At 43.5% G+C, this 51,701-nt stretch carries 56 protein-coding genes and 1 riboswitch (1 of these 57 cut by a window edge); of the genes, 36 read left to right on the top strand and 20 right to left on the bottom strand.

Annotated features, from left to right (window positions below):
• The 4 genes in view from EJA10_RS02780 to EJA10_RS02795 are tightly spaced (at most 29 nt apart) and all read left to right on the top strand, a layout consistent with a single transcriptional unit that may run on beyond the window.
• Positions 1–227, top strand: partial view of a hypothetical protein gene (locus EJA10_RS02780; RefSeq protein WP_125478484.1) — the 3' portion only. 163 nt of this gene lie to the left of the window's left edge; the window shows 227 of its 390 coding nt (coding positions 164–390); the start codon falls outside the window, past its left edge; the stop codon is at positions 225–227.
• A gap of 18 nt (positions 228–245) precedes the next feature.
• Positions 246–806: a hypothetical protein gene (locus EJA10_RS02785; protein WP_125478485.1), complete on the top strand. Its 561-nt coding sequence runs from the start codon at positions 246–248 to the stop codon at positions 804–806.
• 29 nt (positions 807–835) lie between these two features.
• Entirely contained in the window at positions 836–1,264 is a 429-nt protein-coding gene (locus tag EJA10_RS02790; RefSeq protein WP_125478486.1) for a hypothetical protein, read from the top strand.
• Between the two features lie 2 nt (positions 1,265–1,266).
• A complete protein-coding gene (locus EJA10_RS02795) occupies positions 1,267–1,617 on the top strand; it encodes a hypothetical protein (protein ID WP_125478487.1) in 351 nt (116 codons plus the stop codon).
• Positions 1,618–1,917: 300 nt separating this feature from the next.
• Here EJA10_RS02795 and EJA10_RS02805 read toward each other — a convergent pair whose 3' ends face one another.
• The 3 genes from EJA10_RS02805 to EJA10_RS02815 all read right to left on the bottom strand — a co-directional run bounded on the left by EJA10_RS02805 (position 1,918) and on the right by EJA10_RS02815 (position 6,454).
• A complete protein-coding gene (locus EJA10_RS02805; RefSeq protein ID WP_125478489.1) occupies positions 1,918–3,384 on the bottom strand; it encodes a M20 family peptidase in 1,467 nt (488 codons plus the stop codon).
• 66 nt (positions 3,385–3,450) lie between these two features.
• Positions 3,451–4,725, bottom strand: a complete 1,275-nt coding sequence (locus EJA10_RS02810; protein ID WP_246017654.1) for an MFS transporter — start codon at positions 4,723–4,725, stop codon at positions 3,451–3,453.
• A 421-nt stretch (positions 4,726–5,146) separates the two neighbouring features.
• Positions 5,147–6,454, bottom strand: coding sequence for an alkaline phosphatase family protein (locus tag EJA10_RS02815; RefSeq protein WP_125478490.1), 1,308 nt, complete (start codon positions 6,452–6,454; stop codon positions 5,147–5,149).
• A 154-nt stretch (positions 6,455–6,608) separates the two neighbouring features.
• On the opposite strand from EJA10_RS02815, the gene EJA10_RS02820 reads away from it, so the two are divergent.
• Both EJA10_RS02820 and EJA10_RS02825 read left to right on the top strand, forming a co-directional pair.
• A complete protein-coding gene (locus EJA10_RS02820) occupies positions 6,609–7,145 on the top strand; it encodes an HD domain-containing protein (RefSeq protein ID WP_125478491.1) in 537 nt (178 codons plus the stop codon).
• 48 nt (positions 7,146–7,193) lie between these two features.
• On the top strand, positions 7,194–7,577 hold the full coding sequence (locus EJA10_RS02825; protein ID WP_246017655.1) for a VOC family protein: 384 nt from the start codon (positions 7,194–7,196) through the stop codon (positions 7,575–7,577).
• Between the two features lie 43 nt (positions 7,578–7,620).
• Here the strand turns inward: EJA10_RS02825 and EJA10_RS02830 are convergent, their stop codons facing one another.
• Positions 7,621–8,445: an STAS domain-containing protein gene (locus EJA10_RS02830; RefSeq protein WP_125478492.1), complete on the bottom strand. Its 825-nt coding sequence runs from the start codon at positions 8,443–8,445 to the stop codon at positions 7,621–7,623.
• 155 nt (positions 8,446–8,600) lie between these two features.
• Here EJA10_RS02830 and EJA10_RS02835 point away from each other — a divergent pair, with 155 nt between their 5' ends.
• The 4 genes from EJA10_RS02835 (at position 8,601) to EJA10_RS02850 (ending at position 12,654) form a co-directional block, all read left to right on the top strand.
• The gene (locus tag EJA10_RS02835) at positions 8,601–8,816 is read left to right on the top strand and encodes a hypothetical protein (RefSeq protein WP_125478493.1); all 216 of its coding nucleotides are present in this window, start codon (positions 8,601–8,603) and stop codon (positions 8,814–8,816) included.
• 224 nt (positions 8,817–9,040) lie between these two features.
• On the top strand, positions 9,041–10,228 hold the full coding sequence (locus tag EJA10_RS02840; RefSeq protein ID WP_125478542.1) for a hypothetical protein: 1,188 nt from the start codon (positions 9,041–9,043) through the stop codon (positions 10,226–10,228).
• Between the two features lie 18 nt (positions 10,229–10,246).
• Positions 10,247–11,476, top strand: a complete 1,230-nt coding sequence (locus tag EJA10_RS02845) for a Zn-dependent hydrolase (protein WP_125478494.1) — start codon at positions 10,247–10,249, stop codon at positions 11,474–11,476.
• Positions 11,476–12,654 carry a M20 family metallopeptidase gene (locus EJA10_RS02850; protein WP_125478495.1) on the top strand — a complete coding sequence of 393 codons (1,179 nt, stop codon included), beginning with the start codon at positions 11,476–11,478 and terminating at the stop codon, positions 12,652–12,654. The genes EJA10_RS02845 and EJA10_RS02850 overlap by 1 nt, the downstream gene beginning before the upstream one ends.
• Positions 12,655–12,692: 38 nt before the next feature.
• On the opposite strand, the gene EJA10_RS02855 is transcribed toward EJA10_RS02850, so the two are convergent.
• Positions 12,693–12,911 carry a hypothetical protein gene (locus EJA10_RS02855; protein WP_125478496.1) on the bottom strand — a complete coding sequence of 73 codons (219 nt, stop codon included), beginning with the start codon at positions 12,909–12,911 and terminating at the stop codon, positions 12,693–12,695.
• A gap of 495 nt (positions 12,912–13,406) precedes the next feature.
• On the opposite strand from EJA10_RS02855, the gene EJA10_RS02860 reads away from it, so the two are divergent.
• The 8 genes from EJA10_RS02860 to EJA10_RS23705 all read left to right on the top strand — a co-directional run bounded on the left by EJA10_RS02860 (position 13,407) and on the right by EJA10_RS23705 (position 18,426).
• Entirely contained in the window at positions 13,407–14,840 is a 1,434-nt protein-coding gene (locus EJA10_RS02860; protein ID WP_125478497.1) for a glycoside hydrolase family 1 protein, read from the top strand.
• A gap of 113 nt (positions 14,841–14,953) precedes the next feature.
• Entirely contained in the window at positions 14,954–15,334 is a 381-nt protein-coding gene (locus EJA10_RS02865) for a VOC family protein (RefSeq protein WP_125478498.1), read from the top strand.
• A 98-nt stretch (positions 15,335–15,432) separates the two neighbouring features.
• Positions 15,433–15,831, top strand: a complete 399-nt coding sequence (locus tag EJA10_RS02870) for a hypothetical protein (RefSeq protein ID WP_125478499.1) — start codon at positions 15,433–15,435, stop codon at positions 15,829–15,831.
• Between the two features lie 24 nt (positions 15,832–15,855).
• Positions 15,856–16,323 (top strand): DinB family protein, encoded by a 468-nt coding sequence (locus EJA10_RS02875; RefSeq protein ID WP_125478500.1) that lies wholly within the window; start codon positions 15,856–15,858, stop codon positions 16,321–16,323.
• Positions 16,307–16,711, top strand: coding sequence for a GNAT family N-acetyltransferase (locus EJA10_RS02880; protein ID WP_125478501.1), 405 nt, complete (start codon positions 16,307–16,309; stop codon positions 16,709–16,711). Before EJA10_RS02875 ends, EJA10_RS02880 begins: the two co-directional genes overlap by 17 nt.
• Positions 16,712–16,781: 70 nt before the next feature.
• Positions 16,782–17,597 carry a lipid II flippase Amj family protein gene (locus tag EJA10_RS02885; RefSeq protein WP_125478502.1) on the top strand — a complete coding sequence of 272 codons (816 nt, stop codon included), beginning with the start codon at positions 16,782–16,784 and terminating at the stop codon, positions 17,595–17,597.
• A 26-nt stretch (positions 17,598–17,623) separates the two neighbouring features.
• Complete coding sequence (locus EJA10_RS23700) at positions 17,624–18,103, top strand: NIPSNAP family protein (protein WP_246017656.1); 480 nt, start codon at positions 17,624–17,626, stop codon at positions 18,101–18,103.
• Complete coding sequence (locus tag EJA10_RS23705) at positions 18,073–18,426, top strand: NUDIX hydrolase (RefSeq protein WP_246017657.1); 354 nt, start codon at positions 18,073–18,075, stop codon at positions 18,424–18,426. The genes EJA10_RS23700 and EJA10_RS23705 overlap by 31 nt, the downstream gene beginning before the upstream one ends.
• 66 nt (positions 18,427–18,492) lie before the next feature.
• On the opposite strand, the gene EJA10_RS02895 is transcribed toward EJA10_RS23705, so the two are convergent.
• Positions 18,493–19,275, bottom strand: coding sequence for an SDR family oxidoreductase (locus EJA10_RS02895; RefSeq protein WP_125478503.1), 783 nt, complete (start codon positions 19,273–19,275; stop codon positions 18,493–18,495).
• Between the two features lie 214 nt (positions 19,276–19,489).
• On the opposite strand from EJA10_RS02895, the gene EJA10_RS02900 reads away from it, so the two are divergent.
• Entirely contained in the window at positions 19,490–20,191 is a 702-nt protein-coding gene (locus EJA10_RS02900; RefSeq protein WP_125478504.1) for a DUF4230 domain-containing protein, read from the top strand.
• A gap of 424 nt (positions 20,192–20,615) precedes the next feature.
• On the opposite strand, the gene EJA10_RS02905 is transcribed toward EJA10_RS02900, so the two are convergent.
• On the bottom strand, positions 20,616–20,795 hold the full coding sequence (locus EJA10_RS02905; protein WP_125478543.1) for an H-type small acid-soluble spore protein: 180 nt from the start codon (positions 20,793–20,795) through the stop codon (positions 20,616–20,618).
• A gap of 68 nt (positions 20,796–20,863) precedes the next feature.
• Here EJA10_RS02905 and EJA10_RS02910 point away from each other — a divergent pair, with 68 nt between their 5' ends.
• Positions 20,864–21,331, top strand: a complete 468-nt coding sequence (locus EJA10_RS02910; RefSeq protein ID WP_170169047.1) for a GNAT family N-acetyltransferase — start codon at positions 20,864–20,866, stop codon at positions 21,329–21,331.
• 376 nt (positions 21,332–21,707) lie between these two features.
• On the opposite strand, the gene EJA10_RS02915 is transcribed toward EJA10_RS02910, so the two are convergent.
• On the bottom strand, positions 21,708–23,648 hold the full coding sequence (locus EJA10_RS02915; protein WP_125478506.1) for an alkaline phosphatase family protein: 1,941 nt from the start codon (positions 23,646–23,648) through the stop codon (positions 21,708–21,710).
• A 171-nt stretch (positions 23,649–23,819) separates the two neighbouring features.
• On the opposite strand from EJA10_RS02915, the gene EJA10_RS02920 reads away from it, so the two are divergent.
• The 5 genes from EJA10_RS02920 (at position 23,820) to EJA10_RS02935 (ending at position 26,944) form a co-directional block, all read left to right on the top strand.
• The gene (locus EJA10_RS02920; protein ID WP_125478507.1) at positions 23,820–24,377 is read left to right on the top strand and encodes a YdhK family protein; all 558 of its coding nucleotides are present in this window, start codon (positions 23,820–23,822) and stop codon (positions 24,375–24,377) included.
• A 361-nt stretch (positions 24,378–24,738) separates the two neighbouring features.
• Positions 24,739–25,905 (top strand): TraB/GumN family protein, encoded by a 1,167-nt coding sequence (locus EJA10_RS02925; protein ID WP_125478508.1) that lies wholly within the window; start codon positions 24,739–24,741, stop codon positions 25,903–25,905.
• A 112-nt stretch (positions 25,906–26,017) separates the two neighbouring features.
• A complete protein-coding gene (locus tag EJA10_RS02930; protein WP_125478509.1) occupies positions 26,018–26,275 on the top strand; it encodes a hypothetical protein in 258 nt (85 codons plus the stop codon).
• Positions 26,276–26,288: 13 nt separating this feature from the next.
• Positions 26,289–26,417 carry a hypothetical protein gene (locus EJA10_RS23880; protein ID WP_281274463.1) on the top strand — a complete coding sequence of 43 codons (129 nt, stop codon included), beginning with the start codon at positions 26,289–26,291 and terminating at the stop codon, positions 26,415–26,417.
• 221 nt (positions 26,418–26,638) lie between these two features.
• Positions 26,639–26,944, top strand: a complete 306-nt coding sequence (locus EJA10_RS02935; protein WP_125478510.1) for a hypothetical protein — start codon at positions 26,639–26,641, stop codon at positions 26,942–26,944.
• Positions 26,945–26,983: 39 nt separating this feature from the next.
• On the opposite strand, the gene EJA10_RS23205 is transcribed toward EJA10_RS02935, so the two are convergent.
• Positions 26,984–27,124 carry a hypothetical protein gene (locus EJA10_RS23205; protein ID WP_170169036.1) on the bottom strand — a complete coding sequence of 47 codons (141 nt, stop codon included), beginning with the start codon at positions 27,122–27,124 and terminating at the stop codon, positions 26,984–26,986.
• 78 nt (positions 27,125–27,202) lie between these two features.
• Entirely contained in the window at positions 27,203–27,670 is a 468-nt protein-coding gene (locus tag EJA10_RS02940; RefSeq protein ID WP_125478511.1) for a hypothetical protein, read from the bottom strand.
• A gap of 147 nt (positions 27,671–27,817) precedes the next feature.
• Here EJA10_RS02940 and EJA10_RS02945 point away from each other — a divergent pair, with 147 nt between their 5' ends.
• Positions 27,818–28,630, top strand: a complete 813-nt coding sequence (locus EJA10_RS02945; protein WP_125478512.1) for a DUF2935 domain-containing protein — start codon at positions 27,818–27,820, stop codon at positions 28,628–28,630.
• Positions 28,631–28,685: 55 nt separating this feature from the next.
• Entirely contained in the window at positions 28,686–29,294 is a 609-nt protein-coding gene (locus EJA10_RS02950; RefSeq protein ID WP_125478513.1) for a DUF3267 domain-containing protein, read from the top strand.
• A 188-nt stretch (positions 29,295–29,482) separates the two neighbouring features.
• On the opposite strand, the gene tenA is transcribed toward EJA10_RS02950, so the two are convergent.
• On the bottom strand, positions 29,483–30,169 hold the full coding sequence (gene tenA / locus EJA10_RS02955) for a thiaminase II (RefSeq protein WP_125478514.1): 687 nt from the start codon (positions 30,167–30,169) through the stop codon (positions 29,483–29,485).
• A gap of 118 nt (positions 30,170–30,287) precedes the next feature.
• A riboswitch (TPP riboswitch) is annotated at positions 30,288–30,397 on the bottom strand.
• Between the two features lie 227 nt (positions 30,398–30,624).
• On the opposite strand from tenA, the gene EJA10_RS02960 reads away from it, so the two are divergent.
• Positions 30,625–30,843, top strand: coding sequence for a hypothetical protein (locus EJA10_RS02960; RefSeq protein WP_125478515.1), 219 nt, complete (start codon positions 30,625–30,627; stop codon positions 30,841–30,843).
• 473 nt (positions 30,844–31,316) lie between these two features.
• On the opposite strand, the gene qoxD is transcribed toward EJA10_RS02960, so the two are convergent.
• From qoxD to EJA10_RS23210, 5 genes are all read right to left on the bottom strand, one after another.
• Entirely contained in the window at positions 31,317–31,616 is a 300-nt protein-coding gene (gene qoxD / locus EJA10_RS02965; protein ID WP_125478516.1) for a cytochrome aa3 quinol oxidase subunit IV, read from the bottom strand.
• A gap of 1 nt (position 31,617) precedes the next feature.
• Positions 31,618–32,223 (bottom strand): cytochrome aa3 quinol oxidase subunit III, encoded by a 606-nt coding sequence (gene qoxC, locus EJA10_RS02970; RefSeq protein ID WP_125478517.1) that lies wholly within the window; start codon positions 32,221–32,223, stop codon positions 31,618–31,620.
• Positions 32,213–34,192, bottom strand: a complete 1,980-nt coding sequence (qoxB, locus tag EJA10_RS02975) for a cytochrome aa3 quinol oxidase subunit I (RefSeq protein WP_125478518.1) — start codon at positions 34,190–34,192, stop codon at positions 32,213–32,215. The genes qoxC and qoxB overlap by 11 nt, the downstream gene beginning before the upstream one ends.
• A complete protein-coding gene (gene qoxA / locus EJA10_RS02980) occupies positions 34,182–35,186 on the bottom strand; it encodes a cytochrome aa3 quinol oxidase subunit II (protein ID WP_125478519.1) in 1,005 nt (334 codons plus the stop codon). The genes qoxB and qoxA overlap by 11 nt, the downstream gene beginning before the upstream one ends.
• Before the next feature lie 285 nt (positions 35,187–35,471).
• Complete coding sequence (locus EJA10_RS23210) at positions 35,472–35,636, bottom strand: hypothetical protein (RefSeq protein ID WP_170169048.1); 165 nt, start codon at positions 35,634–35,636, stop codon at positions 35,472–35,474.
• A gap of 123 nt (positions 35,637–35,759) precedes the next feature.
• Here EJA10_RS23210 and EJA10_RS02985 point away from each other — a divergent pair, with 123 nt between their 5' ends.
• The 5 genes from EJA10_RS02985 to EJA10_RS03005 all read left to right on the top strand — a co-directional run bounded on the left by EJA10_RS02985 (position 35,760) and on the right by EJA10_RS03005 (position 41,587).
• Complete coding sequence (locus EJA10_RS02985) at positions 35,760–36,647, top strand: oxidoreductase (protein ID WP_125478520.1); 888 nt, start codon at positions 35,760–35,762, stop codon at positions 36,645–36,647.
• Between the two features lie 112 nt (positions 36,648–36,759).
• A complete protein-coding gene (locus tag EJA10_RS02990) occupies positions 36,760–36,987 on the top strand; it encodes a hypothetical protein (RefSeq protein WP_125478521.1) in 228 nt (75 codons plus the stop codon).
• Between the two features lie 110 nt (positions 36,988–37,097).
• Entirely contained in the window at positions 37,098–39,701 is a 2,604-nt protein-coding gene (adhE, locus tag EJA10_RS02995; RefSeq protein WP_125478522.1) for a bifunctional acetaldehyde-CoA/alcohol dehydrogenase, read from the top strand.
• Between the two features lie 156 nt (positions 39,702–39,857).
• Positions 39,858–41,261 (top strand): M28 family peptidase, encoded by a 1,404-nt coding sequence (locus tag EJA10_RS03000; protein WP_125478523.1) that lies wholly within the window; start codon positions 39,858–39,860, stop codon positions 41,259–41,261.
• A 107-nt stretch (positions 41,262–41,368) separates the two neighbouring features.
• Positions 41,369–41,587 carry a hypothetical protein gene (locus EJA10_RS03005; RefSeq protein WP_125478524.1) on the top strand — a complete coding sequence of 73 codons (219 nt, stop codon included), beginning with the start codon at positions 41,369–41,371 and terminating at the stop codon, positions 41,585–41,587.
• 27 nt (positions 41,588–41,614) lie between these two features.
• Here EJA10_RS03005 and EJA10_RS03010 read toward each other — a convergent pair whose 3' ends face one another.
• Positions 41,615–42,559 (bottom strand): TIGR03943 family putative permease subunit, encoded by a 945-nt coding sequence (locus EJA10_RS03010; protein ID WP_125478525.1) that lies wholly within the window; start codon positions 42,557–42,559, stop codon positions 41,615–41,617.
• An 11-nt stretch (positions 42,560–42,570) separates the two neighbouring features.
• Complete coding sequence (locus EJA10_RS03015) at positions 42,571–43,566, bottom strand: permease (RefSeq protein WP_125478526.1); 996 nt, start codon at positions 43,564–43,566, stop codon at positions 42,571–42,573.
• Between the two features lie 515 nt (positions 43,567–44,081).
• Here EJA10_RS03015 and EJA10_RS03020 point away from each other — a divergent pair.
• Positions 44,082–44,276: a hypothetical protein gene (locus EJA10_RS03020; RefSeq protein ID WP_125478527.1), complete on the top strand. Its 195-nt coding sequence runs from the start codon at positions 44,082–44,084 to the stop codon at positions 44,274–44,276.
• Positions 44,277–44,592: 316 nt separating this feature from the next.
• On the opposite strand, the gene cspC is transcribed toward EJA10_RS03020, so the two are convergent.
• Positions 44,593–44,793: a cold shock protein CspC gene (cspC, locus tag EJA10_RS03025; RefSeq protein ID WP_125478528.1), complete on the bottom strand. Its 201-nt coding sequence runs from the start codon at positions 44,791–44,793 to the stop codon at positions 44,593–44,595.
• A gap of 579 nt (positions 44,794–45,372) precedes the next feature.
• On the opposite strand from cspC, the gene EJA10_RS03030 reads away from it, so the two are divergent.
• On the top strand, positions 45,373–49,638 hold the full coding sequence (locus tag EJA10_RS03030) for a S8 family peptidase (protein WP_125478529.1): 4,266 nt from the start codon (positions 45,373–45,375) through the stop codon (positions 49,636–49,638).
• 52 nt (positions 49,639–49,690) lie between these two features.
• Here the strand turns inward: EJA10_RS03030 and cypC are convergent, their stop codons facing one another.
• Positions 49,691–50,935 carry a CYP152 family fatty-acid peroxygenase CypC gene (cypC, locus tag EJA10_RS03035; protein ID WP_125478530.1) on the bottom strand — a complete coding sequence of 415 codons (1,245 nt, stop codon included), beginning with the start codon at positions 50,933–50,935 and terminating at the stop codon, positions 49,691–49,693.
• 195 nt (positions 50,936–51,130) lie between these two features.
• Between cypC and EJA10_RS03040 the strand changes: the two genes are divergently transcribed.
• Positions 51,131–51,313 (top strand): hypothetical protein, encoded by a 183-nt coding sequence (locus EJA10_RS03040; protein WP_125478531.1) that lies wholly within the window; start codon positions 51,131–51,133, stop codon positions 51,311–51,313.
• Positions 51,314–51,701: the final 388 nt, after the last annotated feature.

Genomic DNA, 51,701 nt, shown 5'->3' on the forward strand with positions numbered 1-51,701 from the left:
TGTGGGTTGTTGGGTCCAATGCAAATGATCCTGGCCCAAATAAGGAAAGATTTAAAGTCATGATTGAGGATGCAAGAATCTACAATCTTATCGAAGAAGGAAAAGAGTATTTTGTCTCGTTCCAGGGTGAAAAAAAGATGGAAGACCCTGAATATCTCTACACTTTTGGACAGATTGAAATACCAGGAGGCACACAAATGGCAGGGGAAGGTGTCATAAAAGACTAAATCCGGGGGTGAAATGACTTGATAAAAAATAAAAGATTCTTAGGAATTGCTATTCTCCTTTTTAGTTTATCCATAATGATCAGCTTTCCTTTTCCACACGAGTATCCGATGGGGCAGGAACTGACATCAGCATTGAATATCCCGATAACGACAATCAACGGAATTAATTATGTAGGAGTAACTGCGTTAGCAATGCTTGCCGGCAGTTTATTCTTTCTTGTGAAATCATTAGAAAAGTTTCATATGCGGTTGGTATTGCTGGCTATTGTAGCAACTGTTTTCTTGCCAATCGGACTAGTCAGCGCCCGCTGTGAGCTCCCATTTAAGAATCATAGCAGCGATCAAGTCACCTTCAATGTGGAGTTTTACGATAAATATAGATTTGAAGATGAAGGGGAGATGCTCACACTGTTGAATGAGGGTGGACCTTTTGAAGTCACACTACAAGGAAAAGAGAGAAAAACCGTAAAAGTCGAGGCAGAAATTGATGTGTCGGGTAGGGCGAGCTTTGTATCAAGTGGGGGAGCTTGGGGTGTGAATCTGCAGATCAAGTCAGGTAATAAGCTTCGGAAATTATAGACTGTCAGGCATCCAGGGGGGAGTCAGCCATGAGAGAAATAAATCAAACAGTTGCATCAGGTGTTGTGGCAGGAATTTTCCTCGGACTTTTTTTAAAAGCGGTCGAATACATAACCGGTCTCAAAGTCTATACACTGCTGTTGAATGTAGACTACATTGCAATCCTAAAAGACTATGCATTCCCTGAATTTGTGGAATTCGTGTTCCACCTTGTGATCTCCGTACTTCTTAGCTTGGTGACCTATTATTATTTACTGAAAAGAACCAGCAAAATGAGATTAGTCATCAATCTTAGCCTTCTTGTAGGCTTCCTGTTATACCCAACGACAATGCTTTCAGACCGTACACCTGAAATCAACAGTACGTATGCCTTCCTGTTTTGGATGCTGGGACATGGACTTTATGGGGTTGTTCTCGGCTGGATGTTAACTAACATACGAAGGAATGAGGGGAGATAAAGATGAAGCGGACAATTGGAATCATTGGTGTACTTTTGTTTATTTTAACAGGCTGCAGTGAAGAAGAGCGCCAGTTAAAAGGACTAGTTTCCGAGAAGGAAGGCGAATATGGTTTATATGTCGTCGGACACGAGGAAGTTGACGGATTTAAACTAGCAGAAGAAGGCATCGATGAATCAAAAATCCATATCATCTACCATGCAAAGTCTCTCGAAGTCGCTCAGGAAAACTTCTCGACTTCCGGGATTGATAAAGAACCAGCATATGTAGTGTTGGACCATGACGCGATTGTTTTAAAAACCTACAAATACGATGAATTAGTCGAATTCCTTCTGGATAAAATTGCTCAATAGAAGCCCACGATACAAAGTGGACTTTTTTATTTTGAATGTCGTTGTCTTATAAGGGCCCAGATTCCCATAAAAACTAAAGAAGTAATAAACACTTTTACTAATGATATTTGTTCTGTTAGTGGTGTATGAGTCGTTCTGTCTGAGGAAAAAAGCGACCACCAGACAGGGTCAGGGAAGATGGCAGAGGCAATAAACCAGACACAATAAAATAGGAAAATACCAATCAAATAAGGTTTCATTCGATCTCCTTTCCAAAAAGCTCAGGCGACCCTGAGCTTTTTAGCTTTTAAATGTGTAAAATTATTCATTCCGATTACTTTCCTTGATCACTTCCATATAAAATTGGATGGCGTTCAAAAAGTTTTCTATACTTACATGTTCGTTCGTACCATGCATCCTATTGAGATCATCGGATGTGAGCTGTACAGGCAGGAACCGATAAGTATTTTCAGCGATCCGGTCATAATGCTTTGCGTCTGAACCAGCGAACATCAGGTAGGGGGCAATAACCGCTTCATCATACACATTCCTGGCGCTTTGCTGGATGGCTTTGAAATGCCAGCTATCCACAGAAGATACACCAGAAGCCTCTGAGCCGTCAACTTTAACTAAGATTTCCTCGTCTTCGACTGTTTTTTCGATAAAAGCTCTTACATCTTCCAGGGAGTCGCCCGGCATGAGCCGCAAGTTAATGATCGCCGAAGCTTTTTCTGGCAGGGCGTTGTATTGCTCCCCAGCCTGGAAGATGGTTGGTGCAATAGTCGTCCTGATCAATGCCGCTGATGCCGGCTGCTGCAAGAGGATTTTTTCGATTACAGGCTCGAAAACAAACTTATTTGCGAAGACATATTTCATTCCGAAACTCATTTCTGGAGCCACGAATTCAAATAGATCTTCTCCTGGCCCCTGGAGATCAGCAGGGAATTGGGTTTCCTCCAGCTTGGCAATGGCGCTGGCGACCCGGCCGATATTCGTCCGGTCCTTAGGCTGTGATGAATGGCCGCCACTGCCTTCAATCGATAGTTCCGCCGTTGCCGAGCCTTTTTCAGAAACACCGATCACTCCCACTGGTTGAGTTACACCAGGGACCATGTTTTCGACAATCGCTCCTCCTTCATCTAAAACAAAGGCAAACTTGACACCTCTGTCATTCAGTGTGCTGACAATCATGCTGGCTCCATCATCACCGCCGATTTCCTCATCATGCCCGAACATAAAATAAAAATCGCGTTCCGGCTTAAAGCCTTCACTGAGCAGATGCTCCACAGCTTCGAGAATGCCTATGACCCCAATTTTGTCGTCCAGCGACCCGCGGCCCCAAATCTTCCCGTCAGCAACTGTCCCGCTGAAAGGGGGCTGCTCCCAGTTTTTCTCTGTGCCTTCGAGGACAGGGACAACATCATAATGGCTCGTCAATCCGACCGGAAGCTTGGCAGCAAATCTACCTTTCCATTTATAGACTAGAGAATGACCATTCACTTTTTCCAATTCCAGCTGGTCATGAACAGCTGGAAAGCTTTGTTCCAGGAAGGAGATAAAGCGATCGAATTCCGCCAGATTCATTTTACTGCGATCCTGATAGGAGATCGTTTGGAATTGAATAGCCTTGGAAAGGGTATCAATCGCATGGTCTTCTTTAATTGTTCCTGTATAATGAGCGGGAGCTGGTTGACGGGTTTCCAGGGTGAGGGTGTTGAACATGGTGACAATGATGAAAAGTAACAGTAAACTGCCAAGGGCAAGCAGGGTGAATTTCATTTTTTTCATAAGCCATTAATCCCTCCAAAGTGGCTTTTTAAAAAAGCCTCCGGGAATCCCAGAGGCTTTTGTTCATTAAGCAATTTCAGGTGCATGTTGCTGCTTTTCCGGTTCAGGAACGAAGGCCAGGATGATCATCCCGATGACGAACAGGACGACGAGGCTGAATACGCCCATACTGGAATTGCCGGTAAGCTGCGCGGTGAGTCCCACCAATAATGGTCCCATGATGGAGGCGAATTTGCCAAAAATATTGTAGAAGCCGAAGAACTCGTTTGCGTTTGCCTTCGGTACTAATTTTGCAAAGTAGGAACGGCTGAGTGCCTGGATGCCACCCTGTGATGTAGCAACCAGCATCGCAAGGATCCAGAAGTCTGTCGTCGTTTCCAGGAAGTAGGCATAAATACAGACAACGATATAAACGGAGATGCCGACATACAGCATTTTTTTACCAGTAAAGCGTTCGGATAAGCGGCCGAAAAGAATTGCAAACGGCCAGGCAACAACCTGAGTAGCAAAAAGGATGATTAATAGATTCGTAGAGCTGATGCCGAGATCTGTCCCATATGCCGTCGACATCGTTATGATCGTACCAACACCGTCGATGTAAAAGAAATAAGCTAATAAGAATAAGAATAATGCCCTGTACTTGCGGATTTCCTTGAAGGTTTTCCCTAGTCGTTTAAAGCTTTGCAGGACCAATTGCGGTTCGCGCTCGATGTAATGCTTCTGGTGAACATTTTTGAACATGGGAATCGACCATAGCCCCCACCAGAGCGCGGTGATGATAAAAGCTGTCTGGCTTGCCAGCGTCATTGAGATCGGAAGGACCTTTGTCTGGGCTAAAATGATGATGGCGATCGAGACAATGAAGGGGATCGTACTTCCGATGTATCCCATCCCGTATCCTCTTGCTGAAACCCTGTCCATACGCTGGTCGGTTGTTACATCGACAATGAATGCATCATAGAAAACATTCGAACCGGTTGATCCCAGCACGGCGAGGGTGTAGACAACAAGCAGCATCAGCCAGTTTCCGCTCGGTACGAACGCGAGTCCGGCAGTAAAAATAATCCCCAGAGTGAAGAAAATCGTAAAAAAGCGTTTTTTCATCCCTTTGTAATCGGCAATCGTTCCGAGGATCGGCCCAATCATCGCGAGTATGAAAGTGGCAATTGCGATCGTGTAGCCCAGATAGGCGGTAGAATTCGACAGGCTCACACCTGCTTCCGTGGCAGAAGCCTTGTAGAACAGCGGGAATACAGCGGTCGAAATGATAATCGAATAAGCCGAGCTGGCCCAGTCATAACGAATCCAGCTGCTCTCTTCCTTCGTAAATCCTTTCATCATTTTGCCCCCAATAAGTATAATTTTTATCTCTTATTCTTGTGAAACGTTAACCGTGAATTAAAAGGATGCAACCGTGAAAAAAACTCTCATAACCGTTAAAAAAATCGAGCCAACCGTGAATAAAATTGTTCTAACCGTAAAAAATTCGTCCAACCGTAGAATTAATCGATTCAACCGCAGAATTAACAGATCCAACCGTATTAATTCTGGGTTTAACCGTATAATTACTTGAATCAGCCGTAGAATCAAGTGGCCCAACCTCAGAATAAATAGCTCTTGAACCGTAGAATTCCCCTTACAGAGCGAATAAGCAGCATACAAGCTTTTAAATAATGGCTAAGAAACATCCCATCTAGTAAGAAACTAAACCGATTGGTACTATATTTCGCTTTAGAAATGAAAAAGACCTGCTGCCTGAGTTTTAAATATCCAAAATTCCTTCTAAAATGCGGCCATCTGTATCTCCGAGATCCAATCCGAGCAGGCGGGCGAAAGTTGGTCCTTCGTCAACAAGGTGCATAGAACGGACTTCCATGCCAGGGCGGATGCCTTTTCCGGCTGCGAAGAAAACGGTATGGTAGCCTTCTTTCTCAGGGGAGTAGCCATGGCAGGCGAAGGTATATTTTTTTGTTTGGGCATCCTGTTCCGTCACTTCTTCGATGTATTGGCCTTGAACTGCCTCGCTAAAATAAAACCCACTTGCAGCTTCAAGCATCCTGAATGCTGTCCCATCAGCTCCTTTGGCGTTCGCTTCCTGGCCAGTGATGACTTTTTCGATTCCGTTGAATTCGTCTTGTGCAAGCTCAGTCAGCAGTTCGGATACTGCGTTTTTTGTAACAAGATCGTAAGGGTCTTTTACATAGACATAAGCAGATCCGTCACAGCTTTTGCAATAGGCTTTCCAGTCAGTCACCTTGCCGGAAGAATTTGTTTGGATAAGTCCTCTTTCTCTAAATAATACGTTCAATTTCACTACTTTAGACTCATCAAGTGCACTGTGGTCCCCAAGTATGACGACGGTTGTATCTTCTTCAATCCCAGCCGCCTTGATAGCTTCCATGATGCTGCCTAGCCGCTGATCGTGGCGGTGAAGGGCAGCAGTGGCTTCTGCTGATGAAAAGCCATACATATGACGCTGGGAATCCAAATCGACAAAGTGAATCAGCATCAACTCAGGTTTCCTCGTTTTAATGGTTTCCACTGTTGAGGCGAGGACGAAATCATCCAGTTCAGGCTGGCGAAGTCCGTTGCGTAAACGGCCGAATTTTGCGTTCATCTCCAGCTGGTAGCCTGGACTGCCATTGAATAGAGAAACAGGAACCTGGTGATGCCAAGGGCGGTTCGCAAAAATTTCGGGCATATTGTAGTCAATCGATGATTTTGCCGTAACAGGCCATAGTAGTGCCGCTGTTTTCATTCCGGCCTTTTTCGCTTCATCGTAAAGGGTTGTCCCTTTTATGTGAGAGCGGTGCCAGTACCAGTCAGGTGAAATCCTTCCCGGCTGGATGAATGTATTGTTCACAATGCCGTGCTTGTTCGGGAAATTACCGGTCACAATGGTGGCATGGCAAGGATAGGTGACAGAAGGGTAGATCGTTTCGACCTGGGTACAGTATGAACTTTTTTCTATAAAAGCTTTGAAATTCGGAAGCTCCCTGAGCAATGGGACATCATGCTCAGAAAGGCAGTCAAATGAAATGACGATTAAGTGGTCTGTCAGTCGAGTCATAGCAGCCTCCAAATGATGTTTATAGTATAAATATAGCAGAATATAATGGAAAAAATAGCGAGAATTAGCAGGAGTCCTTTCAATTTTACCGAAATGGAATAAGGTAGGGATCTGCTGGTAGTAGAATGCAACTCAAAAAAAGGAGGGGGATAGGGTGGAATTGATTGAGAAAGCATTGCAAATCGCGGCTGCCGCCCATGAAGGACAGTACCGGAAAAATACAAAAATCCCTTATATCGCACATCCCGTCGCGGTAGGGATGATCCTCCAAAAAGCTGGTTACTCCGATGACTTGGTCGCAGCAGGAATTCTTCATGACACCGTCGAGGATACCGGTTTGACGATGGAGGATATAGAGCGGGAATTTGGAAGAAACATTGCTGAAATCGTCGCCGGCTGCTCAGAGCCGGATAAATCGCTGTCATGGGAAGATCGGAAGGAACATACAATCGAATTTTTAAGGAACGCACCTGAGGAAATCCGTGTGGTCGCATGTGCGGATAAGCTGCATAATATAAGGTCCATTCGCCTGGATATCGAGCAAAACGGTGAGGAAGTCTGGAGCAGGTTCAAGCGAGGACGGGAACAGCAGGAATGGTATTACCGAAATGTCATTGAGAGTTTAAGTTACAAAGGGGAATTTCCGCTGCTGGAACAGCTAAAAGCAGAAGTTGAGCAATTATTTAAGTGATACTGGAGAAACTCATACATTTAATCCAATAGAGGAGGAATCTTTCTTTTGACAATTAAAACCACTCCAATAACAAACAAAGTTAACAATGTCTTCATCCACGTCAGCGATCTGAAAAAATCAGTACAATGGTATTGCGATTTGCTTGGAATTCCATTCAACGCTGATGAAATAGAGTCTCCGGTGTACAACATTCCTGTTAACTCTGCTACTGGACTCACCCTTGATGACCATACATTTGATCCTGGGTTTAAACTGCACCCATCAGGGCATGTTTTGTTCAACTTCTTCGCTGAGGACATTGATGCAGCTTATGATTTTATAAAATCAAATGAAATAAAAGTCGTAAGAGACCTGGAGCGAATTGGTGATTTTGCTTATTTTAACTTTAGTGATCCGGATGGGAATGTTTTAATGATTTGCAATTGTTAATGGGAATTGAGTCTTAGTTAACACAAAATCCTGACAATCAACGTCAGGATTTTGTGTTTTGCATTTTTTTTACCGCAAGATGCAAGCTGGAGAATATCGGAATCTCCTTCATATTGATGCCTAAATGGACCATTGTGACGGCTATTTCGGGGCGGATTCCGGTGAAGATGGTTTTTATGCCGGTTAAGTTTAACGCATCACTGACCTTGAATAACCGGGAAGCTACCATCGTATCTATGACAGGTACGCCAGACAGGTCAATTATGACGTGGCTGAGACCTAATTGATTGACTTTGGTTAACGCTGATTCCATTATTTCCTGGGCTCTCTTTGTATCAATATCTCCGATCAGAGGGAGGACTCCTATTTCTTCGGTGATTTTTATAACAGGAATTGACAGCTCGAGGTTCAACGCTTCAAGAGCATTGTACCGTTTACTATAGCGGCTTGTATAGGAGATGCTAAGCCAATAGATGGCACGGTCGACAACGAAATTGAATCGGGATATCACTCCGTAAAAATCATCAAAGGAAAGTTTGAATTGATCAGCCTGATTTTTTATGATTGATCCGATTTTGTCTCGATATGTCCTGACTTCGTCTATTGCAATGTCCAGCGGGAGGTCCAAGTTGATTAAAAAATTTACGGCCTCATCGCCCCAGTCCTTAAGGATGCTGAATGAGGTATCGAGGTTGTCTATTATGGAATAAGCATATATTTCAACGAGATTATGTCTCCATTTATATAGGTTTTCCTGTACCTGGGGTGTGTATTGGTTAGGGGTTTCAGTCGTTCTGGTATCCACTAAGGATTTTTTTGACAAAAGAATTTGTTCGGAAATAATTTTTGCTTTAGTAGGATCAATCATTTTTTGGCCTTGCCCTCCCTCAATATTATCTATCAAATTATAGCACAGTGAACTGGTTCGACAGTAATCTGAAGGTCCTTGATGGAGGATATTCCCAGACTAGATAACGTTAGAGGGGGGTAAAGAAAGATAATTCCGAAAAGGGGTGAAAGATCATGACGAAAGTAAAAATGTCTAAAGAAGAGCTATTTGAACAGATTAAAAATAGTGATGGCAACTTGAAGATTTCGTCAGTGTCCTCGGTTGAAGAGGGAGAAGAAGTAATCGCCCTGGCTAAGCACCTTGAACACGATGGAAAAATTGTCCTCCTGGAGTACTGCCTGGACAAGAAACCACTTTCCGTATCATTAAAAACCAAAATTCCTGATTAATTTATATATGGCGGACCGCTTTATTATTGGCGGTCCGCTTTTTTATTCCCCTGAAATAATAATTGCTAGTAGTAAAGCATGAAAAAAGACGAGGAAAACGTTTTCTTTTGAAGATTCTAAAAATTTTAATTGACTGAATAATATAACTATATTATTATTGCCCTTATAACTTTTCTTTCGTAAGACGAAGCGTTGAAGCGGAAGAGAAAATGGGGGGATTCATGATGTCACAGATGTTAGCATTGGTTATTGTTGTATTTATTCTACTAGTAGGTGATTTAGTCGCTGTAAGGACAAAAGCATGGGTTCCGTCCATGTTCGTCTCAGCTGTCCTGTTCCTGATCGGCTACTGGACATTCTTTCCGAAAGAAATTGTCGCGCTTGCTGGTGTTCCTTCAGCGGTAGCGGTAATGATGATGTACTTGCTGATCACAAACATGGGTACACTGCTTTCAATCCAGGAATTGAAAAATCAGTGGAAAACCATCGTGATTGCTTTATCAGGTGTATTAGGAATCGTCGCCGTGCTGTTGAGTCTCGGGACTTTGATTTTCGGTTTCCAAACGATGGTTGTTGCAGTACCGCCACTGGTTGGGGGAGTCGTTTCCGCTCTCATCATGTCTGAAGGCGCAAGTCAGGCTGGTCTGGCATCTCTGTCTGTTTTCGCAATCGTCATCTATGTCATGCAGGGCTTTGCGGGTTACCCGTTGACTTCACTCGTTCTGAAAAAAGAAGGCAAGAGACTTTTGAAACAGTATCGTGAGGGTAGCCTTGCAGCGGCAGAAGTTGCTGCGACTGCAGAAGCTGCACCACCTGTTGAATTAAAACTATTTAAAAACATGCCAGAAAAATATAATACCGAATTCTTTAAGTTTTTCAGATTGGCGCTGGTTGCTTACCTGGCATACTTAACTTCCACTTTATTAGCGCCAGTTGTCTCGGTCAGCCCATTCGTTCTTGCCCTGTTATTCGGTGTCATCGCGACTAGCGCCGGCTTCCTTGAAAAACAGGTGCTGCAAAAAGCAAACGGATTTGGGATTGCAATCCTTGTGTTGATGCTCTTCATTTTCGATGGATTGAAGCAGGCCACGCCTGGTATGCTGCTGGAAATCCTCGTTCCGCTGATCGGCGCCATTGTCCTTGGGCTGGTTGGTATGTATGTGTTCTCCTTCATTGCAGGAAAACTGTTAAAAGTCAGCAAGGAAATGGCATTTGCGGTGTCTTTGACGGCACTGTACGGCTTTCCGGCAGATTACATCATCACAAATGAAGTCATCAACTCTTTGACAGAGGATGAAAAAGAACGAGAAGCATTGACGAGCCATATGCTTCCGCCAATGCTTGTCGGCGGCTTCGTGACGGTCACCATCGTATCGGTTGTTCTCGCCGGCATTTTCGTTGGATTCTTGTAAAAGAAGGAGGCTATAAAATTGCTAGAATTAAAAGAGCGTATCGAACAGCACATTGATCAAATAAGTGAGTATACCGCAACTCCCGGAAGAGGAACGACACGGCTAACCTATAGCCAGGAGGATTTGCAGGCTCGCCAGTATATAAAAAAGAAGATGAATGAATATGGACTTCAGGTTCGTGAAGATGGCTTCGGGAATATCTTTGGCAAGCTGGAAGGCACATTAAAAGATGCACCAAGCGTTTTGATTGGATCACACTTTGACTCTGTACCCCACGGCGGCTCCTACGACGGGCCCGCCGGGGTGGTGGCTGCACTCGAGGTGGCCGGACTTTTTGCCAAACATAACGTCACACCTAAATATCCATTGGAGATCGTTGCATTAGTGGAAGAAGAAGGCGCCAGATTTGGTGGAGGATTGCTGGGGTCCAGAGGGATGGTTGGGCTCCTGAGTGAAGAAGATTTTAATAGCTTAGCAGATAAAGACGGCATTTCAACTGTAGAAGCGATGCGGAAGATCGGTCTCGATCCATCGCTTCCGAAGCAAAGAGATCCAGGGACAATGAAAGCTTTTCTGGAGTTACATATTGAACAAGGTCCTATTTTAGAAGAAAAGAAGATTCCAATCGGAGTTGTCGAAGCAATTGTCGGTTTGACTCAGCTGGAAGTGAATGTGAAGGGACAGGCAGGCCATGCGGGCACAACTCCAATGGACCGCCGGGCAGACGCACTGGTGGCCGCATCAAACATGATTGGTCAGCTGCCCGGACTTGCGGCTGAGGAAGGGAAAGGCACTGTCATTACGGTTGGACGCCTGAATGTTTTTCCGAATGGTGCCAATGTCATACCGGATGAAGTCGTTTTTTCAGTGGATATCCGGTCAGGAGAAGAAGAGCATGTCCTGAATGCAATCGAAAAAACGAAGGCACTGATTCAATCTTTTAGTGGAAATGGAATTCAATCCTCAATCGAACAGCTGCTCTATATCCAGCCGAAGGAATTGAATGCAGGCATCCGCACTCTTTTAAAAGAAAAAAGCGAAGCGCTTGAAATTCCTTATTGTTCAATTAACAGCGGCGCAGGACATGATGCGATGGTCCTCTCAGATTACACAGAGGCAGGGATGCTGTTCATCCCAAGCAAAAATGGACTGAGCCATTGTCCGGAGGAATGGTCCGATTCAGAAGATATTGCCAGGGCTGTGCGGATTTTTTACGAAACAGCTTTGCAGTTAACGGAGGCGGAATAATGATCAATCGAACTTTAAAACAAGCTTTTAATGAGTATAAGGATGAATTGACCGAGCTGAGGAGGAAGCTGCACAGCGAGCCAGAACTGAGCTGGGAGGAATACAAAACAACCGATTTTGTCTGCGAATACCTCGATGAGCTGGGAATTTCCTATAAACGGACAGAACCTACCGGCGTCATTGCCGAGATCAAAGGCGGTAAGCCGGGCAAGACGGTCGCGTTGAGGGGAGATATGGACGCACTTTCGGTGGAAGAGCTGAACAAAGATTTGCCATATGCTTCGACAGAGGAAGGCAAGATGCACGCATGCGGCCATGACGCCCACACTGCGATGCTGCTGGTTGCTGCGAAGGCACTGAATGAAATCAAGGAAGAGCTTCCGGGGAATGTTCGATTATTGTTCCAGCCTGCTGAGGAAGTAGCAGAAGGGGCAAAAGCTTTGGTTGAACAAGGTGCCGTAGTGGGAGTCGACAACGTTTTTGGGATCCACATCTGGTCACAGATGCCGACTCATAAGGTCAGCTGCACGCCAGGACCTTCTTTTGCATCAGCTGACTTATTCAAGGTCACTTTTAAAGGGAAAGGCGGGCATGGTGCCATTCCTCAAGCTTGTATAGACGCCGCGATTGTCGCCTCGTCCTTTGTGATGAATGTGCAGTCCGTTGTGTCGAGGACAATCGACCCTCAACAGGGAGCCGTTCTGACAGTCGGTAAAATGGTCGTAGGAACCCGATTCAATGTCATTGCCGAAAATGCAGTGATCGATGGGACGGTACGTTGCTTTGATCCGGCAACCCGTGATCATATTGAAGCGCAGCTCACTCATTATGCAGAGAGTGTTGCGGCGATCTATGGAGCGACAGCTAAAGTGGATTACATTCGTGGAACACAGGCTGTCATCAATGATGAAGTCAGCGCGAAGCTTGTCCAGCAGGTAGCCGCAGAAGCGTTCGGCGAGGATGTCGTATATCATGAAAAGCCGACAATGGGCGGAGAGGATTTCAGCTTCTATCTTGATGAAGTACCTGGAAGTTTTGCACTTGTAGGCAGCGGGAATCCGGAGAAAGATACAGAATGGGCCCACCATCATGGGAAATTCAACATCGACGAGGATGCACTGGCGACAGGGGCAGAGCTTTACGCCCAGTATGCATGGGCTTACTTGAATCAAAAATAAAAAAAGTGGAGAACCCTGGCGCGGTTCTTTACTTTTCATTACCTCTTCTTCTTTTTGCCAGGATCGGCAGCCACTGTTGGCTTTTGTTTTGCCTCAAGTGTAACCTGCACATGATATGTCTTCTCATCAACAGCCGTCACACTGGCAACCTTCGCCTTACGACCCTTGATTTTCAGGTCCTCTCCAACCGCAGGAACCTGCTGGCGAAACTGATTCAACAACGCAATTCTGTTTTCAAAAAAATGAACAACAAACATTCCCCATCACCCAATTTCTATAGTATTCGCTTTCCTATCACTAACATATTGACGTGATGCTAGGTTTAGAACTTATTAATAGAAGCAATGAGAAAGATTTTAGTAGGATTGATTTTTTTTAAAAAGGGAAGAATTTGTAAGGAGGACATGCATTGGCTGAAAGCTAGGTTTAGGTTTGAAGTAAGCAAAAAACTAATGTGGTGAAAAGTGAGACAAGGATGGCAGGATTAGCATGGATTGGCGCCCTATTTTTGCGAAACCAAGAAAAAGAGGTCACCAATAAGCGGGATTGGCGCCCTATTTTTACGAAAGCGAGAAAAAGAGGTCACCAATAACCAAGATTGGTGACCTAATTTCGTGAAAGCGAGAAAAAGAGGTCACCAATAAGCGAGATTAGTGCCCTAATTTCTTGAAATCCAGGAAAAGAGGTCACCAATCCCCCAAATTTTTCAAAGGGATGATAAATCAGTAAAAATGTTAATGGAGGTTACCGTAATGGGAGAATTTAAGTTTCCGGAAGGTTTTTTATGGGGCGGTGCAACTGCTGCCAATCAAATAGAGGGTGGATATAAGAAAGGAAACAAGGGCTTGAATGTGGCCGATGTTCTTCCGGGGGGCAAGGAGCGCTATGAAACCTTGATGAAATCTGGTTTTGATTTTGAAATCAAACCAAATCAGTATTACCCGAATCATGAGGCGATTGATTTCTATCATCGGTATGAAGAGGATATCGCTTTATTTGCGGAAATGGGATTCAAGGCTTTTCGGATGTCGATAGCCTGGACACGCATTTTCCCTAATGGCGATGAAACGGAGCCGAATGAAGAGGGGCTTGCTTTTTACGATCGTGTTTTTGATGAACTGCATAAGCACGGGATTGAACCTGTCGTTACGCTCTCTCACTATGAGCTGCCGCTTCATCTGGTAAAAGAGTATGGAGGCTGGCGCAGCCGGCAGGTTGTCACATTCTTTGATCGCTATGCAAAGGTGCTATTTGAGCGATACAAGGACAAGGTGAAATACTGGATGACCTTTAATGAAATTAATAGTGCGTTGGTGATGCCAATCAATGGTCTTGGTTTCTCGATTGAAAAAGAAGAGGATCGTTACCAGCCGACTTTTCAGGCGTATCATCATCAATTTGTGGCGAGTGCCCTTGCGGTAAAAGCTTGCCATGACATCATTCCAGATTCAGAAATAGGCTGCATGATTCTGTTTGCACCGGTGTATTCATTCGACAGCAATCCTGATAATGTTTTATATGCTCTCAAGGAAGAGCAGATCTTCAATTATTTTTGTGCAGATGTACAAGTAAGGGGAGAGTATCCTTCCTTCACGAACCGCTTTTTCAAGGAACACAGCATCGAACTGGATATCCAGGAAGGAGATCTGGAAATTTTAAAAGAAGGCATAGTGGACTATATTGGATTCAGTTATTATATGTCGCGAACTGAAAAGAAGGTAAAATCGCCGGAGGATGCGACTCAAGGGAACATCATCGGCGGTGTCAGGAATCCTTTCCTCGAAGTTAGTGACTGGGGATGGGAAATTGACCCGGTTGGTATGAGGATTAGCCTGCATAAATTATTTGATCGATATCAAAAGCCGCTATTCATCGTTGAAAACGGCTTAGGTGCCTTTGATGAGCTTACTGAAGACGGTTCTATCAATGATGACTACCGTATTGACTATCTTCGTGAGCATGTAAAAGCTATGGGTGAGGCTATTGAAGATGGAGTTGAACTGATGGGCTACACCAGCTGGGGCTGCATCGATATGGTCAGCATGTCCACAGGCGAATTTTCCAAGCGGTACGGTTATATATACGTAGACAAGCATGACGATGGCAGCGGAACATTGGATCGGAAAAAGAAAAAATCTTTTTTCTGGTACAAAGATGTGATTGAAACAAATGGGGAAAAACTATAGATTTCATGGAGGGCTGAATTTTCAGCTCTCTTTTTCTTGGAAGAATAGGAAGGAGTTTGGAGTATTTACGTGGAAAATAAGAATGACCAACAAAAGGGAATGGAGTGATAACGATGATTGATCAAATCGGTCAAATCATGCTTTACGTTCATAACCAGGATGAAGCAGTGAAGTTTTGGACTGAAACATTGGGATTCCGTGTAATTGCTGAAGAAGATAATCAACAGGGGATGCGATGGATTGAAATCGCACCGAAAACTGATTCTGAGACCAGGATCATCCTCCATAACAAAGAATGGGTTGGAAAAATGTCCCAGGGTCTGAATCTGGGTACACCTTCATTAATGTTTTTCACTAAAAACCTTGAAGAGTTTCGTAGTGAACTCGTAGAAAAGGGTGTGAAAGTTGGCGAGATTGTCGAAATGCCTTCAGGAAAGGTTTTTAATTTTGCTGATAATGAAGAACAATACTTCGCTGTGATGGAAAGAAAGTAAAGATTGTTAAGTAGTTTTTAATGCGGTGCTTCTTAGTGAGGGACCGCTTATTTCCTTTTTGCAAGGATGTTTATTTGCTGTGGAAAGGAGGAGAAGCATTGAAAACTTCAAGATTCTTTCTTATATTACTAATTTTAATCATTACCGCGTTTTTAACAGCGTGTAGTAAAGGAATGGCTTTTGAGATAACGAAAGCAGAAAGGAGAGTTACAGAAACAGATGACCGCATTCAACTGGAACTTGAATATGAAATCATCAACCATAGCAATGAAGACTACTTTTTCACTCTGGTTTTTCCGTCCTATATACAAGATGCTCTCATTACTAAAGTAGGAATAAATAAACTACCAGGTAAAAGCAGCACTTCAAATGTTGAAATCATAAACATTAGGAAAGATAGTGCTGAGATGACAGATGAAACAATTGAAGCCATCCTTAATGGAGATATTCCGATTGTACAAGAAATCCTGATTGGAACAACTATTAGTTTAAATTAACTTTCCAAGAAAAGAGGGAAGCTCATGATCAAATTTTTCGAATACAACTGGCAGGTTAGAGATGAGTGGTTTGACTGGTGTGAACAACTGTCAGCTGATGAATTGCTAAAGGAAAGAACGGGAGGAGTGGGCTGTATCTTAAATACTCTATTCCACATAATTGATGTTGAATATAGCTGGCTTCGTGGTATTCAGGGGAAAGAGGATATAGTCTTTGACTTTGCTGAATATAACACTTTATCCAAGGTAAAGGCACTTTCGGATCAACTGCGAAAGGAAATCATGCAATTCTTCAACACCGGCATAGGGGTATCGAGACTTGTACAAGTACCATGGGACAAAAATCACTACTCTGTTGAGGATATCCTGCATCATATTATTGCACATGAAATCCATCATATTGGCCAGCTGTCTGTTTGGGCAAGAGAACTCGGGATGGTACCGGTATCGGCTCATTTTATTGGGAGGAAATTCAATGAATATCGAAATTAAAAGTATTGATGAAAAGCCTATTAAAGCAAGTGAGCTATTAGAACTTTATCACAATGCTGGCTGGTGGCCGGAACGAACAGAGTATGACTTAGCCGAGATGTTATCAAAGACGGTCTCGGTCGGCGCATGGAAAGACGGCAATCTGATTGGTTTTGCCAGAGCTGTTACCGATGGGGAATTCAGGGCGTATATAGAAGATGTCGTCATACATAGTTCTTTTCAAAAAGGTGGTACTGGAACGGAACTGATATCGAGATTATTAGAAGGGCTTACCCATATTGATGTCATAAGCTTATTTTGTGAGGAAAGTCTAATTCCTTTCTATGAAAAAAATGACTCTAAGTACAGCAAAGCGCAATACGTCATGCATAGAAAACAAGAATCGTAAACTAGATCCCACTTCAAAATTATTCCATGCGTGATATACTGTTAAAAGATGGATAAAAGAGGTGGGACAAATGGAGTTGATAACAGGAAAGCTGGTTATTGTTTCGATGTTTTTACTTGTTGTGACGATGATTGAAACGCTTGCTTATGCTACAAGGATTTCTGGTGCCAGGGTGGGCTTAATTGCAACGGCGATTTCTTTGTTTAGTACATTAGTAGTTGTTTCAAGGTTTTCAACGATTTTTCAGCAGCCAACTACAGCTAAAATGATTGCAGAAGCCCCAGCTGATAACAAATTAAACTTTATCACAGATCAATATACCATTTTAATCGGTGTGACTTCTCTAGGGGTATTGCTAGGCATTTTATTATTTCCTACATTTATCAATATTTTTTCGAGAGCGATTGTTCAATTGGCGAGGGAAAAAGGATCGTTGTTTACAATGGTAAAAAAACAAATGAATCCATCAGGAATTGGAAAAATACTGCGTTGCTTCCGGCTCCCAAGGTTTACATACCTGGAAGGCATCTCCCTTAAAACAATACCGAAACGTCTTTTTGTTATTAATGTCGCGGTGTCAGCTGTCTTCACAATTGGTGTTCTTTCTTCTTTGTATGCAACGATGCTCGTACCCGCCGATCATATTGCGACCGCTACCATGTCTTCTGGCATTATCAACGGGATTGCAACCATCCTATTAACCTTGTTTATCGACCCAAAGGCGTCAGTACTGGCTGACAGGGTAATGAAAAAGCAGTGCGATTATGTTTACTTGAAGAGCTACTCTTTGACGATGATTAGTTCCAAATTTGTGGGAACCATCGTGGCGCAAGCCTTATTCATTCCCGCGGCTTATTATGTCGCCTGGTTTGCAGAAAGGATTTAATGACCTTTTTAATGGGAGATGTGAGTATGATTTATAGAATAAAAACGTATAAAATCAAGCCAGAAAGACTGGAGGATTTCAATTTTTTCTTCCATTCTTATTTGTATCCTAACCAGATGAAGCATGGTGCAAAATTAGTGGGGAGATGGGCCAGTGAAAGCAAGGAAGAAGTTCTGGCTATGTGGGAATACAGAAGTATGGACGATTATGAGCAGATTGAAAAGCATATAAGGAATAGTGAACTTCACAATGCTGCCAAGGAGAAATTAATAGAATTAGGGGATTTTATTCTTGATAGTCATCAAGACTTTATGACTTCAACAGCTCCTTACCCTTCTTCTTATCATCCGCCGAAACATATCATGTCTGTCAGCGGCTACATAACAAATGCAAGTGGAGAGGTACTCCTTGTCCGAAACCTTCATCGAGCGGATACAATGGAAATGCCTGGCGGCCAGGTGGAAGAAGGCGAACGGTGGAGGAAGCCATTCACCGTGAAATTTTAGAAGAGACACGGACAAAGGTTCGCTTAATTGGCATCACAGGTATATATCAAAACATGACCAACGGAGTCACCTGTATCGTCTTTCGAGGTGAGCATCTATCCGGGGAACCAACTACAGCCGAAAATGAAACCTCAGAAGTGGTATTCACCAAACTTACTAGTGAAAATATCGATGAGTTCATCACAAGGAAGCAATTTAAAAGCAGGACGCTTGATGCCATGGCGCCAAATTATCTACCTTATGAAGCTTTTAAAGCAAGGCCATATGAGTTGGTTAGCAGATTTGAGGTAAAGAAAGAGTTTGAGAGCCGAGAGTTGTATTAAGGAGCAATAGCTTGCCAAAGTAAAAAATGCTCGGGAGAGAGCATTTTTTACTTTTTTGGCTAAAACTTAAAGCAGAGATTCCGCTCCATCAATATATACTTCAGTACCTGTAATGTGGGAGGACATATCTGATGCAAGGAAGAAGACAAGATCGGCAACTTGTTCTGGTTCGCCTGCACGTTCTTCTAATGGCTGGTTTCCTTCCGGGTATTCAACCGGTATTTTGATTTTTTCCAGATCGTCTTCTTGTGGAAAGGTGTTTTTGCCGATATTGGTTTCAATTGCTCCAGGACAGATGATGTTGACGCGGATTTTATATTGAGCAAGTTCCAGGGCTGCCATTTTTCCAAAGCCTGTTTGGCCGATTTTGGATGTGCTGTAGGCGGACATCCCGAAGTTTTTGTAGATTCTGTTTCCGTTGATCGAGCTGGTGATAATAATGCTTCCGCCATTCTTTTTCATATGAGGGATGGCATATTTGACGGTAAGGAAGGTTCCTTTCAGATTGGTGTTGATCGTTTCATCCCAGTCCTCAGGCTCCAGATCTTCAATAGGGGCAATCACCCCGTTGATTCCAGCATTTGCAAAAACAATGTCGATTTTACCCCACGCCTCCATCACCTTTTGGTAGCTTTCTTTCATCTCAACTGGATTTGCAATATCACATTCCAGAATCATCGCTTTGCCGCCGCTTTCCTCAATTGATTCTTTTACTTGTTTTGCGTTCTCTTCTTTGACATCCAGCAGGGCTATCTTTGCACCTTCCTGAGCTAATTTTAATGCCGCGGCCCTGCCGATTCCGGAGCTTGCCCCAGTAATAAAAGCCACTTTACCGTCTAATTGACTCACACCATTTCCTCCTTAGCTGGCTTGGATTACTTTTACTTTTGCCCAAAAACGCGAATTGTAAAACAGCTTCAGCTATATCAGATTGGAATTCTATGAAACTTTTTACAGAGATTCCCGTATTAATAGACAGTTTATCTCCAGTGAATAGGAGTATTTTTTTCATTCAGGATTGTCGAATGGAATCGCAAATTGGAGTTTTTGGGAGGTCGAATACATGGACAAACAGGATCAAATGATTTCTAAACTAGAGGAAGTCTTAAATGAAATAAGAGCTGGGAAGAAGGAAAGTGCGGCTAGTGGGGTGTTTTCCAGAAGCGCTGTTAAAAGGCCGATTCGGTCAATTTTGCTCATTTTTCTCGTTCTTGTCGCCGCATCAGGAGCGGGTATATGGTATTCAAACGATAGCAAGGGAAAGGCGGAGACATCCGTCTTCATTGAACAAGTTCATGGGCTGGCGTCGCTTGCCACGGCTGAAGCGCATGTAAAGGTCGTGATTGAACAGGAGGATTATAAGCTGTTTGGCGAGGAAATCCGTTTCAATCTACCGGGAACAAAGCGCGAACTGCTCATGATTGTCCCAGCGACAGTGGTAGCAGGGGTGGATTTGAAGAGCATTGATCAGGAAGACATGAAAGTGGATGACGAAAGAAAGATCGTTGAATTAACGCTGCCTGATGCTGTTTTGCTTCAGGAGCCATCAATTATTATGGATCAGGTACAGACGTTCTCGGACGAGGGACTTTTACGAGGTAAAGTTAGCTGGGACGAAGGATTCAATTTGGCTGCGGCAGCACAGGAACAAATTAGGCAAGAAGCAGACGCTGCAGGAATTTTGGAAAAAGCAGCAGAGAATGCAGAAACCACGTTGAAGGAATTTTTTGGACATTTGGGGTACACTGTGGTTACCAAGAGATAATAATATTGTTATGTAAACTAAAACGTTCAGCATCCTAATTTGCCTAAATAATTTGACCAAAACTGCAAATAGTAGTAGTGAGGGAATTATTTCTTGTTTCTTTTAAAACCATAATGGGGTGAATTGGATGAGGATATGTGAGGTTTGTGGAAGAAAGGATATTCCTAAACAAAATGAAAAAGAACTGTTCCAGGCTGTGAGGCTCCATGTTTGCGAAAGCTGCCGTGAAGATCGTAAAATGCCGCGTTTAGCTGATTGGGCTTTTTAATCCAGGCATTGCCTGGATTTTTGATTTTATCAGGAAGGAAAAAGGAGAGTATTGAAGAATCTTTTAATTCAGATGAGTGTCTGATTAATTTCCTTAAAGGAGTTACGTGACAATTTGACGAATGTTAGGAAGGGCCCTCAAATCGAGAGCCTTTTGTTATTTTTCATCCAGTCCGTCAATCGACACCAGCTGTTTTTCTTCGTGAGTTCCACGTGCGGAAATGACAGCCATGCTTGAAGTTGAATCAATGCTTTCAATCCACACAGGAATGCCATGATAATGGACATTGATTTCGCTCTCGGCTGAGAGTATTTCTTTGACGCGCTGCAGGTCCAAATTGATCACCTCGTACATTAAGTTAACCAATGTGCAAAAAATGTATACTGACACAGGGAGAGAGTAAGATGGAATTTGTTACAAGCAATAAGGAAATGATTCCTTTTGAATTGAAGATCATGAATTCCCATCCAGAGTATAATCTGCTGGCTGAAGGCAAGCGGATTTTAACCGATGAGGACATGCTGGAGGAGCATGAAGAAGGGAAGGAGTTAGCAAAGGAACGTTACCTTATGAAGGTGGAGGAAGACTATATCGGAATCATTGATTTTGTGATGAGGAACCCCAGGGATGAGAAGCCGTGGCTAGGGCTGCTGATTATCCATCAAAGTTGGAGCAGACAGGGCAAGGCAGAAAAAGCGCTGGCCATCTATGAAGATATGATGAAGGAAAGAGGCATTCGTGAAGTTCGGTTAGGTTGTTTCGAAGCCAATGCAGCTGGACTGGCCTTTTGGGAGAAGACTGGGTTCCAACGTGTCAAGAAAATCGAATTCCGTGAAAAACCATTATGGATTATGGAAAAAGCATTGAATTAATATAAAAGTGGTTGCTCCAAAGGTTCAGCTTTTGGGGCTATTTTTTTGGCGCAATCTGATTCAATAGCGGTCATCTTTACACAATATAGGTAGTTGAAGTGTTTATAGGCGGGATATGAGATTGCACAGAATATAGAAATTTGTGGTGTCATGAACGGTTTGGGTGCTCGTATTTTACATAATATAGTAATTAGAGGAACCAGTAAGCTCTATTGGTGCTTGGTTTTTCCAGAATATAGTAAATTAAGCAACCAATAAACTCAAAAAGTGCTCTTGTATTACAGAATATAGAAATTCGACAAGCCAATAAGCTCTTTTGCCTCCATAAAAAAAGAAATTCCAAAGGTCGCTGCAGAACAACCTTTGGAATTGCCTATTATTTTCTAAGATCCTCAATCTTTTTCCCTTCTACGTAACCAGGCGTCTTCAATCCTAGCAGGTCGTATATGGTTGGTGCGATATCGAGGTTTGAGACATGGCCGATTTGTTTGCCGGCGCTGATTTCCGGCCCCATGGCCATAAACACTGCCTTTAGTTTTTCCCGGTCTGGATTCCCGCCGTGTGTTCCCAGTTCAGGTGACGGTTTTACGATGCTTGATTCACCCTCTCCCATGATAAAGCCGGGAGCGGCCATTAACAAAATGTCACCGGCATTCTGCTCTCCTGTTTTCCCATTCTGGGTGATTTTTTTGATATCCTGATAAGGTTTTACTTTTGCATTAATAACATAACCGAATAAGTCCTTTGTATTTTCCTTGATTCCGTTGAAAGATAAATTTATGGTGCTGCTCCATATTCCTTTTAGGTGATGCTTGATTACCGGGCCGTTTTCATTCCTGCTGACTTCCACCTGTTCAAAGGCCTGGATGATTTCATCTCGCACTTTTTCGTACTCCTCCTCGGAGACGACACCGTTCTTTTCCCGTTTCTCTAGATTGATATAGACATGTGCAGCCGAGCCGCTCGGTATCGCAAGCGCTTTGGATTTCTTGTAATCGATTTTTCCGTCCGAGTCCATGACTAGCAGGTCATTATCCTTGAGCACCTTGTTAGGCTGAAGGGCGGAGTGGGCGGGTTCCATCCCATGATCGGAAACGATGAAAAGATGGTCATTATCATCCAGTGATTTAACTGTTTTGCCGACCACCTCGTCTGCCAGTTTATAAGACCACTCGATATACTTCTTGTATTGTTTAGATTTTTCAGGTGTATAGCCAGGCTGCCTTGGATCGGTTAAAAGATACTTATGTTCCTCGTGATCAATTTGCGGGGCATAGAACATGAGCAGATCAGGCTCGTATTCATTTTTTATGAAAAGTGACACGTCTGTTACCCAATTAACAAATCGCTCGGAAACCTCCTCATATTCTTTTCTCGAGATCCAGCCTTTTTCCAGCGCTTCATCATCGTCCTGGGTAGGGAAGAATCCGAATTTACCTCTGATTTGATCTGGAAACCCATCAGGTCCATCAATTTGACCAGAGGTAACAGCTGAACGGTACATGACAGCTTCCTTTTTTAAATCAGGGTCTGCAGAGGTGAACTTGTACCAAAAGCCGGCTGTCTGATTTTCTTTTACCTTAAGTGTGACAGAACCCCACTCATCAGGCCTTACTTCCTGGGCATCCATTGTTTTACCTTCAGATACAATAAAATGATCATAGTTTTCTTCCTGATCATCCGTCTTATCCAGTGCCAGTACATGGATTTTCTGATTTTTGCCATCCTCAACTTTAATAGTGAATGTCGCTTCCTTTAACGGACTGAAGCTATCAGGAGCATTTTCCCAGCCAGTTGCATTAGAAAATTTGAATTTTTCCTGGTTGCTTGGTGACCAGGTGTCTCCGTAATAGACAGTATAGTCTGCCTGTTTTCCGGTTGAGGGATTTGCTCCTGCGAAGGCAACGGCGGCAGTCGTCTTACCCTGTTCCCGGGCTGCTACCCAGAGAGGATCAACCTCCAGTTGACTATGGAAGGCATCCTGTTTATTTGTAAGCGCCTTATCCTGTTCCTGCCATACATTGCTGACAATATTCGTTTTTAGCGGAGTTGCTCCGGTCGAAATCGCCGCGTGGGATGGAGCGGTCAGGGATGGGCTGACCGTCCTGGCATACTTGGCCATTGTACCTCGTTCAAGCACGTCTTTAATATTCGGCAGTTTGTCGTCTTTAACATAACTGCGCATGAAATCGTTACGCATGCCATCGAAGGAAATAAGGACCACCTGATTATTTTTTTCGGCAGTTGCATACGTAACCCCGATAGTTGAAAAAATGAAAAATGAAAGAATAATTGCTTTGAAAAGTCTTGATGTCATAGTAATCTCCCTGTTTATGTTGTCATACTAGACTTTTCCCTGTTTTCCCAAGTGTTAAAACTAGTCGATAATTGGTTATTTAGTTAGCAAACAATCATGAAAGGCTGCTCGATAAAAACTGCACAAATACCTGTTATAACTAACATATCAACGATGGAGGAGTGATTTTAGATGACACTAAAAAGAAAATTCATGATGGTGTTGATTTCCTTGACAGCAGCACTCGCTTTGGCAGCCTGCTCAGATGGTGGGAGTCAATCCGGTTCTGGCGACCATGGCAGCCATGACAACATGAATCATTCAGGCTCAGGTGAAATTCCTGAAGGGCTGAAGGAAGCGGAGAACCCAACTTACAAAGTGGGTTCAAAGGCCATCATCACTGATGATCATATGCCAGGTATGGATGGTGCTGAAGCGACGATTGTAGGGGCGTATGATACTGTTGTTTACGCTCTATCATACGATCCGACAGATGGAGGGGAACGTGTTGAAAACCACAAATGGGTCATTCACGAGGAATTGCTGAAACCGGCAGCAGACCCTTATAAGCCTGGTGATGAGGTGACCATCAATACCGACCATATGGAAGGGATGAAAGGCGCCAAAGCAGTCATTGATTCAGCAGAAGAAACAACCGTCTATATGGTAGATTTCACACCTACGGATGGTTCGGAAAAAGTAACAAACCATCAATGGGTGACAGAAGACGAGCTGAAACCGGCTGAGTAAATTGGTCATTTTCCAGAAACATGCAGGATTGTCCCTCCGCAAACCAGGGTATACATGCAGTAAGAAATGAGGAGGGATTACTCATGAACAAACTGATTAGAGCTGCAATTAAGTGGGGACCTGTTCTCTACCCAATCGTTAAAAAGATGATGGACAGCAAAAAAACGAGCAGCATGAAGAGTTATTCAAAATAAATACAGACAAAAGGCCGGACACCAGTGTTCGGCCTTTTATTTGCGTTTTGCCAAGCTAATAAAATATTATTTATATTTGAAGCATTGGTTCATGTTATAATGGAAAAATGAAACATGAAGGCAAAAAGGATTTATACATATAGTTGGCTGATTAAAGGAAGGTATCTATGGTTGAGGAAAATATAACGAGAATTGAATTGAATGGCAAGGAATACATACTGATTGGGACAGCACACGTTTCGAAGCATAGCGCGGAACAGGTTAAAGAAGTGATCGAGGCGGAAAGGCCTGATTCTGTCTGCGTCGAATTGGACGAGCAGCGGTACCAGACAATTACAGAAGGTTCCAAATGGAAAGAAATGGATATTATACAGGTAATCAAGCAAAAGCGTGCTTCACTTTTACTAATGAACCTCGCGATTTCTTCCTTCCAGAATCGCATGGCAAAGGAATTGGGCATCAAGGCTGGACAGGAAATGATCCAGGGGATTGAATCGGCGAAAGAGGTAGGTGCGCACCTTGTGCTTGCGGACCGAAACATCCAGATTACTTTTTCGCGGATCTGGGGCAATCTTGGCCTGAAAGGGAAGGCGATTTTGCTCAGCCAAATCATTACAAGTATCTTCAGCAGGGAGAGCATCTCTGAGGAAGAATTGGAAAAGCTGAAGCAGCAGGATACGATCACTGCGATGCTGAATGAGTTCACGGAAACATTCCCCAGGCTGAAAAAACCTCTGATCGATGAACGTGACCAGTATCTGGCACAAAAAATCAAGGATGCACCGGGACAGAAAATTGTCGCAGTCCTTGGAGCGGCCCACGTTCCCGGAATTAAAGAAGAAATCAAGAAGGAACATGACCTGAAAAAACTCAGGGCGATTCCTCCTAAATCAAATTGGCCTAAAATCATCGGCTGGAGCATCCCAGTCTTGATTCTGGCGATTATCCTTTACACTTTTTTATCTAACCCGTCCGCAGGGATGGCACAAACCGTCAGCTGGATTTTGTGGAATGGCTCGATGTCAGCCCTCGGTGCAGCGATCGCGATGGGGCACCCGCTTACGATTTTGACTGCTTTTCTGGCGGCACCGATCACCTCACTTAATCCGTTGCTTGCTGCAGGCTGGTTCGCCGGTTTGACCCAGGCCTATATTCGCAGGCCAAGCGTTAAGGATTTTGAAACACTTTCCGAAGACGTATTTAGCGTTAAAGGCTTTTGGAACAACAAGGTAAGCCGTATTCTTCTCATTGTTGTGCTGGCTAACCTAGGAAGTTCACTGGGTACGTTCATAGGCGGTGCGGACGTCATTCGCGTATTTTTAGAGAATTTATAAACAGTAAGATGAAATCTTTATGGATTTCATCTTTTTTTTATAAAAAATTAGAGGATTTTAGTTACATTATATGGAATAGATTATGGAAAAGATTTTACAATGGAGTGATTTAGTGAGAATTATCAAGCCTGCGTTAGCTATTTCTGTCATCATTCATTTGCTGTATTTTATTGGAATTTTATTATATGGATACATACAAACAAAACTATATCAGCCTGAACTAAATGGATGGGAGAACCTTCATTTTTTGCAGAGTGAAGTCGCTTTTGGGATGACAAACGCTCCAGTTCCTATTGTTTTTTCTGTAGTCATTTTTTCGTTCATTATCGCGCTGATTCTTCGGACTATTAATAGCGTTAAAGAACAGTAACGGGGGTCGGGCCATGGAGTTTTTCATCGGTATTATCGTGATTGTGACAATTTTTTCTCTGGAGATCCAGTTGCGTAAACTGAATCAAACGAACGAAAAAATCCTCCAATCATTGAATGAGCTGAAAAATGCGCAAAAATAAAAGTCATCCGATTAGGATGACTTCATTTTGTTTTTTTCAGTGTATAATCTTGTTTCTTTAACGATTGCTTTTGTTTTTCTGCGTCCTTTTTAAAAGCCTCCATCGCCTTGCTGTACAGGATCGACATGGGGAACACCTCCTATTTCATCAGGATTCTATTACCACCGTTCCCGTTGGGGTGGGATGTAAACATCAATCTGAAAAAGTAAGTGAGGGATATTATGGAATCTGAAACTGAAGTCAGCGGATTCCTGGAGATTGTGTTTTGGCTTGTCATTCTTTTATCTGCAGGGGCAGCGTTGCTCAGCATGAAGAAAAACAATGCCGGTATATATTTTCTGCTTTTCGCCATTCTGCATTCATTGAGTCTTCTTTTTTTGAGAAATCTTCTCATTTCCGTGCCTGAACAGTCCGTGATGGCTTCGGAAGAGAATACCCTAAGGTTATATTTGTTTATTTTTCCCTGGTTCCTTTCCATGGCCGCCCTGGTAATTGGTATCCTGAAAACCAGAAGTCAACATCTATAAATGTGAAAGGCGCTCCAATGTTTGGAGCGCCTTTTCACTTTACTTTTTATTTACCTGACGGCCGCTTTTTTTCTGGCTTTGAGATTTTGTATTTCCCACCTGGAATTCGCTGCCCAGTTCGATATCATTGTGTTTATCGTGCTTTTCGATTTGCTCTCTTGTCTGATCTTTGTTGCTCATGCCTTGTCTTGCCATCCTGATCATCTCACTTTCCTAGAATTTTTCTCATTTAATATGTTCAATTCAAGAGGGAATTATCTATGCTGGTTCTCTTCTGATCACTCTGTCATAAAAGACCTGAAAACCATACAACACAAGGGTTTTTAACATAAACACAATGGACAATTGGAATTTATTTAAACGAACCAAAACCGCGTATCCATATTTTTTTAAGAGATCCAATCCGAAGTACGTAAAAATTGAGTCAACAAGGATGTTGACTACGAGATACAAATTAAACTTTTTATAGGTATATTTTAAAATCCAAAACGAACCGATGAAGAAAGGTCCCCAGATCAATGGCATTTCCGCAATTACATTTGGCTTGATATTGTAGGGAAACCACCACCATTTTCTTTTTTCCGCAAGTCTTCCTTCAAAAATTAAATATATACCCATGAAAATTGTCCCCGGCAGGAACTTTTTAATCGTTTCTTTGCCAAGCAGAGGTAAGGTCAGCCATGGAGCGATTGTCAATATGAAAAGGTAAAAGTAGGTCTTTTTCATCGCGCAACATCCTTTAATCCTGAGAATGGGATTTTTTTTAGTATCTCTCAATCAGGATAAATGATGAGCAGGAAATGAAATTTAAGCGATTAATCATTTCTTACATTTTTTCACCGTAAATATTAGAAGAAGAAGGAGGGAGAAAAAATGATTTCTCTATGGGATGAACATTGGTTCTGGCTTGAGATGCTCCAGGATCATGCTTACTTTGCCAGGGATGCCTTATCACCGAGTGAAGAAGAGTATGTACAGATCGCTATCCAATTTATTGACTTATATGGGGACCTGCTATCGGATTTACAGGGAATCCCACGAACAGCGCAATTCAATGATCCACGAATGATTGAGTTTGCAAGGAAGGCTTGGCAGGTAGTTAAGGCGTATTATGATTTTGAAGGGACTCTACAGGCATTGAGAATTGACAATAAGATAAATTTGAACCTATCGCCAACATACTTAAATGGTACACTGAGCGAAAATCAGGAATACTTGCGAATACTCAGCTACCTGATGCAGGGCCAGCAGCCAGTCCCGCTGACGGTCACGCAATTATTGGATCTCTGGCTGGAGGATCAATTAGGTCATGCGGTCTTATTTGAGAACACACTAGATCCGATTGAAGTTGGAGTGAATTTAGCAACAGAGACCTTTAAATCGAGATTTCAGCTATACATTGTCCAGAACCACCATATGAAAAATTATATGCGAGTTAAAGAACCGGGATTTGCAAGACAACAGGAATTCATTTATGAAGTGGGGAAGACGACTTTGGAGATGTACCAATTCGTAAAAGGGATGGTTGAAAAATATAAAGCGAACACATTGCTGAATAAAACGAATCTTCGTTTCCTGGAGCATCACTTTCCAGAGACCTGTTACTTCCTTGCACGTCTGAGCTATTATGAACCGCGTCTTCGTGAAGAACTCGGTCCATGTTCGCTGTCGAAACCTTCATTCTAAAAACAGGAGTGTAAGGGGGCCTTATCGAATAATTAGGTAGGGAGGAGGGTCTTAAGTGAAAATCGCCGCTGACGTTCCAAAGACAAATGAAATCACCCACCTAAAACTTACTCATAATGGATGGACGCAAATCCAGGAGCCTGAAACAAGCTCAAAAGCAATATTGTTATCTATCCCATTCATGCTGGCTGCGTCCATTTTTTCCTTACTTATAATCAGCCTCTTTTCAGACATCACTTTGAAGGATTTCGGTATTTCGAAGGACTCACTTATCATTACCATCAATTTAGGGGTCATCGTATCATTTATTTTGCTTGTGATTGTTCATGAATTGCTTCATTTAATTTTTATTCCAGGCTTCGCCCGCTCCAAGAAAACAACGGTAGGACTTACCATTTGGGGTGGATTTGTGGCCACAGAAGAAGAGCTTTCCAGAAAGCGGTATCTGCTCGTGACCCTTGCTCCTTTTGTCATTCTTACCGTCATTGTCCCCATGCTCCTTGGTGTTTTTGGGCTCATGACGACAACATTCAAATGGCTTATTTTTCTCAACGCCATTGGCTCTTCGGTAGATTTGCTCATTGCAGCCATGATCCTCAAACAGGTTCCCCGCGGTGCGATTCTTATCCAGAATGGCCAGAGGACATACTGGAAAAGCGCATGAATCTTTAGTAAACGGGTATAGATGTAAAAAAACAATAGGAGGTTCTTATGCAAATCGATCTTAGCCAGACACTATTGTCTTTTTTGCCAATCTTCCTGATTTTCGGGCTAGTTGTAGGGTATATCTATTATCGTAAAAGCAAGAATAAGGGATAAGGGACAACGGGAGCTAAAGCCCCCGTTGTTTTTTTACGCTTGAATGGATTCAGTCGCAACTGGCCAGGTTTCGAGCTTGTAGGCCATATCCCAAAACAGAAATTCATATTGGCTGCTGATCATAAAATGCTGTTTCATTTTCTTGCGTTCTTGTTCTGATGCCCCAGCAGCCAGGACATCCAGCCTGCTGATTTGTTCATTGACCAATTCACTGAACCATTCTCCGCCGTATGCCTCAATCCATTCGTTGTAAATAGGCACTCCAGGTGTCGAACCTTTCAGAGTTTGACCGATTTCATAATAAATCCAGTAGCAAGGCAAAATCGCCGCAATGATTTCACCAAGGCTTCCATCAGCTGCCACCCGGTACATGTGGGAAGTGTAAGCATATGCGGTTGGAGACGGTTCAAAAGAGTCCAGTTCTTCTTTGGTGACCCCCAGTTGTTTGATGAACTTCTCATGAAGTCCCAGTTCTGCTTCATATGTACCCTGGGAATGGGCAGCCATCCTGGAAGTGGTATACAGATCAGCTGCCTTTGCAGCACCAAGTGCCTGGATCCTTGCAAAATGGGAAAGATAATAGGAATCCTGAAGAACATAATAACGGAAAGATTCAAGAGACAATTCTCCATTGGCAATCCCTTTCACAAACGGGTGTTGGAAATTAGCTTGCCAAATTGGGTCAGCTTCCCTTCGGATTTGACTTGTAAAAGTTGACATGAACATTCCTCCAAAATTTATTTTTCCAATAAAAAAACCACTTTCGCTTTGAAAGTGGTTTGAATTGGCAACATGAAACTACCTTTGCTCAGCCTTGTTAGGCAGCCAAAAGACAGTGCAACCATCCGTTCCACTTTCCTACGCTGGTCTCAACCAGATCAGGTTCAAAGGGTCTTAAAGTCACACTTTAATCTCAGCCTTCAGCAAAAGGCACCCCTAGTGGTAAAACTTGTTATTCATTTGAGTTAATCTTAGCACGATAGGGGGATAAGTCAAGGGAAATGATAAGTTAGCGACAGGGGAAATAAGAAGTTAGCACGCTGAGTGAATAGGCGAGGAAAAGGATGCATTGAAAATTGTGATTAAAAAGTGAGTTAAATGTGAACATTATGTGACATTTTTCCGTAAATTCTGTTAATATATAAATTACATACAAAAAAGTGGAGGAATGAGAAGTGGGAAAACTTCTTATGTATTTTTATTTGATCGTTGGTGTTTATTGTCTTGTAAGCGGATTCCTAGCGATGGTATCACACGGATTCCAGCATGCAGTACTTTCCCTGTTCCTTGCAGCATTTAACTTCGCAATGTTCAGCTTGTTCAAGAAAGAAGGCAAGCTGCCGCGACTGCGCTTGATCAAAGGAAGGAAAAGCGAGATAGCTAAGGTTTCATGATGTCCTGTTGAAAGCATTTTGAGTGAGGTCCAGGCTTTTAATGCTACTTATATTGGAACTGTCCGAAGATAGTTGAACTTCGGACAAAATCTCGTCCAGCGGCGATGAAAATGTCCGAAGATGGGTTAACTTCGGACAAAATTTCGTTCAATCGCGGGTAAAATGTCCGAAGATGGGGGAACTTCGGACAAAATCCGGTCCAACGACGGTGAAAATGTCCGAAGACGGGTGAACTTCGGACAAAATCAGATCCAGCGACGGTGAAAATGTCCGAAGATGGGTGAACTTCGGACAAAATCCAGGTCAATCGCGATGAAAATGTCCGAAGATGGGTGAACTTCGGACAAAATCCAGTACAACGACGGTGAAAATGTCCGAAGTCGGTTTTACTTCGTAATCCTGTTACACTAACCCAAGTCCAAATCAAAAAAACCAGGCTTTCCCCAAAGAGGGAAGCCTGGTTTCGTTTTATCTTAATGCGAGTGGCCGGATGTCATGACCCAGATGGAGCCTGCGACGATGACGACGGCGATAAACGCGGAATAGATGATATTGATGTTGTTGGCTACTTTGTCTTCGCCTTCGTTCATGTGCATGAACATATACAGTTGGATGCCGGCCTGGACGACGGCGAGTGTACCGATGATCCACATGACTGCCTTCATTGACAATGATGTTTGCAGTGCGACCCATGCCGCGCCGAAGGTCAGGACAAGTGACATGAAGAATCCGATGACATGGCTGATAGGGAAGCCTTTTGAATGTTGATCCATTTTACATCACCAACCCTTGCAAATATACGAATGTGAAGATGAAGATCCAGACGACGTCAAGGAAGTGCCAGTACAGTCCGAAGATGAACGCTTTGCGGGCTGTTACAGGTGTCAATCCTCGCTGCAGAATCTGGATGATCAGCAGGATGGCCCAGCCGATCCCAATAGTTACGTGCAAACCGTGCGTTCCGAGCAGGACGAAGAAGCTGGAAAGGAAAGCACTGGTCTGCATCGTGGCACCTTCGTGTACATAATGGATGAACTCCCTGACTTCCATGAACAGGAAGCCTCCGCCGAGCAATAATGTAAAGACGAGCCACATGAGCATGCCTTTGATATTGCTGCGGCGCATTTCAAAGATCGAGATGCCCATCGTAAAACTGCTGGTCAAAAGCAGGGAAGTCTGAATCAATACGTCTCTGATGATGAAGATATCCTTTTGCGTCGGACCACCGGCATACCGTTCACCGAGTACGCCGTACACACCGAACAAAGTGGCGAAAAGGACGATTTCAGCTCCGAGGAAGACCCAGAAGCCAAGGATATTCATCCTGTTTTGTTCTGTCTGGTATTCAAGCGGCAAAGCGGCATTCACTTTAGCTGACATGGTTCTTCACTCCTTTGTTCGCGCCTTTTCTCCATATTCCTTCTGTTTCTAAAATCTCATCTTTATGAACATGGAAGCCTTCGTCATAGTCGAATGAGCGGAATGCCAATCCGGCGAAGATTCCGATTGCCGCGATGGCAGCTGCGATCGTCCATTCGAATACAAGCAGGAATCCTGAAATCCCGAACACGACACCCATGTAAATTGGGATCCATGTGTTGCTTGGCAAATGGATTTCTTCAACCTCATCTTCTTTCAATGGCTGAAGCTGGTCGTTCTTTTTCATATGCCAGAATGCATCAAGCTTTGTTACTTCCGGAAGGGAAGCAAAGTTGTAATGCTGAACTGGTGTAGCAGTTGCCCATTCAAGGGTTCTTGCATCCCATGGATCGTTGCCAATGTTGCGGTCTGCATAACGAGCGCTCCAGTAAATATTGTAGACAAGCGCTGCGAAACCTGCTGCAAGGATGATGGAACCGATGGCTGAGATCATCATCAACGGCCCAAAGCCTGTTTCAGCTGAATATGTGTAAGCGCGGCGGACCGCACCGTCAAGGCCTAGGAAGAACATTGGCATGAAGGTGACATTGAATCCGACCACGAACAGCCAGAAATTCCATTTGCCGATTCTTTCATTCAGCATATAACCAAACATCTTAGGCCACCAGAAGTAAAGGCCTGCAAAAATAGGGAACACAACACCCGGAATCAGCACATAGTGGAAGTGCGCCACAAGGAACAATGTGTTGTGGTACTGATAGTCCGCCGCAGCCATCGCGAGCATGACACCAGTGACCCCGCCGATGACAAAGTTCGGAACGAACGCAAGTGCCCAAAGCATTGCAGTTGTGAACTTGATCCGGCCTTTTCTCATTGTGAACAGCCAGTTGAACACCTTAACTCCTGTCGGGATGGCAATCGCCATTGTCGTGATTGAGAAGAATGAGTTAACGGCCGCACTGTTGCCCATCGTAAAGAAGTGATGGACCCATACAAGCATACTTAATACCGAGATCATCACAATCGAGATGACCATTGATTTATAACCATAAAGCGTTTTACGCGCGAAAGTCGAAATAATGTCTGACAGCATCCCGAACGCTGGCAAGACTACAATGTAAACCTCAGGATGGCCCCATAGCCAGAACAGGTTTGCCCAGAGCATATCCATGCCGCCGCCGGAAATCGTGAAGAAATGTGTTCCGAATGTACGGTCGAAGGTCATCAATGCAAGCGCGACGGTAAAAATCGGGAAGCTTGCGACGATGATGATCGACGTGATGAAGGATGTCCACGTAAACATCGGCATCTTCATCAATGTCATGCCTTTAGTTCTCATTTTTAACACTGTGACAACGAAGTTAATACCCGTCATCAATGTACCTGCACCGGCAATCTGCAGGGCTACCGCGTAATAGTTGTTTCCGATGCCAGGACTGAATTCTTTCCCGGCAAGAGGGAAGTACGATGTCCAGCCTGCATCAGGTGATCCACCGATGATGAATGAAATATTGAACAGCATCGCACCGCTGAAAGTCAGCCAGAAGCTTAGCGCGTTCAATTGTGGGAATGCAACGTCACGTGCACCAATCTGCAGCGGAATGACGAAGTTCATCAAACCGATAAGCAGGGGCATTGCCACAAACAGGATCATGATGACGCCGTGAGTGGTGAAAACTTCATTATAGTGCTGCGCATTCAGGAAACCATTTTCAGGAACAGCGGTCTGGCCCTTCATCATCAGGCCGTCGATGCCGCCGCGGACGAACATCAGGACACCCATCAGGATGTACATGATGCCGATTTTCTTGTGATCAACGGTTGTCAGCCACTCGGTCCAAAGGTAATTCCATTTTTTAAAATAAGTGATGCCGGCAAGAGCACCAATCAATGTCAGAGCAATCCCGATTTGGGAAGCGAAAATCAGCGGATCGCCAGTTACGAAAAATTCATCCCATTTAATGCCCACTATGGTCACCCCCGTGAGAATCCTCATTTTCTGATTCTTTATGATTTATAGATTCTGAGTTGTTGCCGTCTTTATTCTTGTAATTATCCTTGTCCTCGAAAATCTTGCCTGGCCAGCCATGTCCACGATCGTACATTTCCGGATTCGTATAGTTCTTTGAATGCGGATCGGAATGGTCGACCCACTCAAGGTGAGTGTTTGAGAATGTCTTGCGGCCAAGATGTGAAGGCTCAAGCATCTTTTCATATTCCTCCAAAGTCATTTTTGGAGCTGTTTCTTTCACGTCCTGAACCCATTGATCAAAATCCTTCTGTGTCTGGGACAGGACCTCGAATTCCATGCCAGCATATCCCTGGCCATTAAAGTTGGTGTTCTTGCCAACATACGAACCAGGATTGTCCGCTACAAGGTACAGCTGGGTTTCTGCTTTGGCCATCGTATATTTCTGGCCAGCAAGCGCTGGAATCCAGAAGCTTTGCATCGTACCGGCAGATGTCAGCTTGAAGTCGATTGGGCGATCCTCAGGTATGTTCACATAGTTGACTGTTTCGATCCCTTGCTCAGGATAACTGAAGATCCATTTCCAATCAGCGGAAGTAACATGTATGACAAGGGGCTCTTGGTCTTCATAGCCCTTAGGAATTTCATCTATAGCATATATCGTTTTAACAGTAGGAATGGTCAACGCAATGATAATCAGGATTGGAATCACTGTCCAAATAATTTCTAATACTGTGCTGCCATGTTCTTCTGGCGGCTCGTAATCCATATTGTCCTTGCGCTCACGGTATTTCCAGACAATGAACCCAAACAGTCCGAAAACAACGACGGTAACCAGCAGCATCAGCGCGATAGAAAAGTTGATTAACTCCGTAATTTGTCTGGCAATTGGTCCCTCTGGATTGAATACCACCATATTATTTTCACAGCCGCTTAGCAACAGCACAGCCATGATTGAGGTGAGGGAAACCAGTAGTACTTTGGATTTCTTCATCACTGCAGCTCCTTTCAAATTTCAACATTGTTCATTTTATCACAAACTAATGTTCATTTGTTCACAAAGTTTTTGAAATTTAGCCCTTTGTGAACGGTAAGTTGTGGTAAAAGAGGGTGTGATAAATATCACACCGCTTATTTGTAATCATTCTAACATGCAAATTATGACGATTTTGATGTCAATTGTGAACAAATTATGAAAACAATTAATGTCAGCTTGGTGAAATTATTGAAATCCCTATTGACGCAAAAAAACAGAGCCTATTAGTAGAGGCTCTGCTGATCAGGATACTTTATGGCTTTCTATATAAGTCTCGAGTGCCGGGTGGAATTCTTTTTGATAGTGTCCAGCTGGACATTCTTTTATGATAATCGATTTAGAATCAGGATTATTTTTCAGCTGCAGTATTTCTTTGCAATGAGGACACTTTTCTTTAAAAAAGTTCACATTTATCTCCTCCTATAATTCCTATGTGTTTAGTATGGTTTAACTCTGCAACAAAATCAATGGTTATTTAGCCCAATTGTGTTACCATACGATTGATATAATACTTTTTCGGGGTGGAATGGAATGGCGAACTTAACTGGAAAAACAGTCATCATTACAGGAGCAAACAGCGGGATCGGCTTTGAAGCCGCCAGGCATCTGGCTGCAAAAGGAGCACATGTAATTCTTGCTGTTCGAAATATGGAAAAAGGGGAAGCAGCCCTTGCTTCTATCAAAGAAGAAATTAATCCGGCTTCTGTTGAGTTGATGAAGCTGGATTTAGCAGATTTACAAAGCGTGCGCAGCTTCGCATCTGCTGTTAAAGAAAAACACTCATCATTACAGGTCCTCATCAATAATGCCGGTGTGATGATTCCTCCATACGGGAAAACAAAAGATGGCTTTGAGTTACAGTTTGGAAGCAATCACCTTGGCCATTTTGCCTTGACGGGCTTGTTGCTTTCTTTGTTAAAGAGTACCCCTGGGTCGCGAGTTGTGACTTTGAGCAGTATTGCCCACAGAGGTGCTTCGATTGATTTTGACAATCTTGATGGATCAAAAGGGTACAAGGCGATGAAATTCTATGGGCAAAGCAAGCTTGCCAACCTGTTATTCGCAAAAGAGCTCGACAATCGATTGAAGCAGCATGGAATCAACACCATCAGTGTCGCCTGCCATCCAGGGATCTCGAACACAAATCTTTTCAATCTGGGTAAGGCAAAGACTCCTGCCTTCATCAAAGGATTAATGGCCCTCTTATCTCAACCTGCCGAAAAAGGCGCCTTGCCGACGATTCACGCTGCAACGGAAGGGAGCTTGAAGGGTGGGGAATATATCGGTCCGGATGGCAGAGGAAACCGGAAGGGAAAACCGGCAATTGAGACACCTGCTCAGGGTGTTTATAATGAAGAAACGATGAAGAAATTATGGTCCGTGTCTGAACAATTGACAGGTGTGAAGTATGAGTTTTAGAGTCTCACTTTTGTGGGTCTCTTTATTTTTCATACTTTGTTCAATATTTCACAAACTTTAAGGCGATTTATGTGATAATCTTAAACTAGAAAAAGATAAAGGAGTGGTTACCATGATGTATTGTGAATTCAAGCCTTTTGCGACTGATACGGAATTGTATACAAAGGATATGATCGAGGATGCCATAGGTGATGAATTCGAGGCCATGATGTTTAAGGGTGATGAAAACATCCCCGCGTATATCTGGACAGTCAACTATGTGGTGATTGTCAAACGATCAACCAAATTCATCACGGATTTATCTTTTGAAAAGATTCCGAGAAACCCAGTTTGTGAGTAATATTTTTTTTAGGTCTTTATGTGAAATGTTTCACATAAACTAAATACAGTCTACTTGCACTACGTATTTCAAAAACATTTCACATGGAATAATGAATGGAGGTCAATGGAATGGCAACAACTGAAAAAATGGTAAAGGAAATCAAAACGGTGGACAAAATGATCGACACTCTCGTTACAAAAGGACTGTCAGCTCTCTCAAAAATGCGTGAACTGAATCAGGAGGAGATCGATTCTATCGTCAAGGCCATGGCTCTTGCTGGACTTGATCAACATATGCCGCTTGCGAAAATGGCCGTGGAAGAAACGAAGCGGGGAGTCTATGAGGATAAGATTATCAAAAATATGTTTGCGACAGAGTATGTCTACCATAACATAAAATATGATAAAACAGCCGGAATCATCGATGAAAATAACCATGAGGGCATCATCACCATTGCTGAACCAGTAGGGGTGATTGCCGGGGTCACTCCTGTCACGAACCCTACTTCCACTACGATGTTCAAAGCCTTGATTTCTATTAAAACGAGAAATCCAATCATTTTCGCCTTTCACCCGTCCGCTCAAAAATGCTCAAGCGAGGCGGCCAGAATTTTGCGCGACGCCGCCATCAAAGCTGGTGCCCCTGAAGATTGCATCCAGTGGATCGAAAAACCGTCACTCGAAGCGACTCAGTCATTGATGAATCACTCGAAAATCTCGTTGATTTTAGCGACAGGCGGTGCAGGTATGGTGAAAGCGGCATACAGCTCCGGCAAACCGGCTTTAGGAGTAGGACCTGGTAACGTGCCTTGTTATATTGAAAGGACGGCCAATGTAAAACGCGCTGTCAATGACTTGATTTTATCGAAAACATTCGATAACGGGATGATCTGTGCATCTGAGCAGGCAGTCATCATTGATAAGGAAATTTACCATGAAGTAAAAACAGAAATGATCGATAATCACTGCTATTTCTTGAACGATGAAGAAAGGGCAAAAGTCGAGAAGCTCGTCATCAATGAGCAATCCTGTGCAGTTAATGCCGACATTGTAGGGATGGCAGCGCACAAAATTGCTGGAATGGCAGGCGTGGCAGTACCAGAGGAAACAAAAATACTTGTTGCTGAGCTACAAGGTGTAGGTTCCCAATATCCGCTTTCACGTGAAAAACTAAGCCCTGTATTAGCCTGTTATAAAGTGAATGGAACAGATGAAGGATTGAAACGTGCGGAAGAAATGCTTGAGTTTGGCGGACTTGGACACTCAGCTGTCATCCATTCGACAAGTGATGAAGTGATTAAAGCATTCGGATTGAGGATGAAGGCAGGACGTGTGATCGTGAATGCCCCGTCTTCACAGGGAGCCATCGGAGATATATACAATGCTTACTTGCCATCATTAACGCTGGGCTGCGGAACATATGGCGGAAACTCTGTTTCAACAAACGTAGGCGCCATCAACCTGATCAATGTGAAAAAAGTTGCGAGAAGGAATGTGAATATGCAGTGGTTTAAAGTGCCTTCAAAAATATATTTCGAAAAGAACTCCACGCAATATCTTGCAAAAATGCCAAAAATCTCGAAGGCCTTTATCGTTACTGACCCAGGCATGGTTAAATTAGGGTATGTCGATAGAGTTCTGTATCACTTGAGAAAACGCCCTGACTACGTCCACTGTGAGATTTTCTCAGATGTAGAACCGGATCCATCGATCGAAACAGTCATGAAAGGAGCTGAGATGATGGCGAGCTTCCAGCCGGATGTCATCATCGCGCTTGGCGGCGGCTCTGCGATGGACGCTGCGAAAGGAATGTGGCTGTTCTACGAGTATCCTGATGCAGATTTCCATGGGCTGAAGCAAAAGTTCCTGGATATCAGGAAGCGAATTGTGAAATATCCGCATCTCGGCAGAAAAGCTCAGTTTGTCGCAATCCCGACTACCTCTGGCACCGGCTCTGAGGTCACGTCGTTCTCGGTCATCACCGATAAAAAAGCGAACATCAAATATCCTCTGGCAGATTATGAATTGACTCCGGACGTAGCGATTGTCGACCCTCAGTTTGTGATGACTGTACCGAAGCACATCACTGCCGACACAGGGATGGATGTTCTAACCCATGCAATCGAAGCCTATGTCAGCTGCATGGCGAATGATTATACAGATGGCCTGGCGATCAAAGCAATTCAGCTGGTATTTGAATACTTGCCTAGAGCCTATCGAAATGGAAATGATGAGGTGGCCCGCGAAAAGGTGCATAATGCATCAACGATTGCCGGTATGGCTTTCGCCAATGCGTTCCTTGGAATCAATCACAGCCTTGCCCACAAGCTGGGGGCTGAATTCCATATCGCCCATGGACGCTCAAATACAATCCTGATGCCGCATGTCATCCGGTATAATGCAATGAAACCGAAGAAATTCACCGCCTTTCCGAAGTATGAGAGCTTCGTTGCCGACAAGCGCTATGCTGAAATAGCACGAATATTAGGATTGCCTGCACGGACGACGGAAGAAGGCGTAGAAAGTCTCGTCCAGGCCATCATCAAGCTGGCCCGTGAAATGGATATCCCGATGAGCATTGAAGCAAATGGAGTGGATCAGGCCGAGTTCGAGGCAAAAGTAGACCTACTTGCGGATCGGGCATTCGAAGATCAATGCACGACTGCCAACCCCAAGCTTCCGCTCGTTTCAGAGTTAGCTGAAATTTATCGATTAGCCTATAAAGGAGTTTAGGAGAAAAAGGATGGGATCTTTGATTCCATCCTTTTCTATTTGATGAAAATAGTACTATCAACCTAGTAAAAATAGGTATTTATTAACTATTGTTTATTTTTAGAATATTATATTATTTATCCCGGGTAACTATTTTACTAATCCAGGAGGTAATGTATGAAGAAGAAGCCGTATCTATCAATCGCATTAGCAGCAGGTCTAGCAGTAAGTACCTTGGGAGCGCAGGCAATCTATGCGAAGCCTGCCGAAAGTTCGCAACAGGTTCAGCCATTCAATGTGTTTGACAACAAGGTCCTCAACAACATTAATGTCGAGAATATCTACAATAACATTGAGTATCTTTCAAGAACCCCTCGAGTTGCGGGTACAGAAGCGGAGCATAAGGCGATTCAATATGTCAAGGAGCAATTCGAGTCATACGGTTTTGAAACAGAGCTTCAGGAATTTACTTTCTATGGTTATACAGCACCACATACGGTCGAACTGAAAGTTGATGGTTATTCTGGTGAAATCAAGCCTAAGTCCTTTACATATGGGATGGATGGAACTGCTTCAGGTGAATTGGTTTATGCTGGATTGGGACAAGCAAGTGATTTTAATAGCGTTGATGTGACAGGGAAAATCGCTTTGATTCAGCGCGGTTCTATTTCATTTGCTGATAAAGTCTTGAACGCAGCTGCGAATGGGGCAGCAGGAGTCATTATTTTTAACAATGCAGCTGGAGATCTGAACGGAACGTTCGGAGCACCAAATGATGCCTATGTACCTGCCGTGGCCATTACACAGGAAGTTGGACAAGCATTAGTGGACAAGCTGAACAACGGTGAAAATTTGACAGGGTCAATTAACATTGAAGGTGCAGAGGGTGGAACGAGAACGTCCTACAACGTTATCGCGACAAAAGCACCTACGAATAAAAATAAAGGCAAAGATACAATCCTTGCAATGGGTGCCCACCATGATTCTGTTCCTGGTGCACCAGGCGCGAATGACGATGCTTCCGGTACAGCGATGACACTGGAGTTAGCCCGCGTCATGAAGGATCTGCCGACGAATATGGAAATGCGTTTCATCACTTTTGGTGCTGAGGAGCTTGGCTTAATCGGTTCTCGCTATTATGTCAGCCAACTTTCAGAAGAGGAAAAGAACCGCTTTGTCGGTTACTTCAATATGGACATGGTAGGCAGCAGGGACGCTGGTCATCTGGTGATCAATACCGTCGATGGCAACCAGAATATTGTTTCCCAGACTGCCCAGGCATCCAGTGCTCGTCTGAACGGTGAGCCAACACCGATCCAGATGGGGGGCAGCAGTGACCATGTTGCTTTCTATGAAGGCGGAATCGCTTCAGGCTCATTTATCCACAGACCGCTAGAGCCATGGTACCACACTCCAGAGGATACAATTGACAAAATCAGCAAGGAAAAGCTTCAGGACGTAGCGGAAATCATCGGAACAGCTGTTTATGATATCGTCCGTCCTGAAAACCAGGGACCTAAAGCGGAAAGAGGAAAAGAGCAAAAAGTTCCTCACTTATACTTCGAGCAGGAAGTAAAATAATCAATAAGATCACCAGGCCGCCTGTTGTGGGTGGCCTGGTTTTTTGTTTGGAACTTTTTCGGGAGCCATTCGTATAAAAAGGAAATCTTTTTTTGAGGAGGAAAGCAATGGGCTGGAATATGGCGAATCGGACGGATTTCAGCGGCTTCCAGATGGAGAAGGCATTTTTATTTACGATCTTCATTGTTATGTCCATATGGGTGTATTACGACTCGGACAAATATCTTATCGGCTATAAGAAGCACCTGTTTTGGGTGGCGACCATTTTCACCGGCCCTATCGGATTGGGTTTATGGCTTTACTGGAGAAGAAGGTTAATGTACTAAAAAACAAGCATGGGAGAGCTCCCATGCTTAATTTCTTTTAATGCTGATTGGATATAGATAAGGGGATTCGGGCTCGCTTACTTCCTCCCAGTTCGTTACTTTGACCAAAGGAATCGGCGTATCCATATAGGTCCCATTCTCTATGATACCTTCAATCTTGATCCAAGAATCCTTTTCGATTTTTGCTGCATCAGGAAACTCAGAGAGGAATCCGATGATGCTGGCATCTGCAACGCAGTGGGTGACAAGGAATCTTGATACAACGAGCTGGTTATCAGAAAAGCTGTCTTCCTTGTAAACGAACCCATTCAGGCTAACCTTCCGACCTTGGAATTTATTAATATCCGAACTGATTTCCTCGTAATAACTCGAATAGATACTATCATTAAACTGAATGATTTCACCATGTTCCAATTGTTTCATAAGCTGATTATACTCGGCCTCAGTCTTTTGGTTTTCATAACCAGTTACGATTGCGGTATCGTCCTCTGGTATATAATCTTCTCCTGATTGCTGATCTTCAGCAGGGATTGATTGGCCTTCCTCTGGTGATTGCTTATTCCCGTTCTTGCTCGATCCTGCAATAGAAAGCATCGCACCTTTCTTATCCGCGATTGAAGAATCAAGGACCTTTGCAGGCAGCATAAAACCGGTCAGCAAAGGAAAGACGATAATAGAATAGGAGATTGCCTTTTTTACTGAGAAAGGAGAGTCACCATGATCATGATTATGTGAACAGCAATCCTCTGCCTGGCTGCATCCATCGTGTGCATGGCTCTCTTTTACCGTCCAAACTCTTGTAATTTGAATGAAAAATAAAATCATGAATAAAAAGGCAGCCGCCTGGCTTAGCAATAAATATTTAGGGTTGATGAACAACAGGATTTCACCTGAAGTGTGCATCATATAAAGCAGTACAGAAAAGCCCAGCAATATGAGCGCTCTTCCTGCTTGCTGCGGATGGAAAGTCATTGACGCACCTCCTATAACAGGCTGCTGAGCAGCATCAGTGTGATAAAGACGGTTCCAGCTACGGCAGCCAGGACAGTCATGACAAATTTCATGCGGAAAACACTCAGCATCATCAACGTATTTTTCAAATCAATCATTGGACCGAAAATCAAAAAGCCGAGTATGGATGTTTGCGGAAAAATACTGCTGAATGAAGCGCCGATGAACGCGTCCGCTTCGGAGCAGAGGGACAGGAAGTATGCAAGTCCCATCATCACAGCGAGGGACGCAGCAGTGCCGCTCCCAATTTCCAGAAGGGTCCTTGCAGGCATATAGGTCTGGACCAGGGCTGCAAGGAATGCACCTGCAACCAAGTACTTGGCCATATCAAAGAACTCATCGATTGAATGCTGCAGCATGGCCCAGAATTTTTCTAGGAATTTTTTGTTATTTGAATGGGAATGACTCACTATTGATACAGACTTTTTAAACTGAGTCCCTTTGAACAGGCTCCCAATAATCAATGCCACAATCAGGGCAATACCAAATCCCAGCCCCATTCTTAACGCAGCGATTTTTGCATCATTGCCAAACGCCATGTATGTAGAAGCGATAACAATCGGGTTGATCAGCGGGCCAGTAAGCATGAAGCCGATGGCAGCGGCAACCGGAACCCCTTTTCCGACAAGGCGCCTGATGATGGGTACAATTCCACACTCGCAGGCCGGAAACAGGGCTCCCACACTGCAGCTCATCACAATCGCCATATATTTATTTTTGGGGATCCACCTGCTGATGTGCTCCTCCGTGACGAAAATTTGGATCATTCCTGCAATTAATACACCGATAAGGACGAACGGAAAGGCTTCTATTAAAATACTAAGGAAAATCGTATTCAGGTTTAATAGAGAGGAGGGGATCTCAATGGATCCCTTCAATCCAGATCCAAGTGTGATGAACCATAATAATGCTAAGACAACGGCAAAACCAGTTATATCAATAATATTTGAACGCAACAGCTTGATCATTTTTACCTCCTTATGATCTTTTTATGAATATATTAAAAAAGAAATGAGTTTATTCATGTTGATAGATTCAGAATGACTTCTATATTAAACTTTTAAATAGCAACAGTGATGAGAATTTATCAATGCATTTAAATTTTTAAAGTTTCAGGAATGGAACAGAAGACGCAAATAAGTTTTTAGCGAAAAGGGAACAATCGCAATCATTACGTTTTATAGTTTAATTCATCAGAAAATGTTTGTAAACGATTTTCGTAATCATTACGGTTTATAATTGTATCATCTTTTATTTTAATAAAAGGGCACGGCTACCAAAGGACTTATCTATTTGTGCACTATGTCCTCTCTCTTAGTTGTGGAAAAATTAACATGATTTGTTCGCGAGTTAACCTTTTGGGAAAGGGTGTTGGGGTGAAAATACTGATAAATAGTCCAACAAAAAAAGCATCACTTTTTTTGTTCTATACTTTTTATTGATGTCATCACTGGTATTAGGAGTTTCCTCTGTTAACGAGGAAGTGGCTGATAAAAGAAAAACAGATCCATTGAAAGCGGAGTCTATTTTTAAGGAAGAAATAAAAATACATGAAGCGAAGCAAGTGGAAAAGAAGAGGAGTCTCAAGGAAAGCGGCCGCTGGCAGACGTCCAATCAATTCGTGATCATTGCTCTGACAACGGCATCCATTTTGGATATCGTCATTGTCTTGATTTGAGAACACTATGATATCAAGAAGAGGGAGTGAAAGGTCATCCAGCCTGACCACAGATCACCTATAAAAAATGGTTTTGGAACCTTGTCGCCATGGGGATTGTCCAGTCGAAGGATTATAAGCTTGCTATCAATTTGCGAAATCTGATCATTTTTTTGTTTAAAGAAGCTAATTTCAGAGCAATTCTGAGTTTATATTATTTTGAAATATTCAGACCTGGTGTAATGTAGTTTTATAAACAGAAGGCTATGAGTCGTTTAATACAATAGAAAAAGAAGGTTCCCTTAGGAACCTTCTTTTTATTCATAAAACTTTATGATTAAAGTTTTTGAACGTTAGCAGCTTGTGGTCCGCGAGCGCCTTGCTCAACGTCGAAAGATACTTTTTGACCTTCGTCTAATGATTTGAAACCTTCAGACTGGATAGCAGAGAAGTGTACGAATACGTCGTCTCCACCTTCGCGCTCGATGAATCCAAAACCTTTTTCTGCGTTAAACCATTTTACTGTACCTTGTTCCATTCCTGTTTACCTCCCAGTGCTTTACGCACATATGTTACTATCCTTGCCCAAAGTGATCATTAAGACGAAATAATTTCTATCCTTTACACCGAACAAAAATAATTCTCCTTAATAGTAACAGGATGTGGAAGAAATAGCAAATGAAATCTATGTTTTCATCGATAATCCACCATAAGTCCCCGAGCAGATGAGATATTTTATATTATTGAATGTCTTTTTTACTAGTAAAAGGCGTTTCGCTTCATTCTTAAATCTACTTAATCGTATGAAAGGAGGATTTTTCTGCCATTTCCTTTCCCTGATAAAATGATTCCCTTGTTTCAAATGGTAAATTAGTCATTAAGTTTGATTCTACCTGCATCATTCCCTTAAGATACACCTATTTGGATTTATTTTCCTATTTTCCCAACACTGACTTTCTAAGCATTTCCAGAATATTCAGATTTTACACCTATAATTCGACACAAATACAAGCTTTAAAGGGCTATTTTTTAGTTAGCACCTATTTTTACATAGAATCTGCGATGGAAGGAGGATCGCAATCGGTTTAAAACAGGAAAATACTTAGGAGGTAAGTGGATGAAACGTAAGCAAAAAAGATTATTATCCGTTCTTCTCACGACCGCACTAGTGTTGCCCATGCTTCTGCAGCCTCAGATGAATACTGCAGCGGCCAACAAAGGAGTAAGTGTTTCTGCTAAAGAAACGATTCAGACAGCAAGACAAAAGGTTAATCAGAAGTTATATGATCAATTTGGGAAACAGGAAAAAGTCACCTTTCTGATTAAAATGAAGGAACAGGTTGACACAAATGCTGTTGCCAAGGTGGCTGATCAAAAGGCGAGTTTAAAGAAAGCTACTCCGGCTAAGGCCAAATCAAAGAAGCGCTCGACGATCGTATCAGAGCTGAAGGCTAAAGCCCAGGAAACACAATATGATGTACTCCAATATCTGAAAGAACAGGAGCAAAAAGGAATCGCAAAAGATGTTCATTCCTATTTTGTGGTGAATGGAATTGCCGTAACAGCTACAAAAGAAGTAATGGAAAAAGTAGCTGGTTTCCAGGAAGTTGATAAAATCCTTCCAAATGAGACAAGGCAGCTGTTTGTTCCGGAAAAGTCAGCGGTAGCTGTTCAGGATCCTGCGGCTAAAACCACTTCGGTTGAGTGGAATATTGAACGGGTTGGAGCACCGGCGGTTTGGGACATGGGGATAGATGGCAGCGGAATAACGGTTGCTTCTATTGATACTGGTGTTCAGTGGAATCACCCGGCTTTACAGTCGCAATATCGAGGTTATGACTCGGCAACTGGTGAGGTTTCTCATGCTGATCACTGGTTTGACGCTGTCCGCGGGCAATCCGCACCATATGATGACCACGGACATGGGACTCACGTAACCGGTACAATGGTGGGTGTTGAAGCAGACGGTTCAAATGCAATCGGAGTCGCACCTGGAGCTAAATGGATCGCTGTAAAGGCGTTCACAGCTTCCGGAGGAACGGATGTTGATTTATTGGAAGCGGGTGAGTGGATCCTGGCTCCTAATGGAAACCCGGATTTGGCGCCTGATGTAGTTAACAACTCGTGGGGCGGCGGACCAGGGATGAATGAGTGGTATCGTCCAATGGTTCAGGCCTGGAGAGCGGCTGAAATCTTCCCTGAATTCTCCGCGGGCAATACAACTTTCAGTAATCCTGGCGGACCGGGATCTGTGGCTAACCCAGCCAACTATCCTGAATCAGTAGCTACTGGAGCAACGGATATCAACAATAACTTAGCAGGTTTCTCATTGCAAGGACCATCTCCATATGGAGAGATCAAACCGGAACTTTCAGCCCCTGGAGTCAATATTCGCTCTTCAGTTCCAGGAAGCGGGTATGAAGGCGGATGGAACGGAACTTCAATGGCAGGACCGCATGTATCTGCGGCAATCGCGTTATTGCTGCAGGCAAATTCAAGCCTGACTGTTGATGATCTTGAAGAAATTATCATGACAACAGCTCAGCCTTTAACAGACAGTACATTCCCTCAATCTCCTAATAACGGATATGGCGCTGGATTATTGAATGTATTCGATGCCGTGTCATCCGTAGTATCCGGGTTGGGGAAGGTGAAAGGCCAGGTAACGAAAGATGGAGACGACAGTGAAGCACCGGTATTGGATCATTCCCAACCTGCCACGGTTTTCGCAGGAATGCCAATTAACTTAGAGGCTTCAGCTGCCGACAACATCAGTGTAACAAATGTAGCACTTGAGTATCAATTGGAGGATGGATCGTGGACTTCTGTTTCTGCAGTACGAACAGGTGGAGACTATAAAAATGGAAACTATCGAGCAGATGTGCCAGGTGAGGCTATTTCTGGCAGCGAGTTCAATTACAAGTGGAAGGCAGTGGATTTTGGCGGCAATGAAACAGTAAGTGAACATCGTGTTACAGTATTGCCGGGGATCACGGTTGGATATGATCAAGATTTTGAAAATGATACTGCCGGCTGGACAACATACGGGGACGCCAACAGCTGGGAATGGGGGACTCCGACATCTGGTCCTGGTTCGGCATTCTCAGGTGAAAAGGTATATGGAACAACATTAGCAGGCACATACCAGAACCGTGCGAACATGTCTTTGCAAATGCCGCCGGTCGATTTGCCGGAAGGCAGCAGTTATCTGCAGTTCAAGCAGTGGTATAACCTAGAAAGAAACTATGATTACGGCCATGTCTTTGTTTCAACTGATGCAGTGAACTGGGTCCAGAAACTGCGTGTGAACAACTTATCTAATGGCTGGATTGACGGGGAAGTAGACTTAAGTGAATATGCGGGCCAAAGAATCTATATTGCCTTCAACGTCACAACGGATGGCAGTGTAGTTAGGGATGGCTGGTATCTGGATGATGTCCGCCTGGCGGATACCCCACTGGAAAACCCTTCTCTGGCACCGGCAGATGCTGGCAAGGACGATTCAAAAGCAAGCATGAAAGAGGAAGTGGATCCGAATAAGATTGCCATGACACTTCCTAATGTTAAAAAAGTTGAAAATGCTGCGTCACCAATGGCACTGCCAATGCAGGCAGTTGTGACAGTAGTGGAATCTGGTCGTTCAGTTAAAACCAACCCTGCGAACGGTAGTTACGAAATGACCCATGCTGCAGGCAGCTTTACAGTTATGGCAGAAGCTTATGGTTTCCGTACCCAAACCCAAACGGTAGAGATTGCACAAGATGGAGAGGCGACCGCCAACTTTAATCTTGAGGAGCTTCCTAAGGGTACAGTTACAGGAACCATCACTAACAAAGCAACTGGGGAACCTGTTTCGGGTGCGACTGTGTATCTTGTTGAGGATGCGAATATCGCACCAGTTTCAACTGATGAAAACGGACATTACTCTCTGACAGCATATGAAGGTGAGTATACGTTAAAGGTGATCGCTCCGCATTACTACAGCCAGGAAGCTGAAGTCGATCTTCAGGGCAATGTCGAGCTGAACTTTGAGATCAAGCCATTCATTGGATATCCAGGTGAAATTGGCTATGATGATGGAACTGCTGAAAATGCAAGAGCATTTTATGACGCTGGCAATGGATGGGCAGTAAAAATGTCCCTGGCGAAGGGCAATAAAAAAGCATTGGTCACGGGCGGTTTATTCCGCTTCTGGGATACGGAATGGCCTGTCCCTGGTGGCACAGCATTCAAAGTTGCCGTTTATGACGCTACAGGAACAGATGGCGGCCCAGGGAAGAAGTTAGCAGGGCCAATCGACGCAACTGCACTTAGAAATGGCGAGTGGACACATGTTGATTTAAGCAGCAATGGAATTGTGGTAGAAGGAGATTTCTATCTTGTATACATCCAGGCTGGTATCAATACCGTATCTCCAGGACTTGCAACCGACGAAAACGGCCCTAAAGCTTTAAGAAGCTGGCAACTCGTTGGCGGTGCATGGTCACCTTCTCCGGAAGCTGAGGGGAACTATATGATCCGTGCTGTCGTAGATTACGAGGTAACGGCTCCGACCATTTCCTCTCCTGTCGATGGTGCATATACAAATGAAGGAACGGTAACTGTCAAAGGTGAAGCAGCACCGACAACCACCGTTCATATCTACAATGATGGTGAAGAAATTGCCACAGTTGGTGCAAGTGATGAGGGTTCTTACGAAGTGGACGTTGAACTTCAGGAAGGTGAAAACATCCTGACGGCTAAAGCTTCAACAGTGCAGGGAGTTACAGACGCGTCTGAGGCCGTTGTTGTGAGTTATGATCCGCATGCTCCTGAATTGGCAATCACTTCACCAGCAGATGGCAGCAAGATCAATAAAGAAACAGTGACAGTTACTGGCACGATCGCCGATGACTACCTGGAAGAAGTAACCGTTAACGGAACGGCAGCCAAGGTAGAGGGGGGCAAATATTCTGCGAGAGTCATGCTGGATGAAGGTGACAATGAAATCAAAGTTGTTGCTAAGGATAAAGCGGGCAACACTTCAGAACAAGCAATCAATGTCGATGTAAAATTCACCGCACCAGTCATTTCAGATTTGAAACCGGCAGAGGATGTGACGCTCAAGAAAGGTGAAAGCGTAAAAATAGAGTTCACCAGCGAAGCTGATCTTGATGCCACGTTCGTCCTTCACATGCCTTTGACAAATGTGCAGACAACAAATGCAACTGAACTTCCATTGCGTGAGGTATCTCCGGGTTATTATGTGGGATACTACACAGCTACGAAAGATATGGTGGCGGATGGAGCGGTCATTGAAGTGAAAGCTGTAGATTCCTATGGTAATGAAACAAGAAAGACCGCAGATGGAAAGTTGTTCATCAACGTTAAGAAGAAAAACTAGGATTTAGTTCAAAAAGTGGAGCCCTCCGCTGATGGCGGATAGCTCCATTTTTTCATTTTAAAGTGATGTTGCTGATGATAAACCCACTTTCAGGCAGAGTTGGCATCCTGACAAGACTGTAGTTCAAATCCTGTTCAGGCACGTGAAACTCAATATCATTCACAAGAAATGCTACTGTCTCTTTCATGACTTCTATGGTAATCCCTTCACCTGGGCATCGGTGGCCTTTTGCAGGATCGCCTCCACCCTGCGGGATAAAGTCAAACAGATTGCCGTCCCAATCGTTAAATCGTTCCGGGAAAAATTGCAGGGGATTTTCCCATAATCGGGGATCATGATTGGTTCCAAACATATCAAGAAGGACGAGCATCCCCTCCTGGAATTCAGCTTCCTGCCATATAAAATCCTTTTTGACCCTTGCCCCCAGGAATGGGCCAAACGGATAAAATCTTCTTACCTCATTTACGAACATTTCAAAATAAGCATCATCAGCGGATTGAAGTTTCTCTCTTGCCTCAGGGTGTTCATGAAGGGCCAACGCAGAAAAAGTAATGAATGTGGCGATTGCTACAATGGGCCTCAAGACATTGATCAACTCGACAGCTGCCATATGTGAATCCAATAGACTCCCGTCAAGCTGTTTATGAAAAGCTATTTCGTAGATTGCTGATCCCTCACGAGCTGATATTTTTCCGGAGCGGACCTCCTTAATAATTTCTTCAATCCATTCTTCGGTTTTGGTTCTCGATCTGCGCCCTTTCCAATGTCTAGGGCCTACTGCACCAAAAGCATCAACCATGTTCATAAAATCTTCAGCCCGCTCTTTGACATCCGATTCATCAAGAGGGACACCGGCCCAGTTGCAAGCGACCCGGCATAATATCTCTTTAGACTCTTCGAAAAGGATCACTTCGTTCTTTTCTTTCCATTTGGTTACAGAATCCTGCCATTGCTCCCTTACAAGCTGGCCCAGCAGCTTCTGCTGAGGGGGAGTCATGAGTGACATAAAAAGCAATTTCCTATGTATGTGTCTTTGACCGTCCATCGTCTGGATGGCATCCTCACCGAAAAGAGACTTCTGGATTCGCTTAGGAGCTGCACCTTTTCTTTGGAAGCGGTCATTGTCATAAAAGATGCGGGCAGCTTCCTCACCGCTTATGCAAATCACCTGTTCACCAAGAAGCCGAGCGGTGAATATATCCGAATTGTACTTTTTCATCCGGTTTTGAATGAAAAGATACCCTTCTTTCATTAAAGTGATACTATTGTCCAGGCTTTTATCATGTGGAATACTCATAATAAATTGCTCCTTTTCCTTGTATGGTCTCTTACCTATTTACACCTATTAAAAAAAGATAAACTTTGCATTCAGTTTCATGGTCCGTAGATAAGCGATAAGTTATTCATCTAATCGCGGGGGTCTATCTTCAAGACGGAAAATGAATGAGGAAATAAAATTTTACAAATAGTAAGCGAAAAGGAGGTCAAGCTAATGGGAAAATGGAATGATGAAGGTGCCCCGAATAATAATCTGTCTTCTGAAACGATCGCAAGCTCAAAGCTTGTTGGCAAGAAAGGTATTCAGGCACATGAATTTTCTGAAGAGCTATCAGATGGTGGAGAAAGGGATAAGGCCATTGACCAGCAGTTAAAGGAGCACCAGCCTGGGATGTAAGCCAGGGGTAATATGTTGTCGTTAGAAAGTGATCTGGTTCAGATCACTTTTTTCTATTAATATAAGGGAGAGTTGTTTTAGGGTATCGGTGGAAATTCCTATTTTAGATGAAAACATCCAATATTAACATTGATTCGAAACTTGGAAGGTGTTATTCTAAGTTAGCTGCTCAGCAAAGCAGCAAAAATAACACTTTCAATATTACCATTATTTGTAGATTGTTTAATTGGCAGAACTGATGTTAATATGATAAAACACAGACGGCGAACATTACTGAAAATACACTTCAAAAAGTGTTGACAGTAACCTAGCAATCTGGTATTATATAAAAGTTGTCACTTCAGCAGCAACGACATTGCTCTTTGAAAACTAAACAAACAAGCGTCAA

Source organism: Mesobacillus subterraneus (assembly GCF_003937825.1).
In the GTDB taxonomy this organism is placed as follows: domain Bacteria; phylum Bacillota; class Bacilli; order Bacillales; family Cytobacillaceae; genus Mesobacillus; species Mesobacillus subterraneus.

Bases quoted from the DNA above. Each gene is read 5' to 3' on its own strand.
- adhE (WP_125478522.1), top strand. From the start codon at position 37,098: ATGGCAACAACTGAAAAAATGGTAAAGGAAATCAAAACGGTGGACAAA.
- EJA10_RS03030 (WP_125478529.1), top strand. From the start codon at position 45,373: ATGAAACGTAAGCAAAAAAGATTATTATCCGTTCTTCTCACGACCGCA.
- cypC (WP_125478530.1), bottom strand. From the start codon at position 50,935: ATGAGTATTCCACATGATAAAAGCCTGGACAATAGTATCACTTTAATG.
- EJA10_RS02935 (WP_125478510.1), top strand. From the start codon at position 26,639: ATGGAATCTGAAACTGAAGTCAGCGGATTCCTGGAGATTGTGTTTTGG.
- EJA10_RS02835 (WP_125478493.1), top strand. From the start codon at position 8,601: ATGACGAAAGTAAAAATGTCTAAAGAAGAGCTATTTGAACAGATTAAA.
- cspC (WP_125478528.1), bottom strand. From the start codon at position 44,793: ATGGAACAAGGTACAGTAAAATGGTTTAACGCAGAAAAAGGTTTTGGA.
- EJA10_RS02885 (WP_125478502.1), top strand. From the start codon at position 16,782: ATGGAGTTGATAACAGGAAAGCTGGTTATTGTTTCGATGTTTTTACTT.
- EJA10_RS03010 (WP_125478525.1), bottom strand. From the start codon at position 42,559: ATGACTTTCCATCCGCAGCAAGCAGGAAGAGCGCTCATATTGCTGGGC.
- EJA10_RS02880 (WP_125478501.1), top strand. From the start codon at position 16,307: ATGAATATCGAAATTAAAAGTATTGATGAAAAGCCTATTAAAGCAAGT.
- EJA10_RS02925 (WP_125478508.1), top strand. From the start codon at position 24,739: ATGGTTGAGGAAAATATAACGAGAATTGAATTGAATGGCAAGGAATAC.
- EJA10_RS02860 (WP_125478497.1), top strand. From the start codon at position 13,407: ATGGGAGAATTTAAGTTTCCGGAAGGTTTTTTATGGGGCGGTGCAACT.
- EJA10_RS03005 (WP_125478524.1), top strand. From the start codon at position 41,369: ATGGGCTGGAATATGGCGAATCGGACGGATTTCAGCGGCTTCCAGATG.
- EJA10_RS02990 (WP_125478521.1), top strand. From the start codon at position 36,760: ATGATGTATTGTGAATTCAAGCCTTTTGCGACTGATACGGAATTGTAT.
- EJA10_RS02850 (WP_125478495.1), top strand. From the start codon at position 11,476: ATGATCAATCGAACTTTAAAACAAGCTTTTAATGAGTATAAGGATGAA.
- EJA10_RS02805 (WP_125478489.1), bottom strand. From the start codon at position 3,384: ATGAAAAAAATGAAATTCACCCTGCTTGCCCTTGGCAGTTTACTGTTA.
- EJA10_RS23880 (WP_281274463.1), top strand. From the start codon at position 26,289: ATGGAGTTTTTCATCGGTATTATCGTGATTGTGACAATTTTTTCTCTG.
- EJA10_RS02945 (WP_125478512.1), top strand. From the start codon at position 27,818: ATGATTTCTCTATGGGATGAACATTGGTTCTGGCTTGAGATGCTCCAG.
- EJA10_RS02875 (WP_125478500.1), top strand. From the start codon at position 15,856: ATGATCAAATTTTTCGAATACAACTGGCAGGTTAGAGATGAGTGGTTT.
- EJA10_RS02810 (WP_246017654.1), bottom strand. From the start codon at position 4,725: ATGATGAAAGGATTTACGAAGGAAGAGAGCAGCTGGATTCGTTATGAC.
- EJA10_RS02795 (WP_125478487.1), top strand. From the start codon at position 1,267: ATGAAGCGGACAATTGGAATCATTGGTGTACTTTTGTTTATTTTAACA.
- EJA10_RS23700 (WP_246017656.1), top strand. From the start codon at position 17,624: ATGATTTATAGAATAAAAACGTATAAAATCAAGCCAGAAAGACTGGAG.
- EJA10_RS02790 (WP_125478486.1), top strand. From the start codon at position 836: ATGAGAGAAATAAATCAAACAGTTGCATCAGGTGTTGTGGCAGGAATT.
- EJA10_RS23205 (WP_170169036.1), bottom strand. From the start codon at position 27,124: ATGAGCAACAAAGATCAGACAAGAGAGCAAATCGAAAAGCACGATAAA.
- EJA10_RS03040 (WP_125478531.1), top strand. From the start codon at position 51,131: ATGGGAAAATGGAATGATGAAGGTGCCCCGAATAATAATCTGTCTTCT.
- qoxC (WP_125478517.1), bottom strand. From the start codon at position 32,223: ATGTCAGCTAAAGTGAATGCCGCTTTGCCGCTTGAATACCAGACAGAA.
- EJA10_RS03000 (WP_125478523.1), top strand. From the start codon at position 39,858: ATGAAGAAGAAGCCGTATCTATCAATCGCATTAGCAGCAGGTCTAGCA.
- EJA10_RS03015 (WP_125478526.1), bottom strand. From the start codon at position 43,566: ATGATCAAGCTGTTGCGTTCAAATATTATTGATATAACTGGTTTTGCC.
- qoxA (WP_125478519.1), bottom strand. From the start codon at position 35,186: ATGAAGAAATCCAAAGTACTACTGGTTTCCCTCACCTCAATCATGGCT.
- qoxD (WP_125478516.1), bottom strand. From the start codon at position 31,616: ATGGATCAACATTCAAAAGGCTTCCCTATCAGCCATGTCATCGGATTC.
- EJA10_RS02940 (WP_125478511.1), bottom strand. From the start codon at position 27,670: ATGAAAAAGACCTACTTTTACCTTTTCATATTGACAATCGCTCCATGG.
- EJA10_RS02830 (WP_125478492.1), bottom strand. From the start codon at position 8,445: ATGATTGATCCTACTAAAGCAAAAATTATTTCCGAACAAATTCTTTTG.
- EJA10_RS02915 (WP_125478506.1), bottom strand. From the start codon at position 23,648: ATGACATCAAGACTTTTCAAAGCAATTATTCTTTCATTTTTCATTTTT.
- EJA10_RS02920 (WP_125478507.1), top strand. From the start codon at position 23,820: ATGACACTAAAAAGAAAATTCATGATGGTGTTGATTTCCTTGACAGCA.
- EJA10_RS02865 (WP_125478498.1), top strand. From the start codon at position 14,954: ATGATTGATCAAATCGGTCAAATCATGCTTTACGTTCATAACCAGGAT.
- EJA10_RS02840 (WP_125478542.1), top strand. From the start codon at position 9,041: ATGTCACAGATGTTAGCATTGGTTATTGTTGTATTTATTCTACTAGTA.
- EJA10_RS02900 (WP_125478504.1), top strand. From the start codon at position 19,490: ATGGACAAACAGGATCAAATGATTTCTAAACTAGAGGAAGTCTTAAAT.
- EJA10_RS02985 (WP_125478520.1), top strand. From the start codon at position 35,760: ATGGCGAACTTAACTGGAAAAACAGTCATCATTACAGGAGCAAACAGC.
- tenA (WP_125478514.1), bottom strand. From the start codon at position 30,169: ATGTCAACTTTTACAAGTCAAATCCGAAGGGAAGCTGACCCAATTTGG.
- EJA10_RS02855 (WP_125478496.1), bottom strand. From the start codon at position 12,911: ATGTTTGTTGTTCATTTTTTTGAAAACAGAATTGCGTTGTTGAATCAG.
- EJA10_RS02815 (WP_125478490.1), bottom strand. From the start codon at position 6,454: ATGACTCGACTGACAGACCACTTAATCGTCATTTCATTTGACTGCCTT.
- EJA10_RS02910 (WP_170169047.1), top strand. From the start codon at position 20,864: ATGGAATTTGTTACAAGCAATAAGGAAATGATTCCTTTTGAATTGAAG.